The organism is Brevundimonas sp. EU05-FHT14B07, assembly GCF_058790795.1.
In genome coordinates, this window is sequence record NZ_JBYTCZ010000003.1 from 128,625 (window position 1) to 184,778 (window position 56,154).

Annotated in this window: 56 protein-coding genes, 2 tRNA genes and 1 pseudogene (1 of these 59 cut by a window edge); 48 read left to right on the forward strand and 11 right to left on the reverse strand. The window is 65.5% G+C overall.

Annotation, left to right across the window (positions count from 1 at the left end; genetic code table 11):
* Position 1 precedes the first annotated feature (1 nt).
* From AC3WRC_RS08485 to AC3WRC_RS08495, 3 genes are all read right to left on the reverse strand, one after another.
* Positions 2–75: transfer RNA gene (locus AC3WRC_RS08485), tRNA-Asp, on the reverse strand.
* A gap of 80 nt (positions 76–155) precedes the next feature.
* Positions 156–232, reverse strand: a tRNA-Asp gene (locus tag AC3WRC_RS08490).
* A 96-nt stretch (positions 233–328) separates the two neighbouring features.
* On the reverse strand, positions 329–1,960 hold the full coding sequence (locus tag AC3WRC_RS08495; protein WP_492303558.1) for an AbgT family transporter: 1,632 nt from the start codon (positions 1,958–1,960) through the stop codon (positions 329–331).
* 205 nt (positions 1,961–2,165) lie between these two features.
* Here AC3WRC_RS08495 and AC3WRC_RS08500 point away from each other — a divergent pair, with 205 nt between their 5' ends.
* From AC3WRC_RS08500 to AC3WRC_RS08630, 27 genes are all read left to right on the forward strand, one after another.
* Entirely contained in the window at positions 2,166–2,543 is a 378-nt protein-coding gene (locus tag AC3WRC_RS08500; RefSeq protein WP_017503999.1) for an NADH-quinone oxidoreductase subunit A, read from the forward strand.
* Positions 2,513–3,142: a NuoB/complex I 20 kDa subunit family protein gene (locus tag AC3WRC_RS08505; RefSeq protein WP_087119131.1), complete on the forward strand. Its 630-nt coding sequence runs from the start codon at positions 2,513–2,515 to the stop codon at positions 3,140–3,142. Before AC3WRC_RS08500 ends, AC3WRC_RS08505 begins: the two co-directional genes overlap by 31 nt.
* Positions 3,139–3,768, forward strand: a complete 630-nt coding sequence (locus AC3WRC_RS08510; protein WP_017503997.1) for an NADH-quinone oxidoreductase subunit C — start codon at positions 3,139–3,141, stop codon at positions 3,766–3,768. The genes AC3WRC_RS08505 and AC3WRC_RS08510 overlap by 4 nt, the downstream gene beginning before the upstream one ends.
* Positions 3,769–3,854: 86 nt before the next feature.
* A complete protein-coding gene (locus AC3WRC_RS08515) occupies positions 3,855–5,033 on the forward strand; it encodes an NADH-quinone oxidoreductase subunit D (RefSeq protein WP_088582886.1) in 1,179 nt (392 codons plus the stop codon).
* Entirely contained in the window at positions 5,030–5,707 is a 678-nt protein-coding gene (nuoE, locus tag AC3WRC_RS08520; RefSeq protein WP_017503995.1) for an NADH-quinone oxidoreductase subunit NuoE, read from the forward strand. The genes AC3WRC_RS08515 and nuoE overlap by 4 nt, the downstream gene beginning before the upstream one ends.
* Positions 5,707–5,970: a hypothetical protein gene (locus tag AC3WRC_RS08525; protein WP_492303559.1), complete on the forward strand. Its 264-nt coding sequence runs from the start codon at positions 5,707–5,709 to the stop codon at positions 5,968–5,970. The genes nuoE and AC3WRC_RS08525 overlap by 1 nt, the downstream gene beginning before the upstream one ends.
* Positions 5,970–6,197 carry a hypothetical protein gene (locus AC3WRC_RS08530; RefSeq protein ID WP_492303560.1) on the forward strand — a complete coding sequence of 76 codons (228 nt, stop codon included), beginning with the start codon at positions 5,970–5,972 and terminating at the stop codon, positions 6,195–6,197. Before AC3WRC_RS08525 ends, AC3WRC_RS08530 begins: the two co-directional genes overlap by 1 nt.
* 2 nt (positions 6,198–6,199) lie before the next feature.
* Positions 6,200–7,513, forward strand: coding sequence for an NADH-quinone oxidoreductase subunit NuoF (gene nuoF / locus AC3WRC_RS08535; RefSeq protein ID WP_091747082.1), 1,314 nt, complete (start codon positions 6,200–6,202; stop codon positions 7,511–7,513).
* Between the two features lie 2 nt (positions 7,514–7,515).
* The gene (locus AC3WRC_RS08540) at positions 7,516–7,905 is read left to right on the forward strand and encodes a hypothetical protein (protein WP_492303561.1); all 390 of its coding nucleotides are present in this window, start codon (positions 7,516–7,518) and stop codon (positions 7,903–7,905) included.
* Positions 7,905–9,950, forward strand: a complete 2,046-nt coding sequence (gene nuoG, locus AC3WRC_RS08545; protein WP_492303562.1) for an NADH-quinone oxidoreductase subunit NuoG — start codon at positions 7,905–7,907, stop codon at positions 9,948–9,950. Before AC3WRC_RS08540 ends, nuoG begins: the two co-directional genes overlap by 1 nt.
* A gap of 3 nt (positions 9,951–9,953) precedes the next feature.
* Complete coding sequence (gene nuoH / locus AC3WRC_RS08550; RefSeq protein WP_295173776.1) at positions 9,954–11,027, forward strand: NADH-quinone oxidoreductase subunit NuoH; 1,074 nt, start codon at positions 9,954–9,956, stop codon at positions 11,025–11,027.
* The gene (locus AC3WRC_RS08555) at positions 11,027–11,206 is read left to right on the forward strand and encodes a hypothetical protein (protein WP_492303563.1); all 180 of its coding nucleotides are present in this window, start codon (positions 11,027–11,029) and stop codon (positions 11,204–11,206) included. The genes nuoH and AC3WRC_RS08555 overlap by 1 nt, the downstream gene beginning before the upstream one ends.
* On the forward strand, positions 11,206–11,697 hold the full coding sequence (gene nuoI / locus AC3WRC_RS08560; protein ID WP_017503987.1) for an NADH-quinone oxidoreductase subunit NuoI: 492 nt from the start codon (positions 11,206–11,208) through the stop codon (positions 11,695–11,697). Before AC3WRC_RS08555 ends, nuoI begins: the two co-directional genes overlap by 1 nt.
* Before the next feature lie 72 nt (positions 11,698–11,769).
* A complete protein-coding gene (locus AC3WRC_RS08565; RefSeq protein ID WP_017503986.1) occupies positions 11,770–12,396 on the forward strand; it encodes an NADH-quinone oxidoreductase subunit J in 627 nt (208 codons plus the stop codon).
* Entirely contained in the window at positions 12,396–12,701 is a 306-nt protein-coding gene (gene nuoK / locus AC3WRC_RS08570; protein ID WP_039247409.1) for an NADH-quinone oxidoreductase subunit NuoK, read from the forward strand. Before AC3WRC_RS08565 ends, nuoK begins: the two co-directional genes overlap by 1 nt.
* Positions 12,702–12,703: 2 nt before the next feature.
* On the forward strand, positions 12,704–14,791 hold the full coding sequence (nuoL, locus tag AC3WRC_RS08575) for an NADH-quinone oxidoreductase subunit L (protein ID WP_492303564.1): 2,088 nt from the start codon (positions 12,704–12,706) through the stop codon (positions 14,789–14,791).
* A 4-nt stretch (positions 14,792–14,795) separates the two neighbouring features.
* Positions 14,796–16,280, forward strand: a complete 1,485-nt coding sequence (locus AC3WRC_RS08580; protein ID WP_492303565.1) for an NADH-quinone oxidoreductase subunit M — start codon at positions 14,796–14,798, stop codon at positions 16,278–16,280.
* Positions 16,281–16,289: 9 nt separating this feature from the next.
* Positions 16,290–17,732 carry an NADH-quinone oxidoreductase subunit NuoN gene (gene nuoN, locus AC3WRC_RS08585; protein ID WP_492303566.1) on the forward strand — a complete coding sequence of 481 codons (1,443 nt, stop codon included), beginning with the start codon at positions 16,290–16,292 and terminating at the stop codon, positions 17,730–17,732.
* Between the two features lie 4 nt (positions 17,733–17,736).
* Positions 17,737–18,486, forward strand: coding sequence for a biotin--[acetyl-CoA-carboxylase] ligase (locus AC3WRC_RS08590; RefSeq protein WP_174085179.1), 750 nt, complete (start codon positions 17,737–17,739; stop codon positions 18,484–18,486).
* Complete coding sequence (locus AC3WRC_RS08595; RefSeq protein WP_066551617.1) at positions 18,483–19,262, forward strand: type III pantothenate kinase; 780 nt, start codon at positions 18,483–18,485, stop codon at positions 19,260–19,262. Before AC3WRC_RS08590 ends, AC3WRC_RS08595 begins: the two co-directional genes overlap by 4 nt.
* Positions 19,263–20,936: a ribonuclease J gene (locus AC3WRC_RS08600; RefSeq protein WP_492303567.1), complete on the forward strand. Its 1,674-nt coding sequence runs from the start codon at positions 19,263–19,265 to the stop codon at positions 20,934–20,936.
* A 56-nt stretch (positions 20,937–20,992) separates the two neighbouring features.
* Positions 20,993–21,901 (forward strand): hypothetical protein, encoded by a 909-nt coding sequence (locus AC3WRC_RS08605; RefSeq protein WP_492303568.1) that lies wholly within the window; start codon positions 20,993–20,995, stop codon positions 21,899–21,901.
* 34 nt (positions 21,902–21,935) lie between these two features.
* Positions 21,936–22,280, forward strand: a complete 345-nt coding sequence (locus tag AC3WRC_RS08610) for a DUF3088 family protein (RefSeq protein ID WP_228763565.1) — start codon at positions 21,936–21,938, stop codon at positions 22,278–22,280.
* 9 nt (positions 22,281–22,289) lie between these two features.
* Positions 22,290–22,556, forward strand: coding sequence for a DUF1467 family protein (locus AC3WRC_RS08615; protein ID WP_055753501.1), 267 nt, complete (start codon positions 22,290–22,292; stop codon positions 22,554–22,556).
* Positions 22,557–22,633: 77 nt separating this feature from the next.
* On the forward strand, positions 22,634–23,950 hold the full coding sequence (gene proS, locus AC3WRC_RS08620; protein WP_492303569.1) for a proline--tRNA ligase: 1,317 nt from the start codon (positions 22,634–22,636) through the stop codon (positions 23,948–23,950).
* Positions 23,947–25,233, forward strand: coding sequence for a lipoprotein-releasing ABC transporter permease subunit (locus AC3WRC_RS08625; protein ID WP_492303570.1), 1,287 nt, complete (start codon positions 23,947–23,949; stop codon positions 25,231–25,233). The genes proS and AC3WRC_RS08625 overlap by 4 nt, the downstream gene beginning before the upstream one ends.
* Positions 25,226–25,930 carry an ABC transporter ATP-binding protein gene (locus tag AC3WRC_RS08630; protein WP_492303571.1) on the forward strand — a complete coding sequence of 235 codons (705 nt, stop codon included), beginning with the start codon at positions 25,226–25,228 and terminating at the stop codon, positions 25,928–25,930. The genes AC3WRC_RS08625 and AC3WRC_RS08630 overlap by 8 nt, the downstream gene beginning before the upstream one ends.
* Positions 25,931–25,944: 14 nt before the next feature.
* Here AC3WRC_RS08630 and msrA read toward each other — a convergent pair whose 3' ends face one another.
* On the reverse strand, positions 25,945–26,568 hold the full coding sequence (gene msrA, locus AC3WRC_RS08635) for a peptide-methionine (S)-S-oxide reductase MsrA (protein ID WP_284877572.1): 624 nt from the start codon (positions 26,566–26,568) through the stop codon (positions 25,945–25,947).
* Between the two features lie 385 nt (positions 26,569–26,953).
* Between msrA and dnaE the strand changes: the two genes are divergently transcribed.
* The 19 genes and pseudogenes from dnaE to AC3WRC_RS08730 all read left to right on the forward strand — a co-directional run.
* Positions 26,954–30,418, forward strand: a complete 3,465-nt coding sequence (dnaE, locus tag AC3WRC_RS08640) for a DNA polymerase III subunit alpha (RefSeq protein ID WP_492303572.1) — start codon at positions 26,954–26,956, stop codon at positions 30,416–30,418.
* An 87-nt stretch (positions 30,419–30,505) separates the two neighbouring features.
* Positions 30,506–31,102, forward strand: coding sequence for a DUF4142 domain-containing protein (locus AC3WRC_RS08645; RefSeq protein ID WP_492303573.1), 597 nt, complete (start codon positions 30,506–30,508; stop codon positions 31,100–31,102).
* A 226-nt stretch (positions 31,103–31,328) separates the two neighbouring features.
* Complete coding sequence (rpsB, locus tag AC3WRC_RS08650; RefSeq protein WP_017503967.1) at positions 31,329–32,192, forward strand: 30S ribosomal protein S2; 864 nt, start codon at positions 31,329–31,331, stop codon at positions 32,190–32,192.
* 111 nt (positions 32,193–32,303) lie between these two features.
* Positions 32,304–33,245, forward strand: a complete 942-nt coding sequence (gene tsf, locus AC3WRC_RS08655; RefSeq protein WP_055753506.1) for a translation elongation factor Ts — start codon at positions 32,304–32,306, stop codon at positions 33,243–33,245.
* Positions 33,246–33,371: 126 nt separating this feature from the next.
* Positions 33,372–34,106, forward strand: a complete 735-nt coding sequence (gene pyrH / locus AC3WRC_RS08660; protein WP_045811327.1) for a UMP kinase — start codon at positions 33,372–33,374, stop codon at positions 34,104–34,106.
* A 39-nt stretch (positions 34,107–34,145) separates the two neighbouring features.
* Complete coding sequence (frr, locus tag AC3WRC_RS08665; RefSeq protein WP_055809105.1) at positions 34,146–34,703, forward strand: ribosome recycling factor; 558 nt, start codon at positions 34,146–34,148, stop codon at positions 34,701–34,703.
* Positions 34,704–34,740: 37 nt separating this feature from the next.
* On the forward strand, positions 34,741–35,514 hold the full coding sequence (gene uppS, locus AC3WRC_RS08670) for a polyprenyl diphosphate synthase (RefSeq protein WP_017503963.1): 774 nt from the start codon (positions 34,741–34,743) through the stop codon (positions 35,512–35,514).
* Entirely contained in the window at positions 35,514–36,332 is an 819-nt protein-coding gene (locus AC3WRC_RS08675) for a phosphatidate cytidylyltransferase (protein ID WP_205680905.1), read from the forward strand. The genes uppS and AC3WRC_RS08675 overlap by 1 nt, the downstream gene beginning before the upstream one ends.
* Positions 36,329–37,525, forward strand: coding sequence for a 1-deoxy-D-xylulose-5-phosphate reductoisomerase (gene dxr / locus AC3WRC_RS08680; protein WP_492303574.1), 1,197 nt, complete (start codon positions 36,329–36,331; stop codon positions 37,523–37,525). Before AC3WRC_RS08675 ends, dxr begins: the two co-directional genes overlap by 4 nt.
* Before the next feature lie 27 nt (positions 37,526–37,552).
* Entirely contained in the window at positions 37,553–38,770 is a 1,218-nt protein-coding gene (locus tag AC3WRC_RS08685; RefSeq protein WP_112862079.1) for a M50 family metallopeptidase, read from the forward strand.
* A 29-nt stretch (positions 38,771–38,799) separates the two neighbouring features.
* Entirely contained in the window at positions 38,800–41,265 is a 2,466-nt protein-coding gene (gene bamA / locus AC3WRC_RS08690) for an outer membrane protein assembly factor BamA (RefSeq protein ID WP_082465010.1), read from the forward strand.
* Positions 41,266–41,297: 32 nt separating this feature from the next.
* Positions 41,298–41,903: an OmpH/Skp family outer membrane protein gene (locus AC3WRC_RS08695; protein WP_055753512.1), complete on the forward strand. Its 606-nt coding sequence runs from the start codon at positions 41,298–41,300 to the stop codon at positions 41,901–41,903.
* A 7-nt stretch (positions 41,904–41,910) separates the two neighbouring features.
* Positions 41,911–42,924: a UDP-3-O-(3-hydroxymyristoyl)glucosamine N-acyltransferase gene (gene lpxD / locus AC3WRC_RS08700; protein ID WP_492303575.1), complete on the forward strand. Its 1,014-nt coding sequence runs from the start codon at positions 41,911–41,913 to the stop codon at positions 42,922–42,924.
* Positions 42,921–43,415 carry a 3-hydroxyacyl-ACP dehydratase FabZ gene (gene fabZ, locus AC3WRC_RS08705; protein ID WP_055753514.1) on the forward strand — a complete coding sequence of 165 codons (495 nt, stop codon included), beginning with the start codon at positions 42,921–42,923 and terminating at the stop codon, positions 43,413–43,415. Before lpxD ends, fabZ begins: the two co-directional genes overlap by 4 nt.
* Positions 43,415–44,203 (forward strand): acyl-ACP--UDP-N-acetylglucosamine O-acyltransferase, encoded by a 789-nt coding sequence (lpxA, locus tag AC3WRC_RS08710; RefSeq protein ID WP_492303576.1) that lies wholly within the window; start codon positions 43,415–43,417, stop codon positions 44,201–44,203. The genes fabZ and lpxA overlap by 1 nt, the downstream gene beginning before the upstream one ends.
* Positions 44,200–45,039, forward strand: coding sequence for a UDP-2,3-diacylglucosamine diphosphatase (lpxI, locus tag AC3WRC_RS08715; protein ID WP_492303577.1), 840 nt, complete (start codon positions 44,200–44,202; stop codon positions 45,037–45,039). The genes lpxA and lpxI overlap by 4 nt, the downstream gene beginning before the upstream one ends.
* On the forward strand, positions 45,036–46,205 hold the full coding sequence (lpxB, locus tag AC3WRC_RS08720; RefSeq protein WP_492303578.1) for a lipid-A-disaccharide synthase: 1,170 nt from the start codon (positions 45,036–45,038) through the stop codon (positions 46,203–46,205). The genes lpxI and lpxB overlap by 4 nt, the downstream gene beginning before the upstream one ends.
* A gap of 2 nt (positions 46,206–46,207) precedes the next feature.
* The gene (locus tag AC3WRC_RS08725; protein WP_492303579.1) at positions 46,208–46,357 is read left to right on the forward strand and encodes a hypothetical protein; all 150 of its coding nucleotides are present in this window, start codon (positions 46,208–46,210) and stop codon (positions 46,355–46,357) included.
* A 24-nt stretch (positions 46,358–46,381) separates the two neighbouring features.
* Positions 46,382–47,200 (forward strand): annotated as a pseudogene (locus tag AC3WRC_RS08730) (FUSC family protein); the annotation flags it as partial.
* 56 nt (positions 47,201–47,256) lie between these two features.
* Here the strand turns inward: AC3WRC_RS08730 and gltA are convergent.
* Both gltA and gltX read right to left on the reverse strand, forming a co-directional pair.
* Entirely contained in the window at positions 47,257–48,558 is a 1,302-nt protein-coding gene (gltA, locus tag AC3WRC_RS08735) for a citrate synthase (protein ID WP_045811199.1), read from the reverse strand.
* A gap of 66 nt (positions 48,559–48,624) precedes the next feature.
* Positions 48,625–50,040: a glutamate--tRNA ligase gene (gene gltX, locus AC3WRC_RS08740; protein WP_492303580.1), complete on the reverse strand. Its 1,416-nt coding sequence runs from the start codon at positions 50,038–50,040 to the stop codon at positions 48,625–48,627.
* A 67-nt stretch (positions 50,041–50,107) separates the two neighbouring features.
* Between gltX and AC3WRC_RS08745 the strand changes: the two genes are divergently transcribed.
* Positions 50,108–52,225 carry a ComEC/Rec2 family competence protein gene (locus AC3WRC_RS08745; RefSeq protein ID WP_492303581.1) on the forward strand — a complete coding sequence of 706 codons (2,118 nt, stop codon included), beginning with the start codon at positions 50,108–50,110 and terminating at the stop codon, positions 52,223–52,225.
* Here AC3WRC_RS08745 and lexA read toward each other — a convergent pair.
* The 4 genes from lexA to AC3WRC_RS08765 form a co-directional block, all read right to left on the reverse strand.
* Entirely contained in the window at positions 52,206–52,904 is a 699-nt protein-coding gene (gene lexA / locus AC3WRC_RS08750; RefSeq protein ID WP_039247444.1) for a transcriptional repressor LexA, read from the reverse strand. The two genes, AC3WRC_RS08745 and lexA, sit on opposite strands and share 20 nt — an antisense overlap.
* A 118-nt stretch (positions 52,905–53,022) precedes the next feature.
* Complete coding sequence (gene trpC, locus AC3WRC_RS08755; RefSeq protein WP_492303582.1) at positions 53,023–53,817, reverse strand: indole-3-glycerol phosphate synthase TrpC; 795 nt, start codon at positions 53,815–53,817, stop codon at positions 53,023–53,025.
* A complete protein-coding gene (gene trpD / locus AC3WRC_RS08760; RefSeq protein WP_492303583.1) occupies positions 53,814–54,851 on the reverse strand; it encodes an anthranilate phosphoribosyltransferase in 1,038 nt (345 codons plus the stop codon). Before trpD ends, trpC begins: the two co-directional genes overlap by 4 nt.
* Before the next feature lie 2 nt (positions 54,852–54,853).
* Positions 54,854–55,444 (reverse strand): anthranilate synthase component II, encoded by a 591-nt coding sequence (locus AC3WRC_RS08765; protein WP_492303584.1) that lies wholly within the window; start codon positions 55,442–55,444, stop codon positions 54,854–54,856.
* 88 nt (positions 55,445–55,532) lie between these two features.
* Between AC3WRC_RS08765 and AC3WRC_RS08770 the strand changes: the two genes are divergently transcribed.
* A complete protein-coding gene (locus tag AC3WRC_RS08770) occupies positions 55,533–55,736 on the forward strand; it encodes a peptidoglycan-binding protein (protein ID WP_492303585.1) in 204 nt (67 codons plus the stop codon).
* Here AC3WRC_RS08770 and trpE read toward each other — a convergent pair.
* A protein-coding gene (gene trpE / locus AC3WRC_RS08775) for an anthranilate synthase component I (RefSeq protein ID WP_492303586.1) crosses the window boundary here: on the reverse strand, positions 55,733–56,154 show its end. Its footprint extends 1,096 nt past the window's final position; 422 of the gene's 1,518 nt are visible here — the last part of the coding sequence; the start codon falls outside the window, past its right edge; the stop codon is at positions 55,733–55,735. The genes AC3WRC_RS08770 and trpE overlap by 4 nt on opposite strands.

Here is a 56,154-nt window from a genome sequence, read left to right on the forward strand (position 1 = left end):
GCGCGAGTGACGGGGCTCGAACCCGCGACCTCCGGCGTGACAGGCCGGCACTCTAACCAACTGAGCTACACCCGCGTATCAGGTCGAAACTTTTGAGCTGTTTCGAAAGCTTTTTGGGAAGGCGGTGTGCGCCACTCTTCTATTTCTAGAAGGAGTGGCGCGAGTGACGGGGCTCGAACCCGCGACCTCCGGCGTGACAGGCCGGCACTCTAACCAACTGAGCTACACCCGCGTTTCCCGGCCGAAGCGGCTGTGCGCCCCGGCGAGGGGCGTCGTTTAGGCGGGCTGACACATCGCGTCAAGCGACCTTTTCGGAGAAACGTGCCCCTCAACGCGACGGGGCTGTGGACGGTGTGACGATCGCCGCCTGGGGCGGGCTGTGCGGGCCCGCTACGCCGCCGTCGGCAGGCTCATGGGCCGCCACGGCGGGAGGCGGCGGCTCATAGTGGACGCCGACGCCCGGTCCCAGCGGCAGGTCGAAGGCGACCCAAGCCGCCACCATGGCCAAACCGGCGACTAGGAAGGCTCCGGCGTAGGGCAGCATGGTCGCCATCAGGGAGCCCAAACCGAATCGCGGATCCCATCGCTGGGCGAAGGTCAGGATCAGCGGGAAATAGCTCATCAGCGGCGTGGCGATGTTGGTGACGGAATCACCCATGCGATAGGCGGCGGTCGTCATCTCGGGCGAAATGCCCAGCAGCATGAACATCGGCACAACGATGGGCGCCAGGGCCGACCATTTCGCCGAGGCCGAGCCGATGAACAGGTCGAAGAAGCAGGAGACGAAGACGACGCAGATCAGAAGCAGCGGGGCGGGCAGGGCTAGGGTCTTCAGTCCGGCCGCCGCATTGACCGCCAGGATCGGCCCCAGGCCCGACCAATTGAACATAGCCACGAAGTGGGCGGCGAAGAAGGCCAGCACGATATAGGGCGCCAACTGGGCTATGCCGTCGCGCATCATCGTGACCATGTCGCGGTGCGATTGGATCGTGCCGGCTCCCGCGCCATAGGCGCCGCCGGTGACGAAGAAGGTGATGGCGAAGAAGGCGACCAGGGACTTGTAGAGTGGATTGAACTTCTGCTCCGGGTCCACCTCGGGATCGACGAACGGCGAGCCCGGTATGAAGGTCAGCAGAGTCCACAGAGCGATCATGCCCAGCAGCGCCAGACCGGCGAACTTCAGGCCGCGCTTCTCGGCGGCGGTCAGGGGCTGTTTTTCCGAAGCGTTCGGGGCGGCGACCCCCTCTGACGGCTTCCAGACGCCGAGGCGCGGCTCGATCACCCGGTCGGTCAGGAACCAGACGATGGGGGTGAAGACGAAGACGACGCCGACGATGAAGAACCAGTTGCCCGCGATATTCACGGAATAGGACGGATCGATCAGGCGGGCGGCCGGCTCAGTGATGCCCAGGATCAAGGCGTCGCTGGCGCCGGGAAACAGGTTGCCGGCGTATCCGCCCGACACGGCGGCGAAGCCTGCGGCCAGACCCGCCAGCGGATGTCGGCCCGCTGCAGCGAAGATGACGGCCGCCAGCGGGATGACCACGACATAGGAGGCGTCCGACGCGTGATGGGACACCATGCCCGTGATCACGACGACGGGCGTCAGTATGGAGCGCGGGGCGTTCAGCAGGGCGCCGCGAATGGCGGTGGCGAACATCCCGGTCCGTTCGGCGACAGAAGCGCCGTAGATGATGGTGATGACGATGCCGAGGGGCGGGAAGTCCGCCAGGGTGCGCGGCATGCCGATGATCAACTGTTCCAGATTCTCGGCCGACAGCAGGCTCTTGGCGACCAGTTGATCGCCGGTCACCGGATTGACGGCCGACCAGCCCAGGCCGGAGCCGACCATGCTGAGGACGATCAGACCGCCGATCAGCCACAGGAACAGGAAGACAGGATCGGGAAGTCGATTGCCGATCCGTTCGACAGCGTTCAGGGCGCGGCTGGCTAGGCTCATTCGGATGACTTTCGGTTACGCGATCGGCTCGCCAATAGGCCTTTGCAGCCCGGCGACGCGCAAGCGTCGGCCCTGCGACATATGGCGCGCAAAGTTGCGAGCCGTTCTCAATGAAAATCCAATGGCCGCAGGGGTTTGAACGGCGGCGGTCTTGGGTCTAAGAAGCGCCGAATCCCGCCTCTCCCCGGCGGACGAGGTTCTTCGAATGAACGCATTCCTTCTCGAATATCTTCCGGTCCTGGTCTTCGCCGGCGTAGCCGCCTTCATCGGCATTCTTTTCATCGTGCTGCCGCTGCTGCTGGCGCCGAAGAGCCCCGATAGTGAGAAGCTGTCGGCCTATGAGTGCGGCTTCAACGCCTTCGATGATGCCCGGATGAAGTTCGACATCCGCTTCTATCTGGTGTCGATCCTGTTCATCATCTTCGACCTGGAAGTCGCCTTCCTGTTCCCGTGGGCGGTGTCGATGTTCGATCTGTCGCACGCTGGCATGGTGTTCGCCTTCTGGTCGATGATGGTCTTCCTGGGCGTGCTGACCATCGGCTTCATCTACGAATGGAAGAAGGGAGCCCTGGAATGGGAGTAGTCGCCGCTTCCAAGCCCGCAGGCCTGGTGTCCGCATCGGGCGCGCCGCTGGTTCCGGCCGGCGCCGGCGCGCGTTCGACCGTCGAGGGTTATGACCCCAAGGTCCACGACAAGTTCTTCGAAGCCGTGAACATGGAGCTCGGCGAGCGCGGCTATCTGGTCGCCGCCGCCGACGACGTCATCAACTGGGCCCGCACGGGCTCGCTGATGTGGATGACGTTCGGCCTGGCCTGCTGCGCCGTCGAGATGATCCAGATGTCGATGCCGCGCTTCGATGTCGAGCGCTTCGGAATGGCGCCGCGCGCCAGCCCGCGTCAGTCCGACCTGATGATCGTCGCCGGCACCCTGACCAACAAGATGGCCCCGGCCATCCGCAAGGTCTACGACCAGATGCCTGATCCGCGTTATGTCGTGTCGATGGGCAGCTGCGCCAACGGCGGCGGCTACTACCACTATAGTTACAGCGTCGTGCGCGGTTGCGACCGCGTTGTGCCGGTCGATGTCTATGTGCCCGGCTGTCCGCCGACTGCCGAGGCGCTGCTTTACGGCCTGCTGCAACTGCAGAAGAAAATCCGTCGCACGGGGACCATCGACCGATGACCTCTCTGGCTGTTCAAGCGCAACACGAAGCCGCCCTGACGCCGCTGGGCGCGGAGATGGTCGGGGCGTTGGGCGTCGAGGCCCAGGTGGCGTTCGGCGAACTGACGCTGGTCGCGCCGCGCGAGCGGATCGTCGAGGTGCTGACGACGCTGCGCGATCAGTTCGGCTTCCAGCAACTGCTCGACCTGTGCGGCGTGGACTATCCGGATCGCAAGGAACGGTTCGAGGTGGTCTATCACCTGCTGTCGATGACGCGGAACGCGCGCCTGCGGGTCAAGGTCTCGACCGACGAGACTCAGCCGGTGCCTTCGGTCATCTCGGCCTATCCGGCCGCCAACTGGTTCGAGCGTGAAGCCTACGACATGTACGGCATGCTGTTCTCGGGCCACCCGGACATGCGTCGCCTGCTGACGGACTATGGCTTTGAAGGCCATCCGCTGCGCAAGGACTTCCCGATGACGGGCTATGTCGAGGTCCGTTACGACGAGGAACAGCGCCGCGTGGTCTATGAGCCGGTCAAGCTGACCCAAGAATTCCGCACCTTCGATTTCCTGTCGCCCTGGGAGGGCGCCGAATACCCCGCGCCGGTCCTGCCCGGCGACGAGAAGGCGGGAGGCCAGGCGTAATGGCTGACGGAAACCCCACCCTGCCGCCGCTGGGCGTCGATGTGTTCGAGGACGACCTCGACACCCGCACCGCCCACGCGCGCGAGATGGAAGACCGCAAGTTCACCATCAACTTCGGTCCGCAACACCCGGCCGCGCACGGCGTGCTGCGCCTGGTGCTGGAGCTGGACGGCGAAATCGTCGAGCGCGTCGATCCGCACATCGGCCTGCTGCACCGCGGCACCGAAAAGCTGATGGAGGCGCGCACTTACCTTCAGAACGTGCCGTATCTGGACCGGTTGGACTACGTCTCGCCGATGAACCAAGAGCACGCCTTCTGCCTGGCCATCGAGAAGCTGCTGGGCATCGAGGTTCCGTACCGGGCACAGCTGATCCGCGTCCTGTATTCGGAAATCGGCCGCATCCTGTCGCACATGCTGAACGTGACGACCCAGGCCATGGACGTCGGCGCCCTGACGCCGCCGCTCTGGGGCTTTGAGGAACGCGAAAAGCTGATGGTGTTCTACGAGCGCGCCTGCGGCGCCCGTCTGCACGCCAACTACTTCCGTCCCGGCGGAGTCCACCAGGACCTGCCGATGGACCTGATCGACGACATCGGCCGCTGGTGCCACGAGTTCCCGCCGGCGCTGAAGGACATCGAAAGCCTGGTCACCGAGAACCGCATCTTCAAGCAGCGCAACGTCGACATCGGCGTGGTGTCTAAGCAGCAGGCCCTGGAATGGGGCTTCACCGGCGTGATGCTGCGGGGCTCGAACATCGCCTGGGACCTGCGCAAGTCGCAGCCCTATGAGTGCTATGCCGAGCTCGACTTCGACGTGGTCGTCGGCAAGAACGGCGACTGCTGGGACCGCTATCTGGTGCGCATCGAGGAGATGAAGCAGTCGGTGCGGATCATGGAGCAGTGCATCCACAAGCTGCGCAACTGCCCTGGCGAGCCGGTGATGGTCGAGGACAACAAGATCGTCCCGCCGCGCCGTGGCGAGATGAAGCGCTCGATGGAGTCGCTGATCCACCACTTCAAGCTCTACACCGAGGGCTTCAAGACGCCCGAGGGCGAGGTCTATGCCTCGGTCGAGGCGCCCAAGGGCGAGTTCGGCATCTATCTGGTGTCGGACGGCACCAACAAACCGTATCGTGTGAAGATCTCGGCGCCGGGCTTCCGCTCGCTGCAGGCGATGGACTGGATGAACCGCGGCCACCAGTTGGCCGACGTGTCCGCCATTCTGGGCTCGCTCGACATCGTTTTCGGAGAAGTGGACCGATGAGCGTTCGTCGCCTCGCCAAGGAACAGCCCGCCTCGTTCGCCTTCTCGGCCGATACGACCGCCAAGGCCGAATGGTGGATCAAGAAATATCCAGAAGGTCGTCGCCAGTCGGCGGTGATCCCGATCCTGTGGCTGGTGCAAAAGCAGGAAGGTTGGGTGTCCGAGCCCGCCATCCGCGCCATCGCCGAACTGCTGGACATGGCCTATATCCGGGTGCTGGAGGTCGCGACCTTTTACACCATGTTCATGCTGGAGCCGGTCGGCAAGACAGCGCTGATCCAGGTGTGCGGCACCACGCCGTGCATGCTGCGCGGCGCCAATGAGCTGATGCGCGTCTGCAAGGAAAAGATCGGTCCCAAGGATCATCTGTCCGCCGACGGCCGCTTCACCTGGCAGGAAGTCGAGTGCTTGGGCGCCTGTTCCAACGCGCCGATGGCCCAGATCAACGACTACTATTTCGAGGACCTGACGCCCGAGACGATCGGCCGGATCATCGACGACTTCGCCGCCGGCAAGACGCCCGAGCCGGGCTCCTACATCGGTCGCACCAATGCGGCGCCGGAAGGCGGGCCAAAGACCCTGCTTGACGCGACGCTGTATGACGGCTCGGCCGCCAAGCCAATCAAGAAGCTGCCGAACAGCGACCCCGCGCCGGTCGAGAAGGCGCCGGCCTGATGTCGCCGCCGGATCTGAACACAGAGGAGGGCCGCGCAGCCTACCGCAAGGAACTGCGCAACGTCGGGCGTCCGCTGCGCGCGGGCGGCCTGGCCATGGTCGTCGGCGCGGCCGTTCTGATCCTGATCTCGCGTCAGGGCGTAGTCGGGCCGTGGGCGGTCAATCTCTCCTACTTCATGCTGGCGGCGGGCTGGGTGATGGTCATCGCGGCCATCTGGATGCGCACGCGCCACCACAAACGCCGTCTGGCGGGGGGGCTGTGATGGCGAAGCAAGCCAAGCCTGTTGATTTCAAAACCTTTTATCTCCTCGGCCTCGCCGATGTAGTCATGGGGTTGGGGCTGATCGTATTGACGCTGATGGGTGTCCTCCCGGTCGATCTGGACGTCATGATACCCGTGGGCGCGCTGATAGCCGTCATGGGCGTCGGGATCGCGCTGTGGGGCCGTAGCATGATGAAGCGCGCGGACACGCGCGGAGATCGGAACTGAAGATGGTCGGCATTCTCGAAGACAAGGATCGCATCTTCACCAACCTGTACGGCTTCCACGACTGGACGCTGGACGGGGCGAAGAACCGCGGCGCCTGGAACGCCACCAAGGACATGCTGGACCTTGGGCGCGACTGGATCATCAACAACGTCAAGGCTTCGGGTCTGCGCGGCCGGGGCGGCGCCGGCTTCTCGACCGGCCTGAAGTGGTCGTTTATGCCCAAGGAAGTGAAGGATCGTCCTCACTACCTGGTCATCAACGCCGACGAATCCGAGCCCGCGACCTGCAAGGACCGCGAGATCATGCGTCATGATCCGCACCTGCTGATCGAAGGCGCGCTGATCGCCAGCTTCGCGATGCAGGCGCATGCCTGCTACATCTATCTGCGCGGCGAATACGTGCTGGAGCGCGAGCGGATGGAAGCCGCCGTCAAGCAGGCCTATGACGCCAAGCTGATCGGCGACGGCAACGTCCACGGCTGGGACTTCCACGTCTATATCCACCACGGCGCGGGCGCCTACATCTGCGGCGAAGAGACGGCGCTGCTGGAATCGCTGGAAGGCAAGAAGGGTCAACCGCGCCTGAAGCCGCCGTTCCCGGCCGGTGCGGGCCTGTACGGCTGCCCGACCACGGTGAACAATGTCGAGTCGATCGCCGTCGTCGGCACGATCCTGCGTCGCGGCGCCGACTGGTTCGCCAGTTTCGGCCGTCCGAACAACACCGGCACCAAGCTGATGTCCCTGTCCGGCCACGTGAACACGCCCTGCGTGGTCGAAGAAGCCATGTCGATCCCGCTGCGTCAGTTGATCGAGGATCACGGCGGCGGCGTGCGTGGCGGCTGGAGCAATCTGAAGGCCATCATCCCGGGCGGCGCGTCCTGCCCGGTGATCACGCGCGAACAGGCCGAAACGGTCCTGATGGACTTCGATTCCATGCGCGAGGTTCGCTCGTCGCTGGGCACCGCCGGCGTGACCGTGATGGACGAATCCACCGACATCGTGAAGGCGATCGCCCGCATCAGCTACTTCTTCAAGCACGAGAGCTGCGGCCAGTGCACGCCGTGCCGCGAAGGCACCGGCTGGATGTGGCGCGTGCTGGAGCGGATGGCCGTGGGTGAGGCCGATCCGTCTGAAATCGACCTGCTGCTGGACGTCGCCGGACAGGTCGAGGGCCACACCATCTGCGCCCTGGGCGACGCGGCCGCCTGGCCGGTTCAGGGCCTGATCCGTCACTTCCGTCACGAGATCGAAGAGCGGATCGCCAACTATCGTAGCCGCCGCGCGAACTTCGCCGGCCACGCGATCGCGGCGGAGTAGAGATGCGCCTCGCCGTCGCCCTGTTGCTGACGCTTCCGATCCTCGCCGCTTGCGGCGAGGGGGAAAAGGCTGCGCCTGAAGCATCGACGGCGCCTGCGACGGCGGCTCCCGCTGACGTCGCGCCTGCCACGACGGCGGCGGCTCCGGCGAACCTCGAAGCGGCCTGCCGCGACGTGGTGAACCGCATGTATGGCCAGGAAGGCGACGCCGTCGCCTTCACCGCCACCGGCGAACGCACAGCCCAGGTGTCGTGGCGTGCGCCGGTCGATGGCGGCAGGTTGGAATTCGAATGCCGGGCGGAAGCCGACGGCGCGGGCCTGTTCCGCGACGGTCAGCGGATGTCCGTGGATGTACAAATGGCGGCTCCCGCCGCCAAGCAAGAGGCCCGCTGATGCCTATCGCCAAGGTCAACGGCGTCGAAACCGAGTTCGAGCCCGGCATGACCGTGCTCCAGGTCGCCGAACGCGCCGGACAAGAGATTCCGCGCTTCTGCTATCACGAGCGCCTGTCCATCGCCGGCAACTGCCGCATGTGCCTGGTCGAGGTGAAGCCTGGGCCGCCGAAGCCGCAGGCTTCGTGCGCGCTTCCGGCCGCCGACGGCCAGGAAATCTTCACCGACACGCCGATGGTCAAGAAGGCCCGCGAAGGGGTGATGGAGTTCCTGCTGATCAACCACCCGCTGGATTGCCCGATCTGCGACCAGGGCGGCGAGTGCGACCTGCAGGACCAGTCGGTCGGCTATGGCCGCGACGGCTCGCGCTATTCGGAGAACAAGCGCGCGGTTGAAGAAAAGGCGATGGGTCCGACCATCAAGACCTTCATGACGCGCTGCATTCAGTGCACGCGCTGCGTCCGCTTCATCACCGAAGTCGCAGGCGTGCCGGACATCGGCATGATCTCGCGCGGCGAGGACGCCGAGATCACGACCTATCTGGAAAAGTCGGTCGCCTCGGAGCTGTCGGGCAACGTCAACGACCTGTGCCCGGTCGGCGCCCTGACGCACCGCCCGTGGCAGTACCACTATCGTCCGTGGGAACTGAAGAAGACCGAGACCATCGACGTCATGGACGCCTTGGGTTCGAACATCCGCGCCGACTACCGCGGGTCCGAGGTCATGCGGGTGCTGCCGCGCGTCAACGAAGGCATCAATGAGGAGTGGCTGTCGGACAAGAGCCGCTATGTCGTCGACGGCCTGACCGCGCGTCGTCTGGACCGTCCGTGGATCCGCGAGAATGGCAAGCTGCGCGCCGCCTCGTGGAACGAGGCGCTGGACGCCGTCGCCGCCAAGCTGAAGGCCGCCTCGGCCAATCGTATCGGCGTCATCGCCGGCGACCTGCAGGACGCCGAGTCGATGAAGGCGACGCTGGATCTGTTCCGCGCGCTCGGCTCCAACAACACCGACTGCCGCCAGGACGGCGCCGCCCTGGGTTATGGCCCGCGTGAAGGCTGGCTGTTCAACTCCGGCCTGGAAGGCATTGAAAAAGCTGACGCTGTTCTGATCGTCGGCGCCAATCCGCGCACCGAGGCGCCGCTGCTGAACGCCCGCCTGCGCAAGGCCTGGCTGAAGGGCGACATGGAGATCGGTCTGATCGGCGAACAGGCCGACCTGACGTTCGACTACGCCTATCTGGGCGCAGGCACGCAGACCCTGGCCAAGTTGCCGAAGTCGGCGCTGGACTTCCTGACCAAGGCCGAGCGTCCGACGATCATCGTCGGCTCCGGCGCGCTGGGCGGGGAAGGCGGGCCGGCCGTCCTGAACGCGCTCGGCGCCCTGGCCAAGAAGGTCGGCGTCGTCGCCGACGGTTGGAACGGCTTCAACGTCCTGCACCACGCGGCGTCGCGCGTCGCCGGTCTGGACATGGGCTTCGTGCCGGCTGAGGGTGGCCTGACCGTCGCCGAAATGCTGAAGCCGGATGCGCTTGACGTTCTGTTCCTGCTGGGCGCCGACGAGGTCGATCCGACCGGTTCGAACGCCTTCCGTGTCTATCTGGGTAGTCACGGCGACCGCGGCGCGCACGGCGCGGACGTGATCCTGCCGGGCGCGGCCTATACCGAGAAGGCCGGCCTGTACGTCAACACCGAGGGCCGGGTGCAGATGGCCGAACGCGTCGTCTTCCCCAAGGGCGAGGCCAAGGAAGACTGGGCCATCATCCGCGCCCTGTCGGCGCGCGTCGACAAGACCCTGCCTTACGACACGCTGGAGCAACTGCGCGCCAAGCTGATGAGCGATCACCCGACCTTTGGCCGGATCGACTATCTGCCCGCGCCGGCGACGTTCGACGTGGCGGCCCTGGGCGCCAAGGGCAATCTGGGCGACCGCGCTTTCGTCTCGGTCGTGACCGACCCCTATCTTTCCAATCCGATAGCGCGCGCCAGCGCGACGATGGCCGAGCTGTCCGCCCTGCGGACCCAGCCGGTCGCAATGGCGGCGGAGTAAGCCATGGACCCCGTTTCCTTCTGGGCCACGCCTCTGGGCTGGACGCTGATCACGGTCGGCCAGGTCCTGCTGATCACGGTCGGCGTGCTGATCGCCGTCGCCTTCCTGCTGCTCGCCGACCGCAAGGTCTGGGCCGGCGTGCAGATGCGCAAGGGTCCGAACGTCGTCGGCCCCTTTGGTCTGCTTCAATCCTTCGCCGACATGATCAAGTTCGTGCTGAAGGAGGTCGTGATTCCGGCCGGCGCCGACAAGGCGGTCTTCATCATCGCCCCGATCATCACCGTGATCCTGGCCTTCATGGCGTGGGCGGTCATTCCGTTCGCGCCCGGTTGGGTCGTGTCGGACCTGAACGTGGGCATCCTGTACATCTTCGCCGTGTCGTCGCTGGGCGTTTACGGCATCATCATGGGCGGCTGGGCTTCGAACTCGAAGTATCCGTTCCTGGGTTCGCTGCGTTCCGCGGCGCAGATGGTGTCCTATGAAGTCTCGCTGGGCCTGATCATCATCAATGTGATCCTGCTGGCCGGCACCATGAACCTGTCGGCGATCGTCGACAGCCAGAAGGGCATGTTCTGGAACTGGTACGGCTTCGGCGGCGGCGCTGACACCTGGCCGCTGGTGGTGATCCTGTTCCCGATGTCGATCATCTTCTTCATCTCGGCCCTGGCCGAGACCAACCGCCCGCCGTTCGACCTGCCCGAGGCCGAGTCCGAACTGGTCGCCGGTTATCAGGTCGAATACAGCTCGACGCCGTATCTGCTGTTCATGATGGGCGAGTACGTCAACATCGTCTTCATGTCAGCGATGATCAGCCTGCTGTTCTTCGGCGGCTGGAATCCCGGCGTGCCGCAGGCCTGGATGGATGGGCTGCCGGCCTGGATCGCCTATACGATCTATCTGCTGACCTTCATGATCAAGACGGTGTTCTGGTTCATCATGATCTCGATGGTGAAGGCGTTCGTGCCGCGCTATCGCTATGACCAACTGATGCGTCTGGGCTGGAAGATCTTCTTGCCGACGTCGCTCGTCGCGGTCGTGATCGTGTCGGCCTGGCGCGTCTTCGTGGTGGGGTCGTGATGCGCGGTGTCATCATCGGCCTGGGGCTTTTGACGACGACCGCCGCCTGCGCGCCCGACGCGTCGCGCATGCCCGAGTCGAGCTATCAATGGCAGCAACGCCAGGACCGCATCGAACAGGATTGGCGCGCCAGCCAGACCGCTTCTCAGACGACGCCTGCCCCCAAGGATAAGCCCTGATGTTCACCCGTATCGTCCAGGCGACCAAGGGCGCGATGATGCTGGACGTCATCGGCGCCATCGGTCTGTCGCTGAAATATATGGCCCGTCCCAAGATGACGGTGAACTATCCGTTCGAGCGCAATCCGCAGTCGCCGCGTTTCCGCGGCGAGCATGCGCTGCGTCGCTATGCGAACGGCGAGGAACGCTGCATCGCCTGCAAGCTGTGCGAAGCCATCTGCCCCGCCCAGGCCATCACCATTGAGGCCGAGCCGCGCGCCGACGGCAGCCGCCGCACGACCCGCTATGACATCGACATGGTCAAATGCATCTACTGCGGCCTGTGCCAGGAGGCCTGCCCGGTGGACGCCATCGTGGAGGGGCCGAACTCGGAGTTCGCCGTCGAGACGCGCGAAGAGCTGCTCTACGACAAGCAACGCCTGCTCGATAACGGCGACCGCTGGGAACGGCAGATCGCCAAGAATCTGGAACTCGACGCGCCTTACCGCTAAGGCGCATCTCGCTAAACGGGTCGCCGATTCCAAACGGGGTCGCGGCCGATACGAAAGGGGCTTCGTCCCGACATGCTGCAAGGCATAGCCTTCTATCTGCTGGCGGCGGTCGCCACGGTTTCCGGCCTTCTGGTCGTGACCGCGCGCAACCCGGTGCACAGCGTGCTGTGGTTGATCCTGGCCTTCTTCTCGTCGGCGGGTCTGTTTGTCCTGCTGGGCGCCGAGTTCCTGGCGATGCTGCTGGTCGTCGTCTATGTGGGCGCGGTCGCGGTGCTGTTCCTGTTCGTCGTCATGATGCTGGACGTGGACTTCCTGAAGCTGCGCGAAGGTTACGCGCGCTATCTGCCGCTGGGCGCCATCATCGCCGCCGTGCTGCTGGTCGAGATGATCATCGTCTCGGTCGCCGTGGTTCAGGGCGGCGCCGCTGCGGGCCTGCCGGCGCCGGGCGCGCCGGACGCCAGCGTGACGAACGTCGAGGCCATCGGTCGCGTGCTCTACACGGACTATGTCTACTTCTTCCAGGCGGCCGGGATCGTGCTGCTGATCGCGATGATCGGCGCCATCACCCTGACCCTGCGCCACAAGCCGCACATCAAACGCCAGAACCCCGGCGACCAGGTGAACCGCGACCGTCGCAAGTCGGTCGAGATCAAGTCCGCCGCCACGGGCGAAGGCGTCAGCGCCGAGGAGCTTCTCTGATGATCGGTCTGACCCACTATCTGACGGTCGCTGCGATCCTGTTCACCATTGGGGTCTTCGGCATCTTCGTGAACCGCAAGAACGTCATCATCATCCTGATGTCGATCGAGCTGATCCTGCTGGCCGTAAACATCAACTTCGTCGCCTTCTCGGCCTATCTGAACGAGATCAGCGGGCAGATCATGGCGATGTTCGTCCTGACCGTCGCCGCGGCCGAGGCCGCCGTCGGCCTGGCGATTCTGGTGACCTTCTTCCGTAACCGCGGCGACATCGCCGTGGACGACGCCTCCGTGATGAAGGGCTGAGCGTGACCTTCCATACCCTCGTCATTCTCGGGATCTTCGCCCCGCTGCTGGGCGCGGCGATCGCCGGCTTCTTCGGACGCCGGATCGGCAACATCCCGTCGCAGGCCGTTACGACCGGCCTGCTGTTCTTCTCTTGCGTCGTGGCCTGGACGGTGTTCGGCCAATGGACCTGGGGCCATCTGGAGCCCTTCACCATCCGCCTGGCGCCCTTCATCAACGTGGGCGACTTCCAGTCGGCCTGGTCGATCCGCATCGACGCCCTGTCGGCGACCATGCTGATCGTGGTCACCAGCGTGTCGTCGCTGGTTCACCTGTACTCCTGGGGCTACATGGCCGAGGACGACAGCCGGCCGCGCTTCTTCGCCTATCTGTCGCTGTTCACCTTCATGATGCTGGCGCTGGTGACGGCGGCCGACTTCATGCAGATCTTCTTCGGCTGGGAAGGCGTGGGCCTGGCGTCCTATCTGCTGATCGGCTTCTGGTTCAAGAAGCCGACGGCCAGCGCCGCCGCCATCAAGGCCTTCGTCGTCAACCGCGTCGGCGACTTCGGTTTCGTGCTGGGGATCATGACGATCTTCTGGATGTACGGCACCATCAACTTCGCCGAACTGTTCCCGCTGATCGCCACCAAGGCCGGCACGACGTGGGAGTTCCTGGGCGTCCAGTGGTCCGCGCTGGATCTGGCCGGGTTCCTGCTGTTCATCGGCGCCATGGGCAAGTCGGCCCAGTTCTTCCTGCACACCTGGCTGCCCGACGCGATGGAAGGCCCGACGCCCGTGTCGGCCCTGATCCACGCCGCCACCATGGTGACCGCCGGCGTCTATATGGTCTGCCTGTTGAGCCCCATCTATGAATATGCGCCGGGCGCGTCGCAGATCATCGCCATCATCGGCGCCATCACGGCCCTGTTCGCCGCCACGGTCGGCCTGACCCAGAACGACATCAAGCGGGTCATCGCCTATTCGACCTGTTCGCAGCTGGGCTACATGTTCTTCGCGGCGGGCGTCGGCGCCTATCAGGCCGCCATGTTCCACCTGTTCACGCACGCCTTCTTCAAGGCCCTGCTGTTCCTGGGCGCCGGCTCGGTGATCCACGGCATGCACCACGAGCAGGACATGCGGAAGATGGGCGGCCTGTGGAAGCTGCTGCCGGTCACCTATGCAGTGATGACCATCGGCACCATCGCCATCACCGGCCTCGGCATCCCCGGCGTCGGCGGCTTCGCCGGCTTCTACTCCAAGGATTCGATCATCGAGAGCGCCTATGCCTCGGCGGCCTCGGGTCACTCGGCCATCGGCCTGTTCGCCTTCTTCGTCGGCATCATCGCCGCCGGTCTGACGGCCTACTATTCGTGGCGCCTGGTCTTCATGACCTTCCACAACAAGCCGGTGTGGAAGGAAGAGGGCGACGCCCATCATGCTGACGACCACGCTTCCCACGCCCAGCTGGAAACCCATTCCGAGCCGGTCGGCGATCATCACGACGATCATGCGCATGACGACCACGGTCATCATGGTCCGCTGAAGCCGCATGAGAGCCCGCTGGTCATGCTGGTCCCGCTGATCCTGCTGTCGGTCGGCGCCGTCGCGGCTGGCTTCGTCTTCGCGCCGCACTTCATCGGCCACCACGAGGGCGAGTTCTGGCGCGGCGCGATCTTCACCGGCGCGAACAACCACGTCCTGCACGAAAGCCACGACGTCCCGACCTGGGTGAAATGGTCGCCGCTGATCCTGACGCTGATCGGCACCGCCTTCGCCTATTGGATCTACGTCGCTCGCGAGGGCATGGGCCGTCGCATGGCCGAGCGGAACGGCGTCATCTACCGCTTCCTCTACAACAAGTGGTATTTCGACGAGCTGTACGACTTCGTCTTCGTGCGCGGCTTCCGCGCCATCGGGAACTTCTTCTGGAAGATCTGCGACGTGAAGGTCATCGACGGCTTGGGCCCGAATGGCGCCGCCTGGGTATCGCTGAAATCCGCCGCTCGACTGGGCAAGATCCAGTCCGGCTATGTCTATCACTACGCCTTCGTGATGCTGCTCGGGGTGGCTGGTCTGCTCACCTTCGCCATCCTCGCGTGGGGAGCCTGATCTCGTGCCCTACATCCTGAGCCTCGTTACATTCCTGCCCCTGGTCGGGGCCCTGGCGATCTTCGCCGCCCGGCTGACGTCAAAGTCGGCCGATGCGACCGCACCGGCCGCGCGCTGGATCGCGTTGATCACCACCCTGGTGACCCTGGCGGTGTCGGTCGCGCTGGTCGCCGGCTTCGATCCGGCTAACACCGGCTATCAGTTTGTGGAGATGGTCCCGTGGTTCGCGGGCGCCAGCTATCACCTGGGCGTCGACGGGATTTCGATCCTTTTCGTGCTCCTGACGGCCTTCCTGATGCCGATCTGCATCCTGGCCAGCTGGAAGTCGGTCGAGACGCGCGTCGTCGAATATATGATCGCCTTCCTGGTGCTGGAGACGCTGGTCATCGGGGTGTTCACCTCGCTGGACCTGTTCCTCTTCTACATCTTCTTCGAAGGCACGCTGGTCCCGATGTTCCTGATCATCGGCATCTGGGGCGGTCAGAACCGCATCTATGCGGCCTACAAGTTCTTCCTCTACACCCTGCTGGGGTCCGTCCTGATGCTGCTGGCCATGCTGTGGATGGCGCATGAGGCGGGCACCACCAGCATTCCCGAGCTGAAGCGTTTCGCCTTCGATCCGGCCGTCCAGCCGATCCTTTGGCTGGCCTTCTTCGCTTCGTTCGCGGTCAAGATGCCGATGTGGCCGGTTCACACCTGGCTGCCCGACGCCCACGTTCAGGCGCCGACGGCTGGTTCGGTCATCCTGGCAGGTATTCTGCTGAAGCTGGGCGGCTACGGCTTCATCCTGTTCAACGTGCCGATGTTCCCGATGGCGTCGGAGATGTTCCGGCCGCTGGTCTTCACCCTGTCGGTGATCGCCATCGTCTATACATCGCTGGTCGCCTGGCGTCAGACGGACATCAAGAAGCTGATCGCCTATTCGTCCGTGGCCCACATGGGCTTTGTGACCCTGGGCATCTTCGCGGGCAACCACATCGGCATGCAGGGCGCCATCTTCCAGATGATCAGCCACGGGCTGATCTCGGGCGCGCTGTTCCTGTGCGTTGGCGTCGTCTATGACCGGATGCACACTCGCGAGATCGCCTTCTACGGCGGCCTGACGTCCAAGATGCCGTGGTACGCCGCCATCTTCCTGATGTTCACCATGGCCAACGTCGGCCTGCCGGGGACCTCGGGCTTCATCGGCGAAGTTCTGACCATGACGGGCGCCTACAACGCCTCGACCTGGGCGGCGCTGGTCGCGGCCTCGGGCGTCATCTTCTCGGCGGTCTACGCCCTGACCCTGTACCGCGCGGTCATGTTCGGCGAGATCACCAATCCGAAGCTTGAGACCATCACCGACATCGACAAGCGCGAACTCCTGCTGTTCGTGCCCCTGATCGTCGGAACCATCTGGCTGGGGGTCCATCCGGCCTCAGTCCTTGATTACACCGGGCCTGCCGTCGAGGCCCTGACCAGCGCGTATCGCGCCGCGATCGGCGGGTGAGACTTACAGATGCCTGATCTATCCTCCGCCCTGCATCTCGCCGCCTCGGAAGTCACCCTCGCGGTCGGCGCCCTGGTCCTGCTGATGGTCGGCGCCTTCATGGGCGACAAGAGCGCCCGTCTGGTCTCGATCCTGTCGGTCCTGCTGCTGATCGCTGCATCGGTCATCTCGATCGTCGGACCTTGGGGCGTCGCCTTCAACGGCGCCTATGTCGCCGATCCGCTGGCCATCTACGCCAAGAGCCTGATCTATTTGTCGGCCGCCGTGGCGGTCGTGCTGGGTGACGGCTGGATGAAGCGTACGCGCATCGCCAAGTTCGAATATCCGGTCCTGATCGTGTTGGCCTCGGCCGGCATGGGGATGATGGCGTCCTCGGGCGACCTGATCTCCATGTATGTCGGGATCGAGCTGCACTCGCTGGCCCTGTATGTGCTCGCCGCCTTCCACCGCAACGACGTCAAGGCGTCGGAAGCGGGCCTGAAGTATTTCGTCCTGGGCGCGCTGTCGTCGGGCCTGCTGCTGTATGGCGCCAGCCTCATCTACGGCTTCGCCGGCTCTATGCGGTTCGAGGACATCGCCGCCGTCGCCGCCGACAATCCCGGCCCGGGCCTGGTCTTCGGCCTTGTCTTCCTGATCTGCGGCCTGGCGTTCAAGGTATCGGCCGCGCCGTTCCACATGTGGACGCCCGACGTCTATGAAGGCGCGCCGACGCCGGTCGTGGCCCTGTTCGCCACGGCGCCCAAGGTGGCGGCCATGGTGCTGATCGCTCGCGCGCTGGAAAACGGTTTCGGCGACGCCCACGCTCAGTGGTCGCAGGTCCTGATCGCCATCTCGCTGATCAGCTTCGTCGTCGGCGCCTTCGGCGGCCTGGCGCAGAAGGACATCCAGCGCCTGCTGGCCTATTCGTCGATCGCCAACATCGGTTACGCCCTGCTGGGCATTGCGGCGGGCACGGCCGAGGGCCTGCAGGCCATGCTGATGTTCATGACGCTGTATGTCATCGACCAGCTGGGCTTCTTCGCCATCCTGCTCAGCCTGTCCAAGTCGGGCCGTCCGATCCGCCGCATCGCCGATCTGGCCGGATTGAAGAAGGATCGTCCGCTGACGGCCGTGGCCCTGACCATCCTGTCGCTGTCGGTCCTGGGCATGCCGCCGTTCTCGGGTTTCTGGGGCAAATACTATGTGTTCGGCGCCGCCGCCGATGCAGGGATGTGGCCTGTCGCGGCCGCCGGTCTGGTCGCCTCGGTCGTCGCTGCCTTCTACTATCTGCGCATCATCAAGCTGATGTGGTTCGATGCGCCGGTGGACGACATTGCGACCGACGCTGCGCCGGTGGAGGCCAAGTGGATCGGCTGGGCGTGCGCCGCCTTCGCCTTCCCCCTGGTGATTGTCGGTCTGACTTGGTTGGAGCCGCTGACCAAGGCTGCGAGCGCCGGCTTCGGGAACGGGTAGGGCGTTGGCGCCCGTCCCACTGGTCATCCTCGACGAGATCGACTCGACCAACGCCGAGGCGCGCCGCCTCGCCGAGGCCGGAGAGGCGGGCCCGCGCTGGATCGTGGCACGCCGCCAGACCGCTGGCCGCGGTCGGCGGGGTCGCAAGTGGGACACCGATCAGGGCAATCTGGCCGCCACCCTTCTGATCACCACGCCCAAGTCGGCGGCCGAGGCGGCCCAGGCGACCTTCATCGCGGCCCTGGCCGTCGCAGACCTGCTGGACGTCTTCGTTTCGCCCGCGCTCGTTTCGATAAAATGGCCCAACGACGTCCTGCTGGACGGGGTCAAGGTGTCGGGCATCCTGGTCGAATCCGGCCGGCATGCGAACGGCGACCTCTGGCTGGCGGTCGGCATCGGCGTGAACCTGGCCCATGCGCCCGAGGGCACCGAGCGGGGGGCGACCTCGGTTGCCGAACGTCTGCGCGCCGACCTGGCCTATGTCCCGCCGATCGAGGCCGCCGCCGAAATCCTGGCCGAGACCTTCGCCGTCTGGTGGGGGCGCTGGCAGACGATGGGCTTCGAGCCCGTGCTCGACGCCTGGACCAGTCGTCTGACGGGCCTGAACGGACCGTGCGTCGCGCGACTAGATAACGAGACGATCGAGGGACAGGCCGAGGGCGTGGAGCCGGATGGCGCCCTGCGCCTGCGTCTGGCCGACGGTTCGGTACGTTTGATTTCCGCGGGCGATGTCTTCTTCGGGAAAGCCGCCTGATGCTTCTCGCCATCGAGCAGGGCAACACCAATACGCTGTTCGCGGTCCACGACGGCACGGATTGGATCGCCCAGTGGCGCGCTGCGACCGAGGCCAGCCGCACGGCCGACGAATACGCCGTCTGGCTTAACCAGCTGATGGTGATGAAGGGGCTGAAGTTCGACGCCCTGGGCGGCTGCATCATCTCCAGCGTCGTGCCGCAGTCGATCTTCAACCTGCGCAATCTGGCGCGGCGCTATCTGAACATCGAGCCTCTGGTCATCGGCGAGAACGCCGAACTGGGCATCGAGGTGCGGATCGCCAAACCTAGCGAGGCGGGCGCCGATCGTCTCGTGAACGCCGTGGGCGCCTCGCTGACGTATCCCGGCGACCTTCTGCTGATCGACAGCGGCACGGCGACGACCTTCGACATCGTCTCGGGGGATGGCGCCTTCGAGGGCGGTCTGATCGCGCCCGGCATCAATCTGTCGCTTCAGGCCCTGCACGAAGCGGCGGCCAAACTGCCGCGCATCGCCATTCAGAAACCCGAGAACGTCATCGGCAAGGGCACGGTCGAGGCCATGCAGTCCGGCGTTTTCTGGGGCTATATCTCGTTGATCGAAGGCTTGGTCGGGCGCATCAAGGCGGAGTGGGGCAAGCCCATGACCGTCGTCGGCACCGGCGGGGTCGCCAGCCTGTTCGAAGGCGCGACCGACAGCATCGATCACTTCGATCCCGACCTGACTATTCGCGGCCTCCTCGAAATCTGGCGTCGTAACGCCCATTTGACTGATTGAATGAAAAAGCAAACCCAAGACGAACTCGTTTTCCTGCCGCTGGGCGGCTCGGACGAGGTCGGTATGAACCTGAACGCCTATGGCTTCGGCCCAGAGGCGAACCGTGAATGGCTGATCGTCGACGTCGGCGTCACCTTCGGCGACCTGTCTACGCCCGGCGTGGATGTGATCGTGCCCGATCCCACCTTCCTGGAGGGTGAGAATATCAAGGGCATCGTGCTGACCCACGCGCACGAAGATCACATCGGCGCCCTGGGCTGGCTGTGGCCGCGCATCAAGGCGCCGATCTACGCCACGCCCTTCACCGCCTATCTGATCCGCGACAAGCTGCGCGAGCGCGGCATTCTGGACGAGGTCGAACTGATCGAGGTGCCGCTGGGCGGGACCGTGGACATCGGCACGTTCGGCGTGACCTTTGTCAACATGACCCACTCGATCGCCGAGCCCAGCGGCCTGGCCATCGATACGCCGCTGGGAATGGTGTTCCACACCGGCGACTGGAAGATCGACGACCAGCCGGTGATCGGGACCAAGACCGACGCCCCCGTCATCCGCGCCCTGGGCGACGAAGGCGTGCTGGCCATGGTCTGCGATTCGACCAATGTCTTCGTGCCGGGCGTCGCCGGGTCCGAGGGCGATGTCGCCGTCGCCATCTCCAAACTGATCGCCAGCCTGAAGGGGCGCGTCGCGGTCGGCTGTTTCGCCTCCAACGTCGCCCGTATGGACAGCGTGATCCGTGCGGCCGAGGCCTGCGGGCGTCGCGTGGCCCTGGCCGGCCGGTCGATGCACCGGATCACGGCGGCGGCCAAGCACGTCGGCATGCTGAAGGACGTGAAGCCCTTCCTGTCGGACGAGGAGGCCCGCGTCTGGCCCGCCGATCAGATCCTGTATCTGTGCACCGGCAGCCAAGGCGAGGCGAGGGCGGCCCTGTCGCGCGTCGCTGACGGCACCCACCCGGTCGTGAAACTGGGTCTGGGCGACCACTGCATCTTCTCTTCGCGCCAGATCCCCGGCAACGAACTGGCGATCGGCAATCTGCAGGACCGGCTCGCGGACCGCGGCGTGCGGCTCTACACCGAGAAGGATCACCCCGGCATCCACGTCTCGGGCCACCCCTGCCGTGACGAGCTGAAGCAGATGTACGAATGGGCCCGGCCGCAGATCGCGGTGCCGACCCACGGCGTGCGTCGCTTCCTCCTGGAACACGCCAATCTGGCCAAGGACATGGGCGTTCCGGAAACGGTGACGCCGCGCAACGGCGACATGGTCCGCCTGGCCCCTGGCCCAGCCAAGATCATCGACGAGGTGCCGAACGGCCGCCTCTATGTCGACGGCGGCATGCTGGTGACCGAGCAAGGCGAGGCCCTGAAGGAGCGTCGTCACGCCTCGACAAACGGCGTGCTGATCGTCAGCTTCGCCTTGGACAAGCGCGGTCGCATCGCCAGCGACATCGACATCCGCAGCGTCGGCCTGCCCGGTGATACGGCCACTCCGCTCGGCGATGCGCTGGACAAGCTGGCCGAGCGCGTCGAACAGGTGGTCAAAGGCCTGAAGGGCGATGCTCTGGAAGATGAAATGGTCATCGAACAGGCCGTCGCCCGCGTGCTGAAAAAGGCCAGCCAGCAGATCTGGGATCGTCGTCCCATCGTCGAGACGGTCGTCCTGCGCGTCTGATGCAACCTTGACCGTTTGGGCGCATTTGTCGTGCGCCTGAACGGTCGGGGAAACGCATGTCGAAAAAGCCTGCCCGTGCGCGCCGCCTGCTGGAGCGCATCCGGCACGCCCGCCATCCGCTGCGCGGTTGGCGACGATGGGCGGTGATTGCGGGGCAAGGGCTGGTCGGCTTCGTCGCCCTGTTCGCCGTGGTCAATCTGGTGCTCAGCCTATCGACGTTCCGGGGCGAAGACCCCCTGGCGCGTACGGTTCACGAACTGCGCGTACTGTGGTTCAGCCCACCCGACGGCCAGCCGATGTCGCCGACCGCCTTTCCGACGGTCTATGGTCGCGATCTGGGACCAGCGCCCGACACCGCCGCCATCCATGCCTATCTGGAGCGCGAGGCGGAGGACGGCGTCTTTCTGCTCGACCACGTCATGGTCGATCGCATCCTGAAGCTGAATGGCCGGATCGATGCGCGCAGCGTGCCGTCGGGCGTCTATGTCGGCGCCCATGCCCTAGGACCGGACGGGATGCCGCTGGTGCCGGTGACCAAGTTCATGGCGCAATATCTGCTGTTTCCCCGTCATGCTTATATTCTGGTTGTGCCTGAGAGTGGGCCGGCCATCGCCTTCTCCGCCAGCCAGAACGCCAAGTTCGGCATCGACATTCATCCCGAACGCCTGTCGGCCGAGATCGCGTCGTTCGATCCGAACGCCTATGACTTTCCCAGTTCGGGCGAGGCGCTGCACGAGATGACCCGCATCACCAATGACCCGGCGCGCGTCGCGACGGCTGTCGAGACGTTGAAGGGCGCCCAGGCTCGCCTGGCGCAGGAAGGCCTGACCTACGGCCTTCTGGCGCCTAACTCGAACACGGCGGTCGGTTGCGTGCTGCAAGGCGCCGGGGCGATCACGCAGCAGGCGCGCTCTTCGATCCTTCTTGCGCTACGGGCGCCGGGGTTTGGCGCATCGTGCGAATAGCGGTCGCGCCGACGACCTCAACTCGGATATATCCATGCCGATGACCGAGCGACTCTTCCTGCTGAACCCCGACTGGCACGACGATCAGGGCGGTCCGTGGTTCTGCCCGCCTGGCGCCTATATCGAGGGTGTCCTGGCCTTCTATCCTCAGCTTCGCGATGCGCTGGACGTCGTCTATCTGGACCATCCGCGCCCGCGCCAGCCGGTCATCGACCAAGTCGGCGAGGCCCATCAGAGCTGCCCCATCCTGATCCTGGACGGCGAGCTGGATTGGCCCGAGGCCGAGGTCAGCGAGACGACCGGCCGGCGGTTTCTTCAGGATCACGCCATCGCTCCCTATCTGGCGGCCCGCTACGGCGTCGGCCGGCCCCATCCCTAGAGGTCCGTCATGCCCATCGGCGTCTTCACCATGGTCGGCATCTACATCATCGCCTGGTGGACGGTGCTGTTCGCCGTGCTGCCGCTGGGCACGGCCAGCGAGACGCACGAGCCGCCGACCGACGGCTCACAATGGGGCGCGCCCAAGACGCCCAATCTGAAGAAGAAGTTCCTGACGACCACCTGGGTCTCAGCCTTGGTCTGGGTGTTCGTGATGGTGCTGATCTTCACGGGCTGGCTGCCCCTGCCGAACTTCGCCAGCGGCCCGGCCGTCTAAACGACGCATCGGCCTAGCTTTCGCCCCGTCCGAGCGGCTAAAGCCTTGTTCCGTCTCTACGCCTAGGATTCCCGACCATGCGCCTGTCGCGCTTTTTCCTGCCCACGCTGAAGGAAGCTCCTTCGGACGCCCAGATCGTCTCGCACCAGCTGATGCTGCGCGCCGGCATGATCAAGCAGGAGGCCGCCGGCATCTACGCTTGGCTGCCGCTGGGTTTGAAGGTGCTGCGCAAGATCGAGCAGATCGTGCGCGAGGAGCAGATGCGAGCCGGTGCCGTCGAACTGCTGATGCCGACGCTGCAACTGGCCGACCTGTGGCGCGAGAGCGGCCGCTATGACGCGTACGGCCCCGAGATGCTGCGCATCACCGACCGGCATGAGCGTGAGCTACTGTACGGACCGACCAACGAGGAGATGATCACCGACATCTTCCGGGCCTATGTGAAGTCCTACAAGTCGCTGCCGCTGAACCTGTTTCACATCCAGTGGAAGTTCCGCGACGAGCGCCGTCCGCGCTTTGGCGTGATGCGAGGGCGCGAGTTCCTGATGAAGGACGCCTATTCGTTCGACGTGGACGAGGCCGCGGCCCGCGTCGCCTACAACCGCATGTTCGTCGCCTATCTGAACACTTTCGCCCGCATGGGCCTGAAGGCTGTGCCGATGCGCGCCGACACAGGCCCCATCGGCGGCGATCTAAGCCACGAGTTCATCGTCCTGGCGGAAACTGGCGAGAGCGAGGTCTTCTGCGACCGCAAGCTGGTCGAGATGCCCGCGCCCGGCGACGACTTCAGCGCGGAGGCCGTGCAGGCCGTCTTCGACGAACGCACCGCCCTCTACGCCGCCACCGAAGAGATGCACGATCCGGCGCAGTTCGAGGCCAAGACCGCCGAAGGCGACCGCCTGTCGGCGCGCGGCATCGAGGTCGGCCACATCTTCTACTTCGGCACGAAATACTCCGCCCCGATGAAGGCCAAGGTCGCCGGGCCTGACGGGCAGGACGCCGAGGTCCACATGGGCAGCTATGGCGTCGGCGTGTCGCGCCTGCTGGGGGCCATCATCGAAGCGAGCCACGACGCCGGCGGCATCATCTGGCCCGATGCGGTCGCGCCGTTCGACGTGGTCGTGATCAATCTGCGCGCCAATGACGAGGCCGTCTCGGCCGCCTGCGAAGACGCTGTGGCCCAGCTTGAAAAGCTCGGCAAGGACGTCCTCTACGACGACACCGACGAACGTCCCGGCGGCAAGTTCGCCACCGCTGACCTGATCGGCGTGCCGTGGCAGCTGACCATCGGTCCCAAGGGACTGGCGGACGGCGTGGTCGAACTGAAACGCCGCGCCACTGGCGAGAAGGTCTCCGTGCCGCTCGCCGAAGCTATCGAAAGGCTGACCGCTTGAGCCTGCCGTCTCGTCCGTCCGGCGCCTTCTCCTCGTGGGAGATCGGCCTGGCCCTGCGCTACCTGCGCGCCAAGCGCAAGGAAGGCGGCGTCGCCACCATCGCCGTCATCAGCTTCATCGGCATCATGCTGGCCGTCGCCGTCCTGATCAGCGTGATGAGCATCATGTCCGGCTTCCGCAGCGAACTGCTGGGCCGCATGCTGGCGTTCAACGGCCACATGTATGTGCAGGGCCCGGTTTTGACGTCGCCTGATCGAGACGCAGTCCTGAAAAAGATCGAGGCGATCCCGGGCGTTTACAGCGTCAATCCGCTGAACGAAGCCCAAAGCCTGATCCGTGTGGGCAACTTCACGACGGGCGTGATGGTCAAGGGTATCCGCCCACAGGATCTGGCCAAAACTCAATACGTCTTTGACAGCTTGTCGCCGCAGGAGCGGGCGAGCTTCGGTCAAGGCGCTTATGGCGGCGACCGAGTGCTGATCGGCGCGGCTTTGGCGAACTCGTTGGGGCTGCGCGTCGGCGACGCCATCACGGTCTATTCGCCGACCGGGGCCGACAGTGCTTTCGGCAACCTCGGCGGATTGGAAAAGACCTATTTCGTCGGCGGCCTGTTCCGTTCGGGCGCCGCCGACTACGACCGCGCCTTCATGTTTATGCCTCTGGAGCAGCAGCAGCTCTTCTTCGGCAAGGAAGGGGTCTGGGACGCGATCGAGATTAAGGTCGACGATCCCGATCAGGTCGGCGCCCTGACCGCCGCCATCCGCGACGCGGCCGGTCCCGGCTCGGTCGTCAGCGACTGGCGCGAGCGGCTCGCCGCCTTCTATGGCGCGCTGAAGGTCGAACGCGTGGCCATGAGCATCATCCTGGGCCTCGTCGTCGCCATCGCCGCCATGAACATCATCTCCGGCATCGTCATGCTGGTGAAGAACAAGGGCCGCGACATCGCCATCCTGCGCACCATCGGCGCCAGCCCCTCGGCGATCCTGCGCGTCTTCTTCATGGCCGGCGCCATGATCGGGGTCGCGGGCACGATCGCGGGGCTGATCCTGGGTCTGCTGTTCTGCTGGAACATCGGCTCGATCCAGCATTTCCTGGAGTTCGTGCTGCAGACCAAGCTGTTCGATTCCGATGTCTATATGCTGGACGCCATCCCGGCCCTGGTCGATCCGATGGACGTGACCTGGGTGGCCTTCTGGTCTCTGTTGATGAGCTGTATCGCCAGCCTGCCGCCGTCCTGGAACGCGTCTCGCATCGATCCCGTAGAGGCGCTCCGCTATGAGTAAGGCTCCCATCCTTTCGGTGCGCGGCCTGACCCGCACCTATGACACCGCGCAAGGCGGCCTGACCGTGCTGAAGGGCGTGGATCTGGACGTCTATCCCGGCGAACTGGTCGGGCTGATCGGACCGTCGGGCTCGGGCAAGTCGTCTCTGCTGCACGCCGCCGGCCTGTTGGAGAAACCCACCAGCGGTACCGTAGCTATCGACGGCGAACAGGTCGGTGATCTGGACGAGCGCGCCCGCACACGCCTGCGCCTGGGCCGGATCGGCTTCGTCTACCAGTTCCACCACCTGCTGCCCGAGTTCGATGCGCGCGACAATGTCGCCCTGCCAATGCGGATCGCCGGGTTGTCCCAAGACGAGGCGCGCAAGCGCGCCGAGGTCACGCTGACGGCGCTGGGGCTAGGCGAACGCCTGACGCACCAGCCGGCTCAGCTGTCGGGCGGCGAACAGCAGCGCGTCGCCATCGGTCGCGCGCTGGCCAACGGCCCACGCCTGCTGCTGGCCGACGAGCCGACAGGCAATCTGGATCCGACCACCAGCCAATCCGTGTTCGAATCCCTGCGCAACTTGGCCAAGACCACGGGCGTCGCCGCCCTGATCGCCACCCACAATATGGAGTTGGCCGGCCATATGGACCGTGTCTTCGCCCTGAAGGACGGTCATCTGGAACAGCGCAAGGCCCAGAGCCACGCCTACTGAGCCATGCCTATCGATCAGCTGACGGCGGCGTCGCCCCAGATCGCTCGCAGGCGTTCGGGGCGGCGGCATCCGATCCGGTAGGCCTGATAGCTGGCGGCGTGGCGTTTGGCGTAGTTCTGGTGTTCCTCGCCCGCGGGCCAGAACCGCTGGGCGCCGACAACCGGCGTGGTGAAGCTCTTTCTCAACACCCGCATCGCCGCATCGCGCGAGGCGACGGCGTCCGCGCGTTGGCCCGCTGTCGCAAAGACGGCGGATCGATAGGACGGCCCCTGGTCGCAGAACTGACCGTTAGGATCCGTCGGGTCGATGGTGCGCCAATAGCGATCGACCAGGGTGCGATAGCTGACCACGCGCGGATCGAAGGTGACCTGCACCGCCTCCATATGGCCAGTGCCGCCGCGCACCACCTGTTCATAGGTCGGGTTTGCGGTATGGCCGCCGACGAAGCCCGATACGGCCGAGCGCACCCCCAGCACGTCGTCGAAGGCCTTCTCCTCCGACCAGAAGCAGCCGCCGGCGAAGATCGCGGTCTGAAACGCCGTCTGCGCCTCGGCCCGACGGGCCAAGGGCGCGCCGATCGCCAGCGCAGCGACGGTCAAGGATGCAACGGCGGCGAGGGCGGTCGTGCGAAGGGACATGGTCTCATCTCCTGTTGCATTGACTACGACGGCGACGCGCAAACGGTTTCACCGAGAACGACTTGACCGGAACAAAACGCCAACATAGAACATTAGCAGAACATATTGGATGTCTCGGAGCCAAGGTCATGCCGCGTTTGATGAGGGATATGCTGTCGCTGGCGTCGTGCGGCGGTTTCGTATGGATGGTCTGGACCGTGGCGATCAGCGTCACCGCCTGAGATCAGACGAATTAGACACTTTAGACGGTGTTTTTTCGAGAACCGTCTGAAGCCAGCGATCCACAGCCGATCCGTGGGGCGACCGGTTTGCGATGGCCGCACGCCACCCGATATGAGACTCAGGATAGAGTAGGGCTCTTCAGCGGGCCAGGGTCGAAGAAGGCGTGAACGAGCCGGTGAACAGTCAGGGTTTTGTCCATCTGCGGGTCCGCTCGGCCTATTCGCTGCTGGAAGGCGCGATCAAGGCGGCCAAGGTCGGCAAGCTGGCGGCCGACGCCGGAATGCCGGCGGTCGGGGTGGCGGACCGGGCCAATTTGTTCGGCGCGCTGGAGTTCAGCCAGACGGCGAAGGATGCGGGCGTTCAACCGATCGTGGCCTGCGCCCTGCCGGTCTTCGGGATCGGCGGCCAGATCAATGCCCGCTGGGCCAAGGTGCCGACCGTGGTTCTGCTGGCCCAGGATACAGCCGGGTGGCTGAACCTGTGCGCCCTGTCGTCATCCGCCTATCTGGACGCCGGAGAAATGGCCGAGCCGGGCGTGGCTTGGGAACAGGTCGTCGCCCGCTCCGAAGGCCTGATCTTGCTGTCCGGTGGCCCGGACGGCCCGGTCGATCCGCTGTTCGCCCAAGGCAAGAAGGCCGAAGGCGCCGCCGCCCTGTCGGCGATGAAGGCGGCGTTCGGCGACCGCTTCTACGTCGAGCTGCAACGCCACGGGCTGGAGGACGAAAAGCGCGCCGAGCCGGGGCTGGTCGAATGGGCCTATGCCAACGACGTGCCGCTGGTCGCCACCAACGATGTCTATTACGCCAAGGCGGGGCAGGCGAAATCGCACGACGCCCTGCTGTGCATCGCCGACGGCGCCTTCACCGGCCAGGAGGATCGCCGCCGCATCACCGGCGAACACTGGTTCAAGCCCGCAGCCGTCATGCGCGAGCTGTTCGCCGACCTGCCCGAGGCTTGCGACAACACCATCGACATCGCGCGCCGCTGCGCCTTCCTGGTCAATACTCACGCGCCCATCCTGCCGCGTTTCGACACCGGGGCCGGGCGCTCCGAGGCCGATGAACTGGCCCACCAGGCGCGCGAGGGGCTGAAAGTCCGCCTGACCGAGGTCACGCCGGCCGTTCCTGAAGAGGAATACTGGACCCGCCTGGAATGGGAGGTCGGGATCATCCAGCAGATGGGCTTCCCCGGCTACTTCCTCATCGTGTCGGACTTCATCAAATGGGCCAAGACCCACGGCATTCCGGTGGGGCCGGGGCGGGGCTCCGGCGCCGGGTCGCTGGTCGCTTGGTCCCTGACCATTACCGATCTGGATCCCTTGCGGTTCGGCCTGCTGTTCGAGCGATTCCTGAACCCCGAACGGGTCTCCATGCCCGACTTCGACATCGACTTCTGCCAGGAGCGGCGGGAAGAGGTGATCGACTATGTGCAGGACCGCTACGGCAAGGACCGGGTGGCCCAGATCATCACCTTCGGCACCTTGCAGGCGCGCGCCGTGCTGCGCGACGTGGGCCGTGTGCTGCAGATGCCGCTGGGTCAGGTCGACCGGCTCTGCAAGATGGTGCCGAACAACCCGGCCGCGCCCGTCACGCTGGCCCAGGCCATCGACATCGAGCCGCGCCTGAGGGAGGCGCGTGACGCCGAGCCGGCGGTGAAGACCCTGCTGGAAACCGCGCTGGAGTTGGAGGGGCTTTACCGCAACGCCTCGACCCACGCCGCCGGCATCGTCATCGGCGACCGGCCGCTGACGGAACTGGTGCCGCTGTATCAGGATCCGCGCTCCACCATTCCGGCGTCCCAGTTCAACATGAAATGGGTCGAGCCGGCGGGTCTGGTGAAATTCGACTTCCTGGGCCTGAAGACGCTGACGGTGCTGGATCGGGCGCGCGGCTATCTCGAACGGCGCGGCGCAGCCAAGGACTGGAACAGCCTGCCGCTGGATGACGCGCGCACCTATGAGCTGATGGCCTCTGGCCAGACGGTCGGGGTGTTCCAGCTGGAATCCCAGGGCATGCGCGACACCCTGCGCAAGATGCGCTGCGGCTCCATCGAAGAGATCACCGCCCTGATTTCGCTTTATCGGCCGGGGCCGATGGAGATGATCGACACCTATATCGACCGTAAGTTCGGGCGCGCGGAGGTCGATTATCTGCACCCCAGCCTGAAAGAGGTGCTGACCGAGACCTACGGCGTCATCATCTACCAGGAACAGGTGATGAAGATCGCCCAGATCCTGGCGGGCTACAGCCTGGGCGAGGCCGACCTGCTGCGCCGGGCGATGGGTAAGAAGAAGAAGGAGGAGATGGATTTCCAGCGCCTTCGCTTCGTCAAGGGCGCCGCCGAGAAGGCCGTGCCGGAATCGCAGTCCGGCTCCATCTTCGACCTGGTCGCCAAATTCGCCGGATACGGCTTCAACAAGTCTCACGCCGCCGCCTATGCTCTTATCTCGTTCCAGACGGGGTGGCTGAAAGCCAATCAGCCGGTCGAGTTCTTCGCGGCGTCCATGAGCCTGGACTTGTCGAACACCGACAAGCTGGCGGTCTTCTATCAGGACGCCAAACGGTTCGACGTGCCGGTCCTGGCGCCCGACATCAATCGCTCGTCGGCCGACTTCGACGTGGCTTGGGACGACGACAAGGGGGCGGTGCTCTACGCCCTGGGCGCGATCCGAAACGTGGGTCTCGAGGCGATGAAACACGTCATCGAGGTGCGCGAGACGGGCGGCCGCTTCGCCGACATCTTCGACTTCCTTGAGCGCATCGATCCGCGCAGCGTCAACAAGCGCGCGCTGGAAGGTCTGGCCAAGGCCGGCGCCTTCGACAGCATCCACCCCAACCGGCGTCAGTTGCTGGAACAGGCCGATGTTCTGATGGCCTATTGCCAGAGCGTGGCGGCCGAACGCGCCTCGTCTCAGGTGTCATTGTTCGGTGGCGACCAGGCCCATGCCGCGCGCCCGCGTCTGAAGAGCGTCGAGCCCTGGGTCGGTCCGGAGCGGCTGGATCACGAACTGTCGGCGGTCGGCTTCTATCTGTCGGGCCACCCGCTGGACGAGATGACCTCAGCCCTGAAGCGCAAGCGCGTCACCTTCGTCGCCGAAGCCATTCCGCTGGCTGAGTCCGGCCACGAAGCATTCCAGATGGCCGGCGTCGTGCGCCGCAAGCAGGAGCGGGCCAGCGCGCGGACGGGCGAGAAGTTCGCCTTCGTGACCTTCTCGGATCCGACCGGCGAATTCGAATGCCTGTTCCCGCCCGAACAACTGCGCAAATGCCGCGAGGTGCTGGAGCCCGGCGCCTCAGTGATGGTGCGGGTGCGCGCCAAGTCGTCGGAGGGAGAGGTGCGCTTCTTCGGCGACGACGCCTCGCAAATGGATAATCTGCTGGACGACGCCAACATCGGCCTTCGCATCCATGTCTCGGCCCGCAGTGCGGACGCTGAGGCCTTGAAGGCGCGGCTGGAACGCGCGCGATCGGGCGCGATCGGCAAGGGCGGGGAGGTGTCGCTGATGATCGCGGGCCTCGATCAAGGACGCGAGGTCGAGGTCAAGATTCCCGGTCGCTACCGCCTCGACGGTGCCTTGCGCGGCGCGTTGAAGTCAGCGCCGGGCGTCGTCATGCTGGAGGACGCCTAAGCCCCCTCGGATATGGTCAAGCTTTTGATTTTTCGGAACCTCACGGACGCGTGATGGGTTTGGTCAGTCCATAGGGAGACTGTTCCAATGAAATATCTCGCCATCGCCAGCGTCGCCTCGCTGGCCCTGCTCGCCGCCTGCAACCAGGGTGGCGACAGCGCCGCCCAGAACACCGGCGAAGCGGTAAACGCCACCCAGGACGCCACGTCCGGCGTCGTCGGCCAGACCTCGGCCATGACCATGGGCGCCAACACCGTCGACGGTTTCGTCACTGGTTTGGGCGCCGGCAACATGTACGAGCTGGAAGCCGCCAAGATCGCCGCCGCCAAGTCCAAGAATGCGGACGTGAAGGCCCTGGCCGCCATGATCACCAAGGATCACACCGCAGCCGGCGAGAAGCTGGCCGCCGCTCAGGCGACCGCCGCGCCCAACGTCGCCATCCCCACGACGTTGGACGAACGCCGCAAGGGCCTGATCGACAATCTGAACGCCGCGACGCCTGACGACTTCGACAAGGTCTATCTGGACCAACAAGTCGCCGCCCACAACGAGACGCTGACGCTGCTGAACGGCTTTGCCGACAACACCGAAGCGCCCGCCTTGGCCACCCTGGCGCGCGAGCTTGTGACGCCCGTCACTGCACACCGCGACCGTGCCCGGACCCTGCTGGACGCGATAAGGTAAAAGCAGCCGTTGCATTGCTGACCAAAGGCGGTCCCGAAAGGGGCCGCCTTTTCCGCATTTGCAGGGCTGCGCTTGCTATTGCGGCCCATCCGGCCTACATGGCCCCCGCATTTCGCAACGCGGGAGAGGCGCGCTTCGGGGAGACATCCCGATCCGCACCATTCCGAGGGTCTTCAGACCTTTAATCCCCCGCGCCACGTTTGATCGGAAAAAGGACTGAACGATCATGGCTCTGCCTGAATTCTCGATGCGCACCCTGCTTGAAGCAGGCGCCCACTTCGGCCACCAGACGCACCGCTGGAACCCGAAGATGGACCGCTACATCTTCGGCTCGCGCTCGAACATCCACATCATCGACCTGTCGCAGACGATGCCGCTGTTCCACCAGGCTCTGGTGGCCGTGCGTGAAGTCGCCGCAAAGGGCGGTCGCGTTCTGTTCGTCGGCACCAAGCGCCAGGCCGCAGAGCCGGTCGCCGAAGCCGCCAAGCGCTGCGCCCAGTACTACATGAACAACCGTTGGCTCGGCGGCACGCTGACCAACTGGCGCACCGTGTCGGGCTCGATCGCTCGTCTGCGTGAGCTGGAAGGCATTCTGGAAAACGGCGGCGAAGGCCGCGTCAAGAAAGAGCTGCTGAACCTGCAGCGCGAGAAGGACAAGCTCGAGCTGTCGCTGGGCGGCATCAAGGACATGGGTTCGATCCCGGACATCATGTTCGTGATCGACACCAATAAGGAAGCGATCGCGATCCAGGAAGCCCGCAAGCTGAACATCCCGATCATCGCCATCCTGGACACCAACTCGGATCCGGACGGCATCACCTATCCGGTCCCCGGCAACGACGACGCCGCCCGCGCCATCCAGACCTACTGCGACCTGATCGCCGACGCCGTCCTGGACGGTCTGGCCGCCGGCGCTTCGGCCTCGGGCATTGACCTGGGCGCTTCGGAAGCTCCGGTCGAGCCGATGCTGCGTGAAGCCTCGGCCCCCAAGGCTGAAGCCGAAGCCGCGCCGGCCGGCACGGAAGGCGCCGCCGCCGAACTGGAAGCCGCTGCTGAGCCGGCTGCCGAAACCGAGAAGGCCGAGGGCTGATCGCCCGCCGGGCGGCGTTCGCGTTCTTGAGCGCCGCCTGACGAACTGACACACGGCCGGGCTAAATCAGTCCGGCCGTTCCCACATACGAAATCCCCCAAGGAGAAGAACATGGCCGAGATCACTGCCGCCCTCGTGAAGGAGCTTCGCGAGCGTTCGGGCGTCGGCATGATGGACTGCAAGAAGGCGCTGGTCGAAAACGACGGCAACATCGAAGCAGCGATCGACTGGCTGCGCGCCAAGGGCCTGTCGAAGGCCGCCAAGAAGGCCGACCGCGTCGCCGCTGAAGGTCTGGTCGCCGTCGCGTCGAAGGAAGACGGCAAGGGCGAAGTCGCCGCCGCCATCGAGTTCAACGCCGAAACCGACTTCGTCGCCCGTAACGAGCTGTTCCAGAACGCCGCCAAGTCGTTCGCCCAATTGGGTCTGGAGCACCACTCGGTCGAGGCCCTGCACGGTGCCGAACTGGAAGCCGGCAAGACGGTCCAGGACGAAGTGACCAACATGATCGCCACCATCGGCGAGAACATGCAACTGCGCCGCGCCGCCCGCCTGTCGGTGTCGGAAGGCGTCGTTTCGACCTACGTCCACAACGCGGTTTCGCCGGGCGTCGGCCGTATCGGCGTGCTGGTCGCGCTGGAAGGCGAGGGCGACAAGACCGCGCTTCGCGAACTGGGCCGCAAGATCGCCATGCACGTCGCCGCCACCGCGCCGCTGTCGCTGAACACCGACGACCTGGACCCCGCCGCCATCGAGAAAGAACGCACCGTTCTGACTGAAAAGGCCAAGGAAGAAGGTCGCCCGGAAGCCATGATCGCCAAGATCGTGGAAGGTCAGATCAACAAGTTCCAGAAGGACGTGGTGCTGTCCAAGCAGCCGTTCGTCATGGATCCGGACGTGACCATCGAACAACTGGTCGCCAACTCGGCCAAGGAACTGGGCTCTTCCAACCTGCACCTGGCCGGCTTCGTCCGCCTGGCGCTGGGTGAAGGCGTCGAGAAGGTCGAAGGCCCCGACTTCGCGTCGGAAGTCGCTTCCATGATGGGCGGCAACTAAAAACATTCCCCTCATTCGTGAGGGTTTTGTATCAGAAGGGCGCGTTCGGCTTTGATGGCCGGCGCGCCTTTCGTCTATAAGAAGCCGCCTGATTCAATGGCGCCGCAGTCAAACGGACCTTCCCGCATGCCCGACGCCCCCTCGACCTTCCGCTACAAACGCGTCCTGCTGAAGGTGTCGGGCGAGGTGCTGATGGGCGACCAGTCGTTCGGCGTCGATATGAAGACGGTCGATGCGGTGGCCAAGGCCGTCGCGGACGTCGCGGCCGAGGGCGTCGAAATCTGTCTGGTCATCGGCGGCGGCAACATCTTCCGCGGCCTGTCCAAGGCGGCGGCCGGTATGGAGCGCGCCCAGGCCGACTATATGGGCATGCTGGCGACGATCATGAACGCCCTGGCCATGCAGTCGGCGCTGGAGAAGATCGGCGTCTCGACCCGCGTGCAGAGCGCCATTCCGATGGCGGCCATCGCCGAACCCTACATCCGCCGTCGCGCCTTACGTCATCTGGAAAAGGGCCGGGTCGTGATCTTCGCCGCCGGCGTGGGCGCACCGTTCTTCACCACGGACTCGGGCGCGGCGCTACGTGCGGCGGAAATGGGCTGCGACGCGCTGCTGAAGGGCACCAGCGTAGACGGGGTCTATACCGCCGACCCGAAGAAGGATCCCGACGCGACGCGGTATGAGACGCTGTCCTATCAGGATGTGCTGGCCAAGGATCTGCGCGTCATGGACGCCTCGGCCATCGCCATGATGCGCGACACGGGCATACCGATCGTGGTCTTCTCCATTCGGGAAGACAATTCGCTGCGCCGGACCCTGACCGGCGAAGGCACGTTCACGGTCATTCAGGACGTCGCCTGAACGTTCGCCTGACCAGGAAAGACAAGAGAGACCAAGACCATGGCAAAGCCTGACCTCAAGACCTATCGCGACCGCATGGATCGCTCCGTCGCCGCACTGAAGGAAGAGTTCAGCGGTCTGCGCACCGGCCGCGCCAACGCCGGTCTACTGGAGCCCGTGCGGGTCGAAGCCTATGGCTCGGCCTCGCCCCTGACCGCAGTCGCCGCCATCAGCGTGCCCGAGCCGCGCATGATCAGCGTCAGCGTTTGGGACAAGGGCATGGTGGTCGCCGTCGAAAAGGCGATCCGCAACGCCAATCTGGGCCTGAACCCGATCGTGGACGGCCAGACCCTGCGCATTCCGGTGCCGCCTCTGACCGAGGAACGCCGCAAGGACCTGGTCAAGCTGGCCGGCAAATACGCCGAGCAGCAGAAGATCTCGGTTCGCAACGTCCGCCGCGACGCCAACGACGACCTGAAGAAGGCCGAGAAGGCCGGCGAGATCAGCCAGGACGAGCAAAAGAAGATGGAGACCGAGGTCCAAAAGGACACCGACGCGGCCATCAAGCGCATCGACGAGACCTTGAAGACCAAGGAACAAGAGATCATGCAGGTCTGAGGCGAAACGGCTGGGTCCGGAAGGGATCGCACGACAGATGACGGCAGACCGCGCCGCGCCTTCAGGCCAAAGCCCAGATAAGCAGGGTCAGGACGGCCCGCGCCACGTCGCCATCATCATGGACGGCAATGGACGCTGGGCGAAGGCGCGCGGTCTGCCGCGCGCCCTTGGCCACCGCGAAGGCGTCCAGGCGCTGAAGCGTACGATCCAGGCGGCGCCGGATCTGGGCATCGATTGCCTGACGGTGTTCGGCTTCTCCACCGAAAACTGGAGCCGGCCCGAGGACGAGGTATCGGATCTGATGGGGCTGGTGCGGTCCTACGTCGCCAGCGATCTGGCCCGGCTGACCAAGGCCGGCGTCCGGCTGAAGATCCTGGGGCGACGCGAAGGTCTGCCAGCCGACATCGCCGCCATCATCGAACGGGCCGAGGCCCAGACCGCCCATAACGATCGATTCCTGTTGCAGGTCGCCTTCAACTACGGCGGTCGTGCGGATTTGGTGGACGCGGCGCGTCGCCATATGGAGCGGGTGCTGGCGGGCGAGACGGTCGAGCCTTTCAACGAGGCGATCCTGACCTCGGGCCTGGCCACGGCGGGCTCGCCGCCGCTTGATCTGATCGTGCGCACGTCGGGCGAGCAGCGACTGTCGAACTTCCTGTTATGGGAGGCCGCCTACGCCGAGCTCGTTTTTCAGGACATTCTGTGGCCCGACTATGGCCCCAAGGCGCTGGCTGAGGCGATCTCGGCCTTTGGTCAGCGCGATCGCCGTTTCGGCGGACGCGTGATCGCGCCTGAGCGCGCGACAGCCTGATGGCGGTCAAGGGTCGGGATATCGCCCTCAGGGCTGCGTCCGCCGTCGTGCTGGCGCCCGCCGCCGTCGCTGCGACGTGGGGCGGCGGCGTGTGGTTCCTGGCGCTGATGATCGTCGCCAGCGTCGTCCTGGCGTTCGAATGGGCGGCGATGAGTGCGCCCCATGCGCGCCGCGTCATGGGCGGAGCGGTCAGCTTCGGCGTCGTGGCGGCGGTGATCAGCGCCCATTTCGGCGCCATGTCCGTCGCCTTCATCATGCTGGTGTTCGGCGCGGTCGCGGCCGGGGTCTATGCCCGTAGTCGAGGGCAGGAGGCGCTGGATGCCGCCTATGGCGTGCTCTATCTCGGCTGGCCTTCGGTCCTGCTGATTTGGCTGCGCGACGTCGACAGTTTGATCGGGCTGCACTGGACCGTGCTGGTCTTCGCCGTCGCCTGGTCGGCCGACATCGTGGCCTACCTGGCAGGATCCACCTTTGGCGGACCCAAGCTGTGGCCGCGCTTCTCGCCGAACAAGACCTGGTCCGGGTTCATCGGCGGTGTTGCCGCCGGCGCGGTTGCGGGCGCCGTCATGACGGCCTGGGTCAATATGGGCGCCTTGAGCGTCGTCTGGGGAGCGGTGCTGGGCTTTGCGGGGGCTTTGGCAACCATGGCGGGCGATCTGTGGGAATCGGCGCTGAAGCGACGGTTCGGGGTCAAGGATGCGGGCAACACCATTCCCGGCCACGGCGGCCTGCTGGACCGCGTCGATGGCCTGATGTTCGCGGTCGTGGTCGTGGCGGCTGGCCGGTTGATCGTGCTGATGCTGGAGCGTGGGGCGTGATCCGGCGCCGCGTCACTGTGCTTGGCGCGACCGGATCGGTCGGCGCCTCCACGCTGGACCTGATGGCTCAAGCCGAGGCGACGGGCACAGGCGCGTTCGAGGTCGAAGCCCTGACCGGCGGCGCCAACATCGCCAAACTGGCCGAGCAGGCCAGGCGCTGGCGGCCCAAGCTGGCCGTGACCGCCGATCCGGCGCGTTTGAACGAACTGCGTGACGCCTTGTCCGGCACGGACGTCGCTGTCGCCGCTGGCGAAGCCGCCATCGTCGAGGCGGCGACGCGACCTGCCGACTGGATCATGGCGTCCATCGTCGGAGCGGCGGGTCTGAAGTCCGCCTGGGCGGCGGCGGGAACGGGCGCGACCCTGGCCCTGGCCAACAAGGAAAGCCTGGTCTGCTGCGGCCCCGCCCTGATCGAACGGGTCAGTCGGGCAGGGGGGCGCTTGATCCCCGTCGATTCCGAGCACTCCGCCATCTTCCAGGTGTTTCCGGCCGAAGCGCCTGAGCGGGTGGCCAAGCTGATCCTGACCGCATCGGGCGGGCCTTTTCGCAATACGCCGCGCGAGCAGATGGTCGCCATCACGCCGGAACAGGCCGTCGCCCACCCCAACTGGAGCATGGGCGCCAAGATTTCAGTCGATAGCGCCACCATGGCCAACAAGGGCCTGGAGATGATCGAGGCGGCTTATCTGTTCGATATGCCCCAGGATCGGATCGACGTCGTGGTGCATCCCGAATCGATCATCCACAGCCTTGTGGAATATGTGGATGGTTCGACCCTGGCCCAGATGGGGCCGCCGGATATGCGCACGCCGATCGCCTGCGCCTTGGCCTGGCCGGATCGGATCGCGTGGCCGGCGCCCAAGTTGGATCTGGCTGCGCTGGGTCGGCTGACGTTCGAAGCGCCCGATCTGACGCGCTTTCCCGCCCTCGATCTGGCGCGTCAGGCCCTGAAGGCGGGCGGCGCGACGCCCGCCGTGTTCAACGCCGCCAACGAGGTCGCCGCCTTCGCCTTCCTTGACCGCAAGCTGGCGTTTCTCAATATTGCCGCAGTCGTCGCCGAAACCCTTGAGCGTGCGACGAAAGCGGGGATGGCTTTCGGTTCTGGAGACGCCTGCGGCGCGGCCCTTTCGGTCGACGCCGAGACGCGTCGAATGGCCGAGAGCGTCATCGCCGGCCTTGCGAATGCGGCCTGACAGCAGGCCAGGGGAGACGATTTTCGAATGCTGGGCGTCCTGGGTCAGGTCCTGATCTCCATCGCCTCGTTCCTGCTGGTGCTGACCTTCATCGTCACCATCCACGAACTGGGTCACTTCCTTGTCGCGCGCGCCTTTGGCGTGAAGGTGGATCGGTTCGCGGTCGGCTTCGGCAAGGCCGTGGCCAGCCGCACCGATCGTCACGGCATCGAATGGCGTCTCGGTTGGCTGCCGCTGGGCGGCTATGTGAAGTTCTCGGGCGATCTGGATGCGTCCAGCGTGCCTGACCGGGCCGGATTGGATGAACTGCGCAGCCGCGTGGTCGCCGAGCGTGGACCGGGTGCCGAGCGCGATTATTTCCATTTCAAGCCGGTGTGGCAGCGCGCCCTGATCGTCGCGGCCGGGCCCATCGCGAACTTCATCCTGGCCATCACCATCTTCGCCGTCGTCTTCATGGCCGTCGGCGTGTCTCTGCGCCCCGCGCGTGTTGCTCAGGTCCAGGCGGGATCGCCAGCCGCCGCCGCCGGTTTCCAGGTCGGCGACCTGATCACCGAGGTGAACGGCAAGGCCATCAAGGACGGAAGCGCTGTCACCCGCACCGTCATGCTATCGACCGGCGATCCCGTACGTTTCACGGTCGAGCGCGCCGGGCGTCCCGTCGAACTGGTCGCGACGCCGGAACGTCGCGAGGAAAACGACCCCATCGCCGGACGCGTCAAGGTCGGCCGCATCGGCCTGGGGCTGGGCTCGTCGGCCGGCGATGTCCGCCACGTACGCTATGGCCCTGTCGAGGCTGTCGCCGAGGGAGCGCGCCAAACGGCCGACGTCATCGGCTCGACCCTGACCTACCTCGGACGCCTGGCGACGGGCCGCGAGTCGGGCGATCAGTTCAGCGGTCCGCTGGGCATGGCCAAGGCGACGGGCTCTCTGACTACGGCCGCGGTCGAGGCCAATCCAGCGCCTGGCGCCATGGCGATCAATCTGATCCTGACGCTGACAACCTTGGCCGCCATACTTTCGATCGGAATCGGCTTTCTAAATCTGCTTCCCATTCCGGTCCTCGACGGCGGGCATCTGCTTTTCTACGGCTATGAGGCTGTGGCTAAACAGCCTGTGTCGGCGCGGTTCCAGGAGATGGGCTATCGTGCAGGCCTTGCGCTTTTGGCGGGATTTATGTTGTTCGCAACGTGGAACGACCTACAGAAGCTCAATATCTTCCAATTCCTCGGCGGGCTCGTCTCGTGAGCCGACGCCAGCCCCCGACGGTTTCCCGAATGAATGACATGACCTCTCGCGCCGCCGTTCGACTGAGCGCCCGCTCCAGCCTGCTGGCTCTGGCGGTCGCCGCCGGGCTGGGCGCACCCGCGCTGGCCCAGACCGCGCCGGTGCCGACGCCTGCTGCGCCGGCTCAAACGCCCGCCCAAACCCCCGCGCCGACGGCCGCGCCTCAGGCGGCGGCGAGCGCCGCCGAACCGCGTGTCGAGATCGCTGCGCCGCAGACGATCACGATCAACCGCATCATCGTCCAGGGCGCGCAGCGGATCGACCAGACGACGGTCCTTTCCTATCTGCCGATCCGTCCTGGTGACGCGGTAGATGCCTCGGTGCTGGACGTCGCGGTGCGCACCCTGTCGCGGACGGGCCTGTTCGCCGATGTGCAACTGGGCATCCAGAACGGCGATCTGATCGTCCAGATCGTCGAGAACCCGATCATCAACCAGGTCGTGTTCGAGGGGAACAAGGCGCTGTCGAAGGACAAGCTGACCAAGGAAGTGACCCTGGCGCCGCGCGGCATCTATACCCGCGCCAAGGTTCAGGAAGACGTCGGCGCCATCGTCGAACTGTATCGCCTGCAAGGCCGCATCTCTGCGACTGTGACGCCGAAGCTGGTCCAGCTGGAACAGAACCGCGTCGATGTGATCTTCGAGATCAACGAAGGACCGCAGACCGGCATCAGCGCCATCAACGTGCTGGGCAACGAGGCGTTTTCGGATCGCGACGTGCGCGGCGTGATGGTCACCGAGAAGTCGACCTGGTGGAAGTTCTTCTCCAATAACGACAACTACGACCCCAACCGCCTGGAATATGATCAGGAGCAGTTGCGGAAGTTTTACACCAACCGCGGCTATTACGACTTCCGCGTGGTGTCCTCGGTCGCCGAGCTACAGCCGGACGATCAGGCGTTCCAGCTGACCCTGACGCTGAACGAAGGCGACAAGTACAACTTCGGTGAGATCAAGGTCGTCACCCAGAACGACCGGCTGAACGCCGACTTCCTCAAGGCCCTGGTGCCGATCCGGGAAGGCCAGCTGTACGAGAGCGACAAGATCGAGCAAGCGGTCGACGCCCTGACGTTCGCGGCAGGTTCGGCCGGCTATGCCTTCGTCGAGATCAATCCGACCTACAAGGCCAATCCCGAGACGGACACGGTCGATGTGACCTTCAACGTGTCCGAGGGCCAGCGCGTCTATATCGATCGCATCAATGTGGTCGGCAACACCCGCACGATCGACCCGGTGATCCGCCGCGAACTGCTGCTGACCGAGGGCGACGCCTTCAACCGCGCCCTGATGGAGCGCTCGCGCAACAACCTGCGCGCCCTGGGCTTCTTCAAGGACGTGACGGTCGAGGAAACGCGTGGCAGCGCGCCGGACCGCTCGATCATCAACGTCAATGTACAAGAGCAACCCACCGGCGAACTGTCCGTCGGCGCGGGCTTTAGCTCCGTCGACTCCTTCACCGTCAATCTGGGCATCTCGGAGCGGAACTTCCGTGGGCGCGGCCAGAACGTGGTCGCCCGTCTGGAGTGGGGCTCGCTGCGCCAGCAGGTCGACTTCCGCTTCACCGAGCCGAAGTTCCTCGGCCGTGACCTGCGCGCCGGCTTCGACCTGTTCCACTCGCGCTATGACCTGAGCCAGTACTCGTCATACGACTATCGCTCGACCGGCGCGGGCCTGCGTCTGTCCTATCCGCTGAACGGAAATATGCTGCTGAGCACGCGCTATTTCCTGAAGTCCGACGAGATCATCGTGCCAACGGGCTTCTGCTCGGGCGTGGGGCAGGGATCTTCGGCGCTGTGTGACCAGATCGGCAGCTTCATCAACTCGTCGGCGGGCTACACGCTTCAGGTCAACTACACCAACGATCCGATCCGTCCGACACGCGGCTGGGCCGGTTCGCTGCGTCAGGACCTCGCGGGTTTGGGCGGCGACGTGAACTATGTGAAGACCGAGGCTGATGCGAGCTGGTACTATGGCATCACGCCAGCCTGGGTCGTCAGCGTTCAGGGTTCGACCGGCTACGTCAGCGGCTGGAACGGTGACCCGATCCGCATCAACGACCGCTTCTTCAAGGGCGGCAACAGCTTCCGCGGCTTCGAGACAGCCGGTATGGGGCCGCGCGATCTGAATACGACCGATGCCCTGGGCGGCAACTTCTACGCCATCGGCACGGTCGAGCTCACCGTGCCGAACTATCTGCCCGAGCAATACGGCATCAAGACCTCGCTGTTCGCCGATGTCGGTACGCTGGGGGTGCTGGATGACCGCTACAAGCTGACGTCCACCGGAACGGTGAACACCAATATTGCCGATGAGCTGTCGCTGCGCGCATCGGCTGGCGTCAGCATCCACTGGAAGTCGCCAATGGGTCCGATCCGCTTCGACATCTCCAAGGTCCTTTCCAAGGAAGATTACGACAAGACGGAATCCTTCCGCTTCTCGACCTCCACTCAGTTCTAATCGCGGCTTTTTCGACCGCACGAGGAAACACCATGAAAGCTCTGATCATCGCGGCGACCGCCGCTGCTTCGCTCATCGCCACCGCCGCTTCGGCGCAACAGGCCGGCGCGCCGGCCAACCCCGGCCCGGTGATCCCCGGCGTCTGCGTCTATTACAACGCGCGTCTGCTGGCCCAGTCGTCGGCCGGTCAGGCCGTCGAAGCCCGCATGCAACAGTTGGCTCAGGAAGTTCAGGGCGAATTGCAGCCTTACGCCACTTCCATCCAGTCGGACGCTCAGCAACTGCAAGCCTCGGGCTCGAGCCTGCCGGCCGACCAACTGCAACAGCGCCGTCAGGCCCTGCAGCAGCGCGCGCAAGAGGCCCAACAGCTGGAAGCCACGCGTGAAAACGAGCTGCGCTACACCCTGGGTATGCAACGCCAGGCCATCACCGAGGCCGTCTCGCCGATCCTGACCGCCCTGTATCAGGAGAAGGGCTGCGGCCTGCTGCTGGACCGCGAGAGCGTCTTCATGATGAATCCGGCCATGGATGTCACTGACCTGGCGATCCAGCGCCTGAACACGGCCCTGCCGACCCTGAGCTTTAACCGTATGGCCGTGCCGGCTCAGACGCAGGCTCAACCGGCCGCCGCCAACTAAGTCGTCGATGCCCGATCCCCGCTTTTTCGAAACCCTGTCGCCCCTCAGCGTCGCCGATTTGGCGGCGCAGATCGGGGGCGAGGTCGAGCGGGGCGGGGATCGCATGATCGCCTACGTCGCGCCCTTGTCCTCTGCGGACGGGGGCGCGATCGCGTTCTTAGGCGACCGCAAGTTCGCCGCCGCGCTGGCGACGACACAGGCCGGCTGCGTCATCGTGCCGGCTGAGGCCAAGGACGCCGCGCCGTCGTCCGCCGCTGTCATCATCTCGCGCACGCCTCAAGCCGCCTGGGCCAAGGCGTCGTTGGCGCTGCATCGGCCCATACTTCTGGACAAAGCGATAACCCGCGACGAGGCGGGCGAGGACGACAGCTTCTTGGTCGAACCGGGCGCGATCCTGGGGCAGGGCGTCCGCATCGGTCGAGGGTCCCGCATTGGCGCCAACAGCGTCATCGCGCCCGGCGTGCAAATCGGCCGTGATTGTGTGATCGGCGCCAACGTCAGCGTGGCCTTCGCGCTGATCGGCGACCGGGTGAAGCTGTATGCCGGCGCCCGGATCGGCGAAGCGGGCTTCGGCGCCACGGGGACAGCGGCGGGGGTCATGGATATTCCCCAACTCGGTCGCGTCATCCTTCAGGACGGCGTGACGGTGGGCGCCAACTCGTGCATCGACCGTGGCGCCTATGACGACACGGTCATCGGCGAGAACACCAAGATCGATAATCTGGTGATGGTCGGCCACAACTGCGTCATCGGCCGCAACTGCTTGCTGGTCGCCAATACCGGCATCTCGGGCTCGGTGACCGTGGGCGACAATGTCATCTTCGGCGGCAAGGCGGGGATCGGAGACCACATCACGATCGGCGAGGGTGCGCGCGTCGCGGCCGGAGCCGGTGTGCTGGCCGATGTTCCCGCTGGCGAGACCTGGTCTGGTTATCCGGCGCGTCCGATCCGACAGTTCTTGCGCGAGACGGTCTGGCTCGCCAAACAGGCCTCATCAAAGAAGGCTCCAAAGGAATCATAGGGATGAGCGACACGACTGCCGTCGAAGGCAAGATCGATTACGCCGAGGTGATGCGGCGGCTGCCGCACCGTTATCCCTTCCTGCTGGTGGACAAGGCCGAAGACTTCGTGCCTGCTACGTCGATCGTCGGCATCAAGAACGTCACCCACAACGAGCCCTTCTTCCCGGGGCATTTCCCGATCGATCCGGTCATGCCCGGCGTGCTGATCGTCGAGGCCATGGCCCAGACCGGCGCACTGTTGATGTCCAAGACGCTGGATGTCGCCGTGGCCGACAAAGTCATCATGTTCATGTCGATCGACGGGGTTCGTTTTAGAAAGCCCGCGCGGCCAGGCGACCAACTGCGCATGGAGGTCAAGGTGATCCGCGCGCGGGGCGACGCCTACAAGTTCCGGGGCGAGACCTTCATCGACGGCAAGCTGGCGGCCGAAGCCGAGTTCATGGCCATGGTCGTGACTGTGCCCACTCCAGCGCCTGGGCCGGCGGCCTAATGACCGTTCATCCTACCGCTGTGATCGACGCGACGGCGACATTGGGCGAGGGTGTGGAGGTCGGCCCCTGGTGCACGGTAGGACCGAATGTGGTGCTGGGCGACCGTGTGCGCCTGGTCAGCCATGTCGTGGTCCAGCAGGACACGACGGTGGGGGGCGGGACGGTCATCCATCCGTTCGCCGTCATCGGCGGCGACCCGCAGCACAATGGTTACAAGGGTGAGACGGTTCGGCTGGAGATCGGCGAGAACAACCTGATCCGCGAGCACTGCACCTTCAATCGAGGCACGCCGCAGGGGACGGGCGTGACGGTCGTGGGGTCGAACAACCTGTTCATGACCGGCGCCCATGTCGGTCACGACTGCGTCGTCGGCGACAATGTCGTCATGGCCAACAACGCGACTTTGGGCGGTCATGCTCAGGTCGGGGACAAGGTGTTCCTAGGTGGGCTGTGCGCGGTGCACCAGAATGGTCGCGTCGGGCAAGGCGCGATCATTGGGGGCTTAGCGGCGGTGACGCGCGACGTCATCCCCTATGGCTCGGCCTGGGGCAATCATGCGCGGCTACGTGGGCTGAACTTGATCGGGTTGAAGCGCAAGGGATACGGCAAGGATCAGGTGCGGCGTCTGCTTGCGGCCTATCGTGATCTGTTCGAGGGCGAGGGCGAGTTCGCCGGTCGGATCGATGGCGTGGCGGAACGCTATGCCGACCTGCCCGAGATCGTGGAGATCATCGCCTTCATCCGTGACGGCGGGCGTCGTCCGCTGTGCCTGCCGAACGCGGAATGAGCGCGGCTGAAAAGCTGGGTCTGATCGCAGGCGGCGGCGATCTGCCGGCGGCCGTAGCGGCGCGTTGCGACGCGCTGGGACGGCCGGTTTTCGTGATCCGTCTGGCGGGGTTTGCTGACGAGCATCTGGCGCGCTGGCCCGGCGCCGAGTTCGGCATGGCTCAGATCGGCGCGATCCTGAAGGCGTTGAAGGCCGAGCGCTGCACGACCGTGTGTCTGGCGGGCATCGTCAATCGGCCGGATTTCAAGACGTTGAAACCTGACTTCAAGGGGGCGACCCTGTTGCCGGGCATCGTCGCCGCCGCCTCAAAGGGCGATGACGCCCTGCTACGCAAAATCCTGTCAGTGTTCGAGGCCGAAGGCTTCGCCGTCGAAGGCGCCGACGACATTCTGGGCGGCGACACGCTTGGCGAAGGCGCGCTGGGCGCCTTCTCGCCGACCGAGGAGCAGCTAGCCGATCTAAAGAAGGCGCTGCATGTCGCCGAAAAATCAGGCGAACTCGATATCGGGCAGGGCGCCGTCGTCTGTGACGGCCTGGTCCTTGCGGTTGAGGCGCAGGAAGGTACGGACGCGATGCTGACCCGCGTCGCCAATCTGCCCGCCGACTTGCGTGGAGCGGTTGATAACCCCAGGGGCGCGCTCGGCAAGGCGCCCAAGCCCATTCAGGATCTGCGCGTCGATATGCCCGTGATCGGGCCGCGCACGGTCGAAATGGCGGCGGCGGCGGGTCTGGCGGGCATCGGCGGGGTGGCCGGACGTTTGATCCTGATTGATCGCGCGGCCATCGTCGAGACGGCGAACCGTCTGGGCCTGTTCGTCTGGGGCGAGGATCGGTGAGCCGTCCGCTAAAGATCATGTTGGTGTCGGCGGAGGCTTCTGGCGATGCGCTGGGCGCCGGTCTGGCCAGGGCGTTGAAGGTGCGGTTAGGCGACGGTGTGGCCTTTGTCGGCGTCGGCGGACCCAAGATGGCGGCCGAAGGCGTGGTTAGCCCGTTCGACATCGCCGAACTCTCGATCCTGGGCTGGATCGAGGGTTTGCGCGCCTATGGCAAGGTCAAGCGGCGCGTCGAGCAGACGGCGGCGCTGGCCGAGCGGGAAAAGCCCGACGCCGTGGTGCTGATTGACAGTTGGGGCTTCACCATCCGTGTGGCCAAGGCGATCCGGGCCGCGCGGCCGGACCTGCCGCTGATCAAATACGTCGGGCCTCAGGTCTGGGCCTCGCGGCCGGGCCGGGCCAAAACCTTGGCAGGCGCCGTCGACCATCTTCTTGCCCTCTATGGCTTTGATGCGCCCTGGTTCGAGCGCGAGGGCCTGCCTACGACCGTGGTCGGTTCGTCAGCGCTTCATGTGAATGTGGATGCTGCGGACGGCACAGCGTTCCGCGCGCGTCATGGGATCGCCGCCGATACGCAGCTCCTCCTGGTGCTGCCTGGCAGCCGGCCCAGTGAGATTACCCGAATGGCCCCCGTCTATGAGGCGACGGTCAGAAAACTGAAGACCACGAATCCTGGTCTGGAAGTCGCCGTGGTCGCCGCGGGGACGGTAGCTCACGATGTTGCAGGCCGCGTCGCCGCCTGGCCATTCCGCGTTCACCTGGTCGACGAAGCCGAAAAGTATGACGCCATGCGCGCCGCGACTGTCGCCCTGGCCACCAGCGGCACCGTGTCGACCGAGCTCGCGCTTGCGGGCGCGCCGATGGTCATCGCCTACAAGATCGACGGGCTCAGCTATCAGCTGATGAAGCGGTTCGTGACCGCCAAACATATCACCCTGTTCAATGTCGCGGCTGACGACCGGATCGCACCCGAGTTTATCCAGCACGAGGCGACCCCGACCATCCTGACGGCGGCGGTCGGTCGGCTGCTGGCCGACCCGGCCCTGGCGGCCGAACAGGCGCGTCGCCAGACGGCGGCATTGGACCTGATGGGGCGCGGAGGTCCGGACCCGTCCGAACTGGCTGCCGACGCCGTGCTCAGGGTCATTTCCGCCAAATCGGCGAACTGACGATGGCGCGGGCGCTCAGTCCGCGACGTGCGGCTGAGGTCCGTGCCGCGCTGCAGATGGCGGTGGGCGCGATGGCCGCGCTCTACCTCGCGACCTGGCTGAACCTGCCGCACCCTTACTGGAGCGTGATTTCCGCCATCGTCGTCATCTAGGCGAGCGTCGGCGGCGGCGTCCTCACAGTTGCGCGTGACCGGGCCATCGGCACGGCGACCGGAGCGCTGGCAGGGGCGGTCTTCGCCTTCCTTCGCCCGCCGGGCTTGGAAAGCATGGCCCTGAGCATCGCCGTCTCGGCGGGGCTGCTGGCCTTCTTTGCAACCGGGCGGCCATGGCTGAAGGTCGCGCCCGTGACGGCGACCATCGTCATCGCCGGCGGGACGGGTGCGGAAGGGCCGGCGTCCCTGGCGCTGGATCGGGTGATGGAAATCCTGGTCGGCAGCGGCGTCGGGGTTCTCGCGATCCTGGCCCTGTTTCCGCGCCATGCCAGGCAGTCCTTCAAGCTTCAGGCGCGCGAGGCGGCAGGCGAGGCGGCGGTACTGTTGGCTTTGGTCGCAAAGCCCTCTTCACAGGATGCGTCCGAGATTTCGCGCCGTCATGCCGATCTGAAGCGGCGGCTGGATGCGTTGGGTCAGGCCGCCAAGAACGTCATCGATCTGCCCGGCCCGCAACGCGAGACGGCGGATCGAGCCGCGCTTGTGCGCGCGTTCTGGCGCGTGCGCAGCGACATCGTCATCCTGGGGCGCGGTTTCCAGGCTGAGGGCGCGGGCGCACGGCTGGATCCCTGGTCGCAGGACGCGGAGCGGGCGGTGGAGCAACTCAAGGCTCTGTCTCAGGGCAAGGCCGCCCAGCCCATGGGCGCGATCGACCAAAGCCTGGCCCTGTCCATGGCCGTCGAGAGCGACGACGTGGCTCTGGGGGCTGCTGCGATCGGCGTGGCCCATATGCACCGGGATCTGGACGACTTGGCTGCCCGGTTTGCGGATCTGAAGCTGGTCTGACGACAAAGAAAAACGCCGGGGATGTCTCCCCGGCGTTCTGCATTCTAGTCTTCGTCTCAGCCGCGCTGTTCGATCGGCACGTAATCGCGCTGGGTCGGGCCCGTGTAGAGCTGACGCGGGCGACCGATCTTCTGCGACGGATCGGCCATCATTTCCTGCCACTGCGAGATCCAGCCCACGGTGCGGGCCAGGGCGAACAGGACGGTGAACATCGTGGTCGGGAAGCCCATCGCCGACAGGGTGATGCCCGAATAGAAGTCGACGTTCGGGAACAGCTTGCGTGAGGTGAAGTATTCGTCCGACAGGGCGACCTTCTCCAGCTCCTTGGCGACCAGGAACAGCGGGTCGTTCTCTCGGCCCGTGGCGGCCAGCACTTCATAGGCCGACTGTTGCATGACCTTCGCGCGCGGGTCGTAGTTCTTGTACACGCGGTGGCCGAAGCCCATCAGCTTGTACTTGCGGTCCTTCACGCCCTGGATGAACTCCGGGATCTTGTCCGGGGTGCCGATTTCCTTGAGCATCGTCAGCGCCTCTTCGTTGGCGCCGCCGTGCGACGGGCCCCACAGGCAGGCGATGCCGGCGGCGATACAGGCGAACGGATTGGCGCCCGACGAACCGGCCAGACGCACGGTCGAGGTCGAGGCGTTCTGTTCGTGGTCGGCGTGCAGGGTGAAGATGCGGTCCATGGCGCGAACCAGGGCCGGATCGACATGATAGTCCTCGGCCGGAACGGCGAAGCACATGCGCAGGAAGTTTTCGGCGTAGGACAGGTCGTTGCGCGGCGACACGAACGGCTGGCCGATGTGGTATTTATAGGCGCGGGCCGCGATCGTGGGCATCTTGGCGATCAGGCGAATGGCCGAAATGTCGCGCTGGATCGGATCGTGGATGTCCAGGCTGTCGTGATAGAAGGCCGACAGGGCGCCGACGGTGCCGACCATGATGGCCATCGGGTGGGCGTCGCGGCGGAAGCCTTCGAAAAAGCGATCGAACTGGCTGTGCAGCATCGTGTGGGTGGTGATGCTGTTTTCGAACTTCTCGTACTGGGCGGCGGTCGGCAGTTCGCCGTGCAGCAGCAGGTGGCAGACCTCGACGAAGTTCGACTTCGACGCCAGCTGGTCGATCGGATAGCCGCGGTGCAGCAGCACGCCAGCGTCGCCGTCGATATAGGTCAGGGCCGATTCACAGGCCGCCGTCGAGGTGAAGCCGGGATCGAAGGTGAAGGCGCCCGTTCCCGCATAGAGTTTGCGGATGTCGATGACGTCCGGGCCGGTGGAGCCCGAAAGGACCGGCAACTCGATCGTCTTGTCCTCGAAGGACAGGGTCGCCGAGCCGGCGGGTTTGGCTTGTTCAGTCATGAATGCCCCTTTGCATCACACGTCCAGGCGCGGGGAGGCGTCGGCCGCTTTTTGGTTTGTGGGTGATCACTTAGTCTGTTGCAGCGCATCATCCAAGCGCCCGAGACTTTCGTCGCGCCCAAGAGCCGACAAAGTTCGTGCAATATCAGGTGATGTTGACCCTGCGGTAAGCGCTGCGCGCATCGGCGGGCCGATTTTTCCGAACCCAACGCCCTCGGATTCCGCAAAGGCCTTGAGCTCGGCTTCCAGCGCAAAAACATCCCAGGATTGGAACAGGGACAGCCGTTCGCGCAGACGGGTGAGGCGCTCCAAGGTTTCACCCGACAATAGCGCCTTCGCCTTGTCGTCCAGCGTCAGCGGGCGAGATTTCAGTACGAAAGCGGTTTGGTCGGCCAGATCGAGGATTGTCTTGGCGCGATCCTTGACGAAAGGCATGGCGCGCTGAAGCCGGGCTTCGTCCGCCTCTGCGAGGGCGTGGCCCTTCTGCAGGTGCGCATCCAGCGTCAGCTTGGCGAGCCGCTCGTCGTCGGCGAGGCGCAGCCAGTGCGAATTGACATGGGCCAGCTTGTCGAAGTCCAGGCGGGCCGGCGCCTTGCCGATGCCGGCGAGGTCGAACCATTCGATGGCCTGGGCGTCGCTGAACAGTTCGTCGTCGCCGTGCGACCAGCCCAGGCGGGCCAGATAGTTGCGCATGGCCTCGGGCAAGTAGCCCATCTCGGCGTATTCATGCACCGCCTGTGCGCCGTGACGCTTCGACAGCTTGGCGCCGTCCGGTCCGTGGATCAGGGGGATGTGGGCGAAGGTCGGACGCGTCCAGCCCAGCGCATCGTAGATCAGGCTCTGACGCGCGGCGTTGTTCAGATGGTCGTCGCCGCGAATGACGTGGGTCACCCCCATGTCGTGGTCGTCCACAACGACGGCGAGATTATAGGTCGGCGCGCCGTCCGAACGCAGCAGCACCAGATCGTCCAGGTCCTCGGTCGACCAGCTCACGTCGCCCTGGACCTCATCGGCCACCATGACCGTCGTCGCCTTTGGCCGGCGGAAGCGCACGACGTGCGGCAGGGCCAGGTCGTCCACGGTCGGCTCGCGTTCGCGCCAGGGCGATTCGAAAGTGCGCTTCTCCGCCTTGGCCTCATCGCGCAGACGACCGGTTTCCTCGGCCGAGTTGAAGTCGCGGTAGGCGTGGCCGGTTTCGAGCAGTTGATCGACCACCTCGCGGTGGCGGTCGGCTCGGCTGAATTGAAACACCGGCTCGTCGTCGGCGAACAGCTCCAGCCAGCTCAGGCCGTCAAAAATGGCCTTCACCGCCTCATCGGTCGAGCGTTCGCGGTCGGTATCCTCAACGCGGATCAGGAAACGCCCAGCGTGTCTCTTGGCGTACAGCCAGTTGAACAAAGCGGTTCTCGCCCCGCCGATATGCAGATAGCCTGTCGGCGAGGGGGCGAAGCGGGTGACGACAGTCGAGGAAGGTGAGGTCATGGGGGAGGGGTCCGTAAGCGAGGCCCTTATACGCCCCGATGCGGCAAAACCTACCCCCGCCGCGCGATTGCGCGCTTGGCTGGACGCCGAGGTCGCCGCCCAGACCCTGAGATGGCGGCTATGGGCGCCGGTCGCATTCGGCGCGGGCGGCGGCATCTATTTCGCGCTGCGAGCCGAGCCGGTCTTGTGGCCCTTGTTGCTGGGCGCCGCCTTGGCCTTTGGGCTGTGGGTCGTGGCGCGCCGGCGCGGCGGGTCGCGGCGCCTGACCTGGCTGCTCTTGATTCTGGCCTGCGTTACAGGCGGGCTGGCGGCGGCCAAGGTGCGCACCGAAGCCGTCGCTGCGCCGATCGCGCCCGCCCTGAGCGAACCGACCGTGATCGAAGCCTGGGTCGTCGATGTCGACAGCCCGGGTCAGCGAGGCGCGCGGGTCGTGATCGCGCCGGTCTGGATTCGCGGACTGACGCCCGAACAGACGCCGGTGCGCCTGCGGGCGACGGTGCGGGGCGACCCGCCGCGGCCCGGCGAAGCGATCCGCCTGTTCGGCATTCTGAATCCGCCGCCTGCGCCGGCCAGCCCTGGCGCCTACGATTTCGGGCGCAACGCCTTCTTTCAGGGGATGGGAGGCGTTGCGTTCGCCTTGGGCGACACGCGTACGGCCGAGCTTGCCCCGCCGCCGTGGCGACTTCGACTTGAAATGGTGGTGAACGCCGCGCGCTTCGCATTGGCCGAGCGGATCGTGGCAAGGCTCGGCCAACGGACCGGCGGGATCGCCGCCGCCATGACGACCAGCCACGAAAGCTGGATCAGTCAGGAGGACATGGATGTGATGCGCGATTCCGGCCTGGCGCACATCCTGTCGGTGTCAGGGCTGCATATGGCGATCGTCGGCGGTTTCGTCTTCTTCGCCGTGCGGCTGGGCGTGGCGGCCTGGCCCTGGTTGGCCTTGCGGGTTCACGGCAAGAAGGTCGCGGCCTTGGCGGGCCTGACGGCGGTCGGGGTCTATCTGGTGGTGTCGGGCGCGCCGCCCCCGGCCGAGCGGGCCGCCACCACCGCCTCCATCGCCTTTCTGGCCATCCTGCTGGATCGACAGGCGGTGACCATGCATGGCCTGGCTGTGGCGGCCTTCATCGTTTTGGCCATACAGCCTGAAGCCATCGTCACGCCGGGTTTCCAGATGTCGTTCGCGGCGACTGCGGCCTTGGTCGCCCTGGTCGAGGCTTGGCCGAAGCGCCCGCGCGAAATATCCGCGCCTTGGCCGATCCTGGCAGTCCAACGGCTGGGCGGGTGGCTGACGGCGGCTGTGGCGGCCAGCGTCGTCGCAGGATTGGCGACGGGACCGTTCGCTATGCAGCATTTCAACCGCACCGCCATGTACGGACTGCTCGCCAATCTCGGCACGTCGCCCGTGGCGGACTTCATCCTGATGCCGGCGCTTGCCTTGGGCGCAGCGCTTGAGCCTTTGGGGCTGGGGGGACCGTTCCTGGCGGTCGCGGGATGGGGCGTCGATCTGATGCTGGCGATCGGCGCCTGGACGGCGGGGTTGCCTGGGGCGGTCAGAACGGTCGCCAGCGCGCCGAACTATGTCCTGCCGATCGCCTTTCTGGGCGTGCTGTTTGTCTGTCTGTGGCAGGGCCGCCTGCGATGGATGGGACTGCCCTTCGCAGCCGCCGTCCTGATCTGGCCGCGTGCGCCGACGCCGAACCTCTGGATTGGCGATGGCGGAACAAACGCCGCCTTTCACCGTGACTGGGCGGCCGTCGTCATACGGCCTGGCGTGCGTGAATTTGCGGTGGATCTCTGGTCGCGACGACGAGGGCTGATCATGACGGACCGGTCGGAGACGGGCTGGGTCTGCGACCGCTTTTCCTGTCGACCGGGCACCGAAGAGGCGGTGCCCGTGGCGATCTGGTGGGGGCGGAAGTCGCCGAGCTCAGATCAGATGGAGACTTTATGCCGCGCAGCGCCCGTCGTCAGCGTCCGCGCTGTCGTCACCTCAATTCCAAGCGCCTGTCAGGATCGCCTTGTCCTGGACGGGGTGGATTTTGCGCGAGGCGGGGCAGTAGAGTTGTGGCGCGTCCGTTCGGGCGAGCCGAATCGATGGCGCGCGGTGTGGACGGCCGACGTTCGCGGCGACCGCCCCTGGGCGCGTCAGTCCGATCCGGACGTCAGTGATAGCGGCGCATAAGGCCGACCAGCTTGCCTTGGACCGCGACCTGATCCGAGCCGTAGATCTTGGTCTCGTAGTTGCGGTTGGCGGGTTCCAGCGCGATCGAGGCCCCCTTCTTGCGAAGGCGCTTCAGCGTCGCCTGCTCGCCTTCCACCAGAGCCACCACGATTTCTCCGGAGGCGGCGTTGTCGGTCGATTTGATCACCACCATGTCGCCGTTCAGGATGCCCGCCTCGATCATGGAGTCGCCCTCGATCTCCAACAGATAGTGCTCGCCCGAACCCAGCATGGATTCCGGGACCGGATAGCGCGCCGTTTCATGCTCGATTGCGTCGATCGGCGTGCCGGCGGCGATCTTGCCCATCAGCGGCAGTTCGCGGGTGTCGTTGGCCGCCATCGGGGCCGCAGGTCGGACACCCCCGCCGCCCTCGATGACGTCGGGCTTGAACCCGGCGCGACCGCGCGGCGCGCCGGCCGTCGCCTGTTCGGGCAGCTTCGTGACTTCCAACGCGCGGGCGCGGTGAGCGAGACGGCGGATGAAACCGCGTTCCTCCAGCGCTGTGATCAGCCGGTGAATGCCAGACTTGGAGGCCAGATCGAGCGCCTCCTTCATCTCGTCGAACGAAGGGGAGACGCCGGTCTCCTGGATGCGTTCGTGGATGAACATCAGCAGTTCGTGCTGTTTGCGCGTGAGCATCGCCAGGCCCTCATGCGCCCGCCGACGAATCGGAACGGGCCGTGAACATTTGTCGATGTTCTGTAAGTGTTCCTTGCTAATGTCAACTTAACGGCGAGGCTTGCCGCCGCGTGTCGGCTCAGACCGCCAGCAACTGACGGGTCGCCGCCTCGACATCGGCCTGCCGCATCAGGCTCTCGCCAACCAGGATCGCCTGGGCGTGCGCCGCCGAAACCCGCGCCACGTCGTCGGGCGTAAAGATGCCGCTCTCCGCAACCAGCAGAGCGCGCACCGGGCTGAGCATGGACAGCCGCTCCGTGGTTTCCAGATCGACCTCAAACGTGCGCAGCGAACGATTATTGACCCCCACCAGATCGCCACCAAGCGCACAAGCGCGCGCCATTTCTTCCTCGTCGTGGGTCTCTATGAGCGCATCCATGCCGAACCGTTCGGCTTCCGACAGCAGCTCGGCGGCCAACCGGTCATCGACCATGGCCAAGATGATCAGGATGCAGTCGGCGCCCAGGGCGCGGCTTTCGGCAACCTGCCAGGGATCGACGAGGAAATCCTTGCGCAGGCAGGGCAGGGCGACGGCCTCGCGGGCCTGGCCCAGATAGGCGTCGTCGCCTTGGAAGCTGGGGCCATCGGTCAGCACCGACAGACAGGCCGCGCCGCCGGCCTCATAGGCGCGGGCCAGGGCCGGCGGATTGAAGTCGGGACGGATCAGACCCTTGGATGGACTGGCCTTCTTGATCTCGGCGATCAGGGCGGGACGACCGGTTTCTTCTTCGGCGCGCTCCAAGGCGGCGCGAAAGCCGCGCGGGGCCGATGCGGCGCGGGCCAGGGCTTCGACGGCGTCCTGTGAGGTCGCCGCCTTGCGGGCAGCGACGTCCTCGCGCTTGTAGGCGGCGATACGGTCCAGAACGTCGGTCATGCGGGCTCTTCGCTTTCCAGCGGCGTGGAGGTGATGCGGGCCAGGCAATCCAACGCTTCGGCGGCTCGACCGTCGTCAATGGCGGCAGCGGCGAGCGCGGCGCCGTCGGCCAGATCGGCCGCGCGATCGGACACAACGAGGGCGGCGGCGGCGTTCAGAAGCACGATGTCGCGGTAGGGGCCGGCCGCGCCGGCCAGAAGCGCGCGCAGGGCGACGGCATTCTCCTCGGCGTCGCCGCCGCGAATGTCTGCGATAGAGGCGCGCGGCAGGCCGGCGTCCTCGGGCGTGACCTGGAAGCGACGAACCGCGCCGTCCTTCCATTCGGCGACGTCCGTGGGGCCGGAAGTCGCCAGTTCGTCCAAGCCTTGGCCGTGAACGGTCCAGGCGCGTGTGGCGCCGAGCCGGCCCAGCACCTCGGCCAGCGGCTCCAGCAGGCGCGGGTCATAGACGCCCATAATCTGTCGCCTTGCAGACGCCGGGTTCGAAAGCGGTCCCAACAGGTTGAAGACGGTGCGAAAACCGATTTCGGCTCGCACCGGCCCGACGTGACGCATCGCCCCATGATAGGCGGGCGCGAACAGGAAGCAGATACCGGCCTCGTCCAACGCCTTCTTCTGCTGCGCCTGCGACGCCATCAGGTTCACGCCTAGGATCGACAAGACGTCGGAAGAGCCTGATTTCGATGACATTGCGCGGTTGCCATGCTTGGCGACCTTCAGACCGGCGCCGGCCAGAACCAGGGCTGCGGCGGTCGAGATATTGTAGGTGTGCTGACCGTCGCCCCCGGTGCCGCAGGTGTCGATCACCTCATAGGGATGATCCAGCGTCAGGGCGGCTTCACGCATCGCGCCCGCGAAGGCGGCGATTTCGTCCACGGTCTCGCCGCGCATCCGCATGGCGGTGACGGCGGCGGCGACTTGCGACGGGGTCGGCTCGCCGCGCAGGCAGGCGGCGAAGAAGTCGTGCGCCTGCTGGGACGTCAGGGGATGGCCCTCGACCAGTCGGGCGAGGATCGGCTTGAACCCGTCGCCCATGGTCAGGCGGCCGCGAGGCGCTTTACGCCGGCGATCTCAAGGAAGTTGGCCAGCATGTCGTGACCGTGCTCGGTGGCGATGGATTCCGGGTGGAACTGCACGCCGTGGATCGGACGGGTGCGATGCTGCAGGCCCATGATCTCGCCGTCGGCGGTCCAGGCGGTGACCTTCAGGCAATCGGGCAGGGTTTCGCGCTTTACCGCCAGCGAGTGATAGCGTGTGGCGGTGAAGGGCGAGGGCAGGCCGGCGAAGACGCTCTGGCCTTCATGAAGGATCGGCGAGGTTTTGCCGTGCATCAGGGTCTTGGCGCGGATGACGTCGCCGCCGAAGGCCTGGCCGATGGCCTGATGACCCAGGCACACGCCCAGGATCGGCATGGACTCTGGCGCGGTCGTGATCAACGGCAGGCAGATGCCGGCCTGATCGGGCGCGCACGGGCCGGGCGACAGCAGAACGGCGGCGGGGTTCAGCGCCCACGCCTCGTCCACCGACAGGTCGTCGTTGCGCACCACATGCGTCGGCGCGCCCAACTCCGCGAGGTAGTGGACGAGATTGTAGGTGAAGCTGTCGTAGTTATCGACGACGAGGATCATGGTTTGGCTTCTAGGCGTGACGGGCGTCCGCGCCAAGCGGGCGCGGCCTTAAAGCGCATTTTAACTCGACGGGACTAGTACTCGGCGAGTGAAACTCGCCGCTGAAAAAGACATCGCCGCCAAGATCGCCGCCGCCAAGGCGAAGCTGGTCGTGGTCGAAACCAGGCCCAACCCCGTCGCCGCGCTTGGCGCAGCCGCGCTCGCGGCCACCGCAGCGATTTTGATGGCCGGCGTCGTCATCATCGGCCCCGGCGTGCAGTTCAACGACCCGGCGATGACAATTTCGCGCTAGCGATTGCCGGTGCGAAAGCGCCAGGCGTCTTCCGCCGCCCGCATCGGCGCCCGCGCCTTGTGCTGGGTCTCGGCATATTCGGCCGCAGGATCGCTGTCGGCGACGACGCCGGCCCCGGCCTGAACGAAGATCCGATCGTCGGCGAAAAGGGCGGTGCGCAGGGTGATGCAGATGTCCGCCTCGCCGCCAGCCGAAATATAGCCGACGCCGCCGCCGTATCCGACGCCGCGCTTTTCGCTTTCCAGTTCGTCGATGATCTCCATCGCGCGCACCTTGGGCGCGCCCGACAGTGTCCCGGCTGGCAGAGCGGCTAGCAGCGTGTCCACCGCATCCAGCCTGGGGTCAGCCTTGCCCCGCACGTTGGAGACGATGTGCATGACCTGGCTGTAGCGCTCGACGACGAAGCTCTCGGTGACCT

What these genes read in the sequence shown, in the direction of transcription:
- AC3WRC_RS08495 (WP_492303558.1), bottom strand. Translation starts at nt 1,960, where the DNA reads ATGAGCCTAGCCAGCCGCGCCCTGAACGCTGTCGAACGGATCGGCAAT.
- AC3WRC_RS08500 (WP_017503999.1), top strand. Translation starts at nt 2,166, where the DNA reads ATGAACGCATTCCTTCTCGAATATCTTCCGGTCCTGGTCTTCGCCGGC.
- AC3WRC_RS08505 (WP_087119131.1), top strand. Translation starts at nt 2,513, where the DNA reads ATGGAAGAAGGGAGCCCTGGAATGGGAGTAGTCGCCGCTTCCAAGCCC.
- AC3WRC_RS08510 (WP_017503997.1), top strand. Translation starts at nt 3,139, where the DNA reads ATGACCTCTCTGGCTGTTCAAGCGCAACACGAAGCCGCCCTGACGCCG.
- AC3WRC_RS08515 (WP_088582886.1), top strand. Translation starts at nt 3,855, where the DNA reads ATGGAAGACCGCAAGTTCACCATCAACTTCGGTCCGCAACACCCGGCC.
- nuoE (WP_017503995.1), top strand. Translation starts at nt 5,030, where the DNA reads ATGAGCGTTCGTCGCCTCGCCAAGGAACAGCCCGCCTCGTTCGCCTTC.
- AC3WRC_RS08525 (WP_492303559.1), top strand. Translation starts at nt 5,707, where the DNA reads ATGTCGCCGCCGGATCTGAACACAGAGGAGGGCCGCGCAGCCTACCGC.
- AC3WRC_RS08530 (WP_492303560.1), top strand. Translation starts at nt 5,970, where the DNA reads ATGGCGAAGCAAGCCAAGCCTGTTGATTTCAAAACCTTTTATCTCCTC.
- nuoF (WP_091747082.1), top strand. Translation starts at nt 6,200, where the DNA reads ATGGTCGGCATTCTCGAAGACAAGGATCGCATCTTCACCAACCTGTAC.
- AC3WRC_RS08540 (WP_492303561.1), top strand. Translation starts at nt 7,516, where the DNA reads ATGCGCCTCGCCGTCGCCCTGTTGCTGACGCTTCCGATCCTCGCCGCT.
- nuoG (WP_492303562.1), top strand. Translation starts at nt 7,905, where the DNA reads ATGCCTATCGCCAAGGTCAACGGCGTCGAAACCGAGTTCGAGCCCGGC.
- nuoH (WP_295173776.1), top strand. Translation starts at nt 9,954, where the DNA reads ATGGACCCCGTTTCCTTCTGGGCCACGCCTCTGGGCTGGACGCTGATC.
- AC3WRC_RS08555 (WP_492303563.1), top strand. Translation starts at nt 11,027, where the DNA reads ATGCGCGGTGTCATCATCGGCCTGGGGCTTTTGACGACGACCGCCGCC.
- nuoI (WP_017503987.1), top strand. Translation starts at nt 11,206, where the DNA reads ATGTTCACCCGTATCGTCCAGGCGACCAAGGGCGCGATGATGCTGGAC.
- AC3WRC_RS08565 (WP_017503986.1), top strand. Translation starts at nt 11,770, where the DNA reads ATGCTGCAAGGCATAGCCTTCTATCTGCTGGCGGCGGTCGCCACGGTT.
- nuoK (WP_039247409.1), top strand. Translation starts at nt 12,396, where the DNA reads ATGATCGGTCTGACCCACTATCTGACGGTCGCTGCGATCCTGTTCACC.
- nuoN (WP_492303566.1), top strand. Translation starts at nt 16,290, where the DNA reads ATGCCTGATCTATCCTCCGCCCTGCATCTCGCCGCCTCGGAAGTCACC.
- AC3WRC_RS08600 (WP_492303567.1), top strand. Translation starts at nt 19,263, where the DNA reads ATGAAAAAGCAAACCCAAGACGAACTCGTTTTCCTGCCGCTGGGCGGC.
- AC3WRC_RS08605 (WP_492303568.1), top strand. Translation starts at nt 20,993, where the DNA reads ATGTCGAAAAAGCCTGCCCGTGCGCGCCGCCTGCTGGAGCGCATCCGG.
- AC3WRC_RS08610 (WP_228763565.1), top strand. Translation starts at nt 21,936, where the DNA reads ATGCCGATGACCGAGCGACTCTTCCTGCTGAACCCCGACTGGCACGAC.
- AC3WRC_RS08615 (WP_055753501.1), top strand. Translation starts at nt 22,290, where the DNA reads ATGCCCATCGGCGTCTTCACCATGGTCGGCATCTACATCATCGCCTGG.
- proS (WP_492303569.1), top strand. Translation starts at nt 22,634, where the DNA reads ATGCGCCTGTCGCGCTTTTTCCTGCCCACGCTGAAGGAAGCTCCTTCG.
- AC3WRC_RS08630 (WP_492303571.1), top strand. Translation starts at nt 25,226, where the DNA reads ATGAGTAAGGCTCCCATCCTTTCGGTGCGCGGCCTGACCCGCACCTAT.
- msrA (WP_284877572.1), bottom strand. Translation starts at nt 26,568, where the DNA reads ATGTCCCTTCGCACGACCGCCCTCGCCGCCGTTGCATCCTTGACCGTC.
- AC3WRC_RS08645 (WP_492303573.1), top strand. Translation starts at nt 30,506, where the DNA reads ATGAAATATCTCGCCATCGCCAGCGTCGCCTCGCTGGCCCTGCTCGCC.
- rpsB (WP_017503967.1), top strand. Translation starts at nt 31,329, where the DNA reads ATGGCTCTGCCTGAATTCTCGATGCGCACCCTGCTTGAAGCAGGCGCC.
- tsf (WP_055753506.1), top strand. Translation starts at nt 32,304, where the DNA reads ATGGCCGAGATCACTGCCGCCCTCGTGAAGGAGCTTCGCGAGCGTTCG.
- pyrH (WP_045811327.1), top strand. Translation starts at nt 33,372, where the DNA reads ATGCCCGACGCCCCCTCGACCTTCCGCTACAAACGCGTCCTGCTGAAG.
- frr (WP_055809105.1), top strand. Translation starts at nt 34,146, where the DNA reads ATGGCAAAGCCTGACCTCAAGACCTATCGCGACCGCATGGATCGCTCC.
- uppS (WP_017503963.1), top strand. Translation starts at nt 34,741, where the DNA reads ATGACGGCAGACCGCGCCGCGCCTTCAGGCCAAAGCCCAGATAAGCAG.
- AC3WRC_RS08675 (WP_205680905.1), top strand. Translation starts at nt 35,514, where the DNA reads ATGGCGGTCAAGGGTCGGGATATCGCCCTCAGGGCTGCGTCCGCCGTC.
- AC3WRC_RS08685 (WP_112862079.1), top strand. Translation starts at nt 37,553, where the DNA reads ATGCTGGGCGTCCTGGGTCAGGTCCTGATCTCCATCGCCTCGTTCCTG.
- bamA (WP_082465010.1), top strand. Translation starts at nt 38,800, where the DNA reads ATGAATGACATGACCTCTCGCGCCGCCGTTCGACTGAGCGCCCGCTCC.
- AC3WRC_RS08695 (WP_055753512.1), top strand. Translation starts at nt 41,298, where the DNA reads ATGAAAGCTCTGATCATCGCGGCGACCGCCGCTGCTTCGCTCATCGCC.
- lpxD (WP_492303575.1), top strand. Translation starts at nt 41,911, where the DNA reads ATGCCCGATCCCCGCTTTTTCGAAACCCTGTCGCCCCTCAGCGTCGCC.
- lpxA (WP_492303576.1), top strand. Translation starts at nt 43,415, where the DNA reads ATGACCGTTCATCCTACCGCTGTGATCGACGCGACGGCGACATTGGGC.
- lpxI (WP_492303577.1), top strand. Translation starts at nt 44,200, where the DNA reads ATGAGCGCGGCTGAAAAGCTGGGTCTGATCGCAGGCGGCGGCGATCTG.
- AC3WRC_RS08725 (WP_492303579.1), top strand. Translation starts at nt 46,208, where the DNA reads ATGGCGCGGGCGCTCAGTCCGCGACGTGCGGCTGAGGTCCGTGCCGCG.
- gltA (WP_045811199.1), bottom strand. Translation starts at nt 48,558, where the DNA reads ATGACTGAACAAGCCAAACCCGCCGGCTCGGCGACCCTGTCCTTCGAG.
- gltX (WP_492303580.1), bottom strand. Translation starts at nt 50,040, where the DNA reads ATGACCTCACCTTCCTCGACTGTCGTCACCCGCTTCGCCCCCTCGCCG.
- lexA (WP_039247444.1), bottom strand. Translation starts at nt 52,904, where the DNA reads ATGCTCACGCGCAAACAGCACGAACTGCTGATGTTCATCCACGAACGC.
- trpC (WP_492303582.1), bottom strand. Translation starts at nt 53,817, where the DNA reads ATGACCGACGTTCTGGACCGTATCGCCGCCTACAAGCGCGAGGACGTC.
- trpD (WP_492303583.1), bottom strand. Translation starts at nt 54,851, where the DNA reads ATGGGCGACGGGTTCAAGCCGATCCTCGCCCGACTGGTCGAGGGCCAT.
- AC3WRC_RS08765 (WP_492303584.1), bottom strand. Translation starts at nt 55,444, where the DNA reads ATGATCCTCGTCGTCGATAACTACGACAGCTTCACCTACAATCTCGTC.